The organism is Longimonas haloalkaliphila, assembly GCF_055379825.1.
In genome coordinates this window covers 2,963,072-3,020,742 of sequence record NZ_AP043948.1, presented here as the reverse complement: position 1 = coordinate 3,020,742, position 57,671 = coordinate 2,963,072, and the positions used below count along the sequence as shown (strand labels likewise).

49 protein-coding genes and 1 other RNA gene (2 of these 50 running past the window's edge) are annotated in these 57,671 nt (G+C 58.4%); 18 read left to right on the top strand and 32 right to left on the bottom strand.

The features are described from left to right. The 4 genes from ACZ48V_RS11815 to ACZ48V_RS11800 all read right to left on the bottom strand — a co-directional run. Positions 1-358, bottom strand: partial view of a metal ABC transporter ATP-binding protein gene (locus ACZ48V_RS11815; RefSeq protein ID WP_464539394.1) — the start only. It extends 404 nt beyond the left edge of the window; only the first 358 of its 762 coding nucleotides appear in the window; its start codon is at positions 356-358; its stop codon lies off the left edge, out of view. 59 nt (positions 359-417) lie between these two features. Next, a complete protein-coding gene (gene def / locus ACZ48V_RS11810) occupies positions 418-1,008 on the bottom strand; it encodes a peptide deformylase (RefSeq protein ID WP_464539392.1) in 591 nt (196 codons plus the stop codon). Between the two features lie 130 nt (positions 1,009-1,138). Beyond that, a complete protein-coding gene (locus ACZ48V_RS11805; RefSeq protein ID WP_464539390.1) occupies positions 1,139-1,483 on the bottom strand; it encodes a phosphomannose isomerase type II C-terminal cupin domain in 345 nt (114 codons plus the stop codon). Positions 1,484-2,161: 678 nt separating this feature from the next. Next, positions 2,162-3,694, bottom strand: coding sequence for an alkaline phosphatase (locus ACZ48V_RS11800; RefSeq protein WP_464539388.1), 1,533 nt, complete (start codon positions 3,692-3,694; stop codon positions 2,162-2,164). Positions 3,695-4,017: 323 nt separating this feature from the next. Here ACZ48V_RS11800 and ACZ48V_RS11795 point away from each other — a divergent pair, with 323 nt between their 5' ends. Beyond that, positions 4,018-4,815, top strand: coding sequence for a zinc ribbon domain-containing protein (locus ACZ48V_RS11795; RefSeq protein WP_464539386.1), 798 nt, complete (start codon positions 4,018-4,020; stop codon positions 4,813-4,815). Between the two features lie 85 nt (positions 4,816-4,900). After that, an RNA gene (rnpB, locus tag ACZ48V_RS11790) (RNase P RNA component class A) lies at positions 4,901-5,339 on the top strand. 949 nt (positions 5,340-6,288) lie between these two features. Here rnpB and secG read toward each other — a convergent pair. From secG to ACZ48V_RS11765, 5 genes are all read right to left on the bottom strand, one after another. Further along, complete coding sequence (gene secG, locus ACZ48V_RS11785; RefSeq protein WP_464539384.1) at positions 6,289-6,636, bottom strand: preprotein translocase subunit SecG; 348 nt, start codon at positions 6,634-6,636, stop codon at positions 6,289-6,291. A 170-nt stretch (positions 6,637-6,806) separates the two neighbouring features. Then, positions 6,807-7,364 carry an NUDIX domain-containing protein gene (locus ACZ48V_RS11780; RefSeq protein ID WP_464539382.1) on the bottom strand — a complete coding sequence of 186 codons (558 nt, stop codon included), beginning with the start codon at positions 7,362-7,364 and terminating at the stop codon, positions 6,807-6,809. Between the two features lie 69 nt (positions 7,365-7,433). Next, positions 7,434-8,177: an RsmE family RNA methyltransferase gene (locus ACZ48V_RS11775; RefSeq protein ID WP_464539380.1), complete on the bottom strand. Its 744-nt coding sequence runs from the start codon at positions 8,175-8,177 to the stop codon at positions 7,434-7,436. A 283-nt stretch (positions 8,178-8,460) separates the two neighbouring features. Further along, entirely contained in the window at positions 8,461-9,162 is a 702-nt protein-coding gene (locus tag ACZ48V_RS11770) for a ferredoxin--NADP reductase (RefSeq protein WP_464539378.1), read from the bottom strand. Positions 9,163-9,511: 349 nt separating this feature from the next. Beyond that, positions 9,512-9,718: a cold-shock protein gene (locus ACZ48V_RS11765; protein ID WP_353563595.1), complete on the bottom strand. Its 207-nt coding sequence runs from the start codon at positions 9,716-9,718 to the stop codon at positions 9,512-9,514. A 126-nt stretch (positions 9,719-9,844) separates the two neighbouring features. Between ACZ48V_RS11765 and ACZ48V_RS11760 the strand changes: the two genes are divergently transcribed. After that, positions 9,845-10,759, top strand: coding sequence for an SDR family oxidoreductase (locus tag ACZ48V_RS11760; RefSeq protein WP_464539376.1), 915 nt, complete (start codon positions 9,845-9,847; stop codon positions 10,757-10,759). 94 nt (positions 10,760-10,853) lie between these two features. Here ACZ48V_RS11760 and ACZ48V_RS11755 read toward each other — a convergent pair whose 3' ends face one another. The 6 genes from ACZ48V_RS11755 to ACZ48V_RS11730 form a co-directional block, all read right to left on the bottom strand. Beyond that, a complete protein-coding gene (locus tag ACZ48V_RS11755) occupies positions 10,854-11,288 on the bottom strand; it encodes a hypothetical protein (RefSeq protein WP_464539374.1) in 435 nt (144 codons plus the stop codon). Between the two features lie 175 nt (positions 11,289-11,463). Further along, entirely contained in the window at positions 11,464-15,762 is a 4,299-nt protein-coding gene (locus ACZ48V_RS11750; protein ID WP_464539372.1) for a hybrid sensor histidine kinase/response regulator transcription factor, read from the bottom strand. Between the two features lie 377 nt (positions 15,763-16,139). Then, entirely contained in the window at positions 16,140-17,159 is a 1,020-nt protein-coding gene (locus tag ACZ48V_RS11745; RefSeq protein WP_464539370.1) for a threonine aldolase family protein, read from the bottom strand. 130 nt (positions 17,160-17,289) lie between these two features. Continuing rightward, positions 17,290-17,988 carry a monofunctional biosynthetic peptidoglycan transglycosylase gene (gene mtgA / locus ACZ48V_RS11740; RefSeq protein WP_464539368.1) on the bottom strand — a complete coding sequence of 233 codons (699 nt, stop codon included), beginning with the start codon at positions 17,986-17,988 and terminating at the stop codon, positions 17,290-17,292. A gap of 16 nt (positions 17,989-18,004) precedes the next feature. Continuing rightward, positions 18,005-18,484 carry a transcription elongation factor GreA gene (gene greA, locus ACZ48V_RS11735; protein ID WP_353564358.1) on the bottom strand — a complete coding sequence of 160 codons (480 nt, stop codon included), beginning with the start codon at positions 18,482-18,484 and terminating at the stop codon, positions 18,005-18,007. A gap of 212 nt (positions 18,485-18,696) precedes the next feature. Further along, positions 18,697-19,263 (bottom strand): C40 family peptidase, encoded by a 567-nt coding sequence (locus tag ACZ48V_RS11730; protein WP_464539366.1) that lies wholly within the window; start codon positions 19,261-19,263, stop codon positions 18,697-18,699. Positions 19,264-19,643: 380 nt separating this feature from the next. Here ACZ48V_RS11730 and ACZ48V_RS11725 point away from each other — a divergent pair, with 380 nt between their 5' ends. Further along, the gene (locus tag ACZ48V_RS11725; protein ID WP_464539364.1) at positions 19,644-20,147 is read left to right on the top strand and encodes a BrxA/BrxB family bacilliredoxin; all 504 of its coding nucleotides are present in this window, start codon (positions 19,644-19,646) and stop codon (positions 20,145-20,147) included. Positions 20,148-20,359: 212 nt separating this feature from the next. Here ACZ48V_RS11725 and hslU read toward each other — a convergent pair whose 3' ends face one another. The 10 genes from hslU to ACZ48V_RS11675 all read right to left on the bottom strand — a co-directional run bounded on the left by hslU (position 20,360) and on the right by ACZ48V_RS11675 (position 31,807). Then, positions 20,360-21,844 carry an ATP-dependent protease ATPase subunit HslU gene (gene hslU, locus ACZ48V_RS11720; RefSeq protein ID WP_464539362.1) on the bottom strand — a complete coding sequence of 495 codons (1,485 nt, stop codon included), beginning with the start codon at positions 21,842-21,844 and terminating at the stop codon, positions 20,360-20,362. Between the two features lie 159 nt (positions 21,845-22,003). Continuing rightward, on the bottom strand, positions 22,004-23,104 hold the full coding sequence (locus tag ACZ48V_RS11715) for an NYN domain-containing protein (RefSeq protein WP_464539360.1): 1,101 nt from the start codon (positions 23,102-23,104) through the stop codon (positions 22,004-22,006). Positions 23,105-23,317: 213 nt separating this feature from the next. Further along, positions 23,318-23,884: an ATP-dependent protease subunit HslV gene (gene hslV / locus ACZ48V_RS11710; protein ID WP_464539358.1), complete on the bottom strand. Its 567-nt coding sequence runs from the start codon at positions 23,882-23,884 to the stop codon at positions 23,318-23,320. Positions 23,885-23,969: 85 nt separating this feature from the next. After that, entirely contained in the window at positions 23,970-25,466 is a 1,497-nt protein-coding gene (dacB, locus tag ACZ48V_RS11705; RefSeq protein WP_464539356.1) for a D-alanyl-D-alanine carboxypeptidase/D-alanyl-D-alanine endopeptidase, read from the bottom strand. Between the two features lie 393 nt (positions 25,467-25,859). Beyond that, positions 25,860-26,708, bottom strand: coding sequence for a rod shape-determining protein MreC (mreC, locus tag ACZ48V_RS11700; RefSeq protein ID WP_464539354.1), 849 nt, complete (start codon positions 26,706-26,708; stop codon positions 25,860-25,862). A gap of 60 nt (positions 26,709-26,768) precedes the next feature. Continuing rightward, positions 26,769-27,776 carry a rod shape-determining protein gene (locus tag ACZ48V_RS11695; protein ID WP_464539352.1) on the bottom strand — a complete coding sequence of 336 codons (1,008 nt, stop codon included), beginning with the start codon at positions 27,774-27,776 and terminating at the stop codon, positions 26,769-26,771. A 154-nt stretch (positions 27,777-27,930) separates the two neighbouring features. After that, positions 27,931-29,535, bottom strand: coding sequence for a bifunctional phosphoribosylaminoimidazolecarboxamide formyltransferase/IMP cyclohydrolase (gene purH, locus ACZ48V_RS11690; RefSeq protein ID WP_464539350.1), 1,605 nt, complete (start codon positions 29,533-29,535; stop codon positions 27,931-27,933). 8 nt (positions 29,536-29,543) lie between these two features. After that, the gene (gene purN, locus ACZ48V_RS11685) at positions 29,544-30,191 is read right to left on the bottom strand and encodes a phosphoribosylglycinamide formyltransferase (protein WP_464539348.1); all 648 of its coding nucleotides are present in this window, start codon (positions 30,189-30,191) and stop codon (positions 29,544-29,546) included. 236 nt (positions 30,192-30,427) lie between these two features. Next, on the bottom strand, positions 30,428-31,378 hold the full coding sequence (locus tag ACZ48V_RS11680) for a S66 peptidase family protein (RefSeq protein ID WP_464539346.1): 951 nt from the start codon (positions 31,376-31,378) through the stop codon (positions 30,428-30,430). A gap of 75 nt (positions 31,379-31,453) precedes the next feature. Beyond that, positions 31,454-31,807, bottom strand: a complete 354-nt coding sequence (locus ACZ48V_RS11675) for a LapA family protein (protein WP_464539344.1) — start codon at positions 31,805-31,807, stop codon at positions 31,454-31,456. Positions 31,808-32,040: 233 nt separating this feature from the next. Here ACZ48V_RS11675 and hemL point away from each other — a divergent pair, with 233 nt between their 5' ends. Beyond that, positions 32,041-33,357, top strand: coding sequence for a glutamate-1-semialdehyde 2,1-aminomutase (hemL, locus tag ACZ48V_RS11670; RefSeq protein ID WP_464539342.1), 1,317 nt, complete (start codon positions 32,041-32,043; stop codon positions 33,355-33,357). A gap of 258 nt (positions 33,358-33,615) precedes the next feature. Here hemL and ACZ48V_RS11665 read toward each other — a convergent pair whose 3' ends face one another. The 4 genes from ACZ48V_RS11665 to ACZ48V_RS11650 form a co-directional block, all read right to left on the bottom strand. Continuing rightward, positions 33,616-35,661, bottom strand: a complete 2,046-nt coding sequence (locus tag ACZ48V_RS11665; RefSeq protein ID WP_464539341.1) for a WD40 repeat domain-containing serine/threonine protein kinase — start codon at positions 35,659-35,661, stop codon at positions 33,616-33,618. A 277-nt stretch (positions 35,662-35,938) separates the two neighbouring features. Then, positions 35,939-37,060: an FHA domain-containing protein gene (locus ACZ48V_RS11660; RefSeq protein WP_464539339.1), complete on the bottom strand. Its 1,122-nt coding sequence runs from the start codon at positions 37,058-37,060 to the stop codon at positions 35,939-35,941. Between the two features lie 133 nt (positions 37,061-37,193). Continuing rightward, positions 37,194-38,732 (bottom strand): hypothetical protein, encoded by a 1,539-nt coding sequence (locus ACZ48V_RS11655; RefSeq protein WP_464539337.1) that lies wholly within the window; start codon positions 38,730-38,732, stop codon positions 37,194-37,196. Between the two features lie 42 nt (positions 38,733-38,774). Then, complete coding sequence (locus ACZ48V_RS11650) at positions 38,775-39,602, bottom strand: protein phosphatase 2C domain-containing protein (protein WP_464539335.1); 828 nt, start codon at positions 39,600-39,602, stop codon at positions 38,775-38,777. A 927-nt stretch (positions 39,603-40,529) separates the two neighbouring features. Here ACZ48V_RS11650 and polA point away from each other — a divergent pair. The 4 genes from polA (at position 40,530) to ACZ48V_RS11630 (ending at position 47,224) form a co-directional block, all read left to right on the top strand. Beyond that, complete coding sequence (gene polA / locus ACZ48V_RS11645) at positions 40,530-43,307, top strand: DNA polymerase I (protein WP_464539333.1); 2,778 nt, start codon at positions 40,530-40,532, stop codon at positions 43,305-43,307. A gap of 298 nt (positions 43,308-43,605) precedes the next feature. After that, the gene (locus tag ACZ48V_RS11640) at positions 43,606-44,916 is read left to right on the top strand and encodes a M16 family metallopeptidase (protein WP_464539331.1); all 1,311 of its coding nucleotides are present in this window, start codon (positions 43,606-43,608) and stop codon (positions 44,914-44,916) included. A 124-nt stretch (positions 44,917-45,040) separates the two neighbouring features. Continuing rightward, positions 45,041-46,333: a M16 family metallopeptidase gene (locus ACZ48V_RS11635; protein ID WP_464539329.1), complete on the top strand. Its 1,293-nt coding sequence runs from the start codon at positions 45,041-45,043 to the stop codon at positions 46,331-46,333. A gap of 36 nt (positions 46,334-46,369) precedes the next feature. Next, positions 46,370-47,224, top strand: a complete 855-nt coding sequence (locus ACZ48V_RS11630) for an IS5 family transposase (protein WP_464538143.1) — start codon at positions 46,370-46,372, stop codon at positions 47,222-47,224. 47 nt (positions 47,225-47,271) lie between these two features. On the opposite strand, the gene ggt is transcribed toward ACZ48V_RS11630, so the two are convergent. Genes ggt through ACZ48V_RS11615 form a run of 3 tightly spaced genes read right to left on the bottom strand, consistent with a single transcriptional unit; the run spans position 47,272 to position 50,374 of the window. Next, positions 47,272-49,029 (bottom strand): gamma-glutamyltransferase, encoded by a 1,758-nt coding sequence (gene ggt, locus ACZ48V_RS11625; RefSeq protein ID WP_464539327.1) that lies wholly within the window; start codon positions 49,027-49,029, stop codon positions 47,272-47,274. A gap of 37 nt (positions 49,030-49,066) precedes the next feature. Next, positions 49,067-49,714 carry a PspC domain-containing protein gene (locus ACZ48V_RS11620; protein WP_464539325.1) on the bottom strand — a complete coding sequence of 216 codons (648 nt, stop codon included), beginning with the start codon at positions 49,712-49,714 and terminating at the stop codon, positions 49,067-49,069. Between the two features lie 48 nt (positions 49,715-49,762). Further along, positions 49,763-50,374 (bottom strand): 5-formyltetrahydrofolate cyclo-ligase, encoded by a 612-nt coding sequence (locus tag ACZ48V_RS11615; protein WP_464539323.1) that lies wholly within the window; start codon positions 50,372-50,374, stop codon positions 49,763-49,765. Positions 50,375-50,625: 251 nt separating this feature from the next. Here ACZ48V_RS11615 and ACZ48V_RS11610 point away from each other — a divergent pair, with 251 nt between their 5' ends. The 9 genes from ACZ48V_RS11610 to tyrS all read left to right on the top strand — a co-directional run. Beyond that, entirely contained in the window at positions 50,626-50,946 is a 321-nt protein-coding gene (locus tag ACZ48V_RS11610; RefSeq protein WP_464543124.1) for a carboxymuconolactone decarboxylase family protein, read from the top strand. Between the two features lie 114 nt (positions 50,947-51,060). After that, the gene (ffh, locus tag ACZ48V_RS11605) at positions 51,061-52,443 is read left to right on the top strand and encodes a signal recognition particle protein (RefSeq protein WP_464539321.1); all 1,383 of its coding nucleotides are present in this window, start codon (positions 51,061-51,063) and stop codon (positions 52,441-52,443) included. A 168-nt stretch (positions 52,444-52,611) separates the two neighbouring features. Next, on the top strand, positions 52,612-53,289 hold the full coding sequence (gene rpsP / locus ACZ48V_RS11600) for a 30S ribosomal protein S16 (protein WP_464539319.1): 678 nt from the start codon (positions 52,612-52,614) through the stop codon (positions 53,287-53,289). Next, positions 53,282-53,884: a ribosome maturation factor RimM gene (gene rimM, locus ACZ48V_RS11595; RefSeq protein ID WP_464539317.1), complete on the top strand. Its 603-nt coding sequence runs from the start codon at positions 53,282-53,284 to the stop codon at positions 53,882-53,884. The genes rpsP and rimM overlap by 8 nt, the downstream gene beginning before the upstream one ends. Positions 53,885-53,942: 58 nt before the next feature. Beyond that, a complete protein-coding gene (trmD, locus tag ACZ48V_RS11590; RefSeq protein ID WP_464539315.1) occupies positions 53,943-54,656 on the top strand; it encodes a tRNA (guanosine(37)-N1)-methyltransferase TrmD in 714 nt (237 codons plus the stop codon). A 108-nt stretch (positions 54,657-54,764) separates the two neighbouring features. Further along, the gene (gene rplS / locus ACZ48V_RS11585) at positions 54,765-55,118 is read left to right on the top strand and encodes a 50S ribosomal protein L19 (RefSeq protein WP_464539313.1); all 354 of its coding nucleotides are present in this window, start codon (positions 54,765-54,767) and stop codon (positions 55,116-55,118) included. Positions 55,119-55,209: 91 nt separating this feature from the next. Beyond that, on the top strand, positions 55,210-56,088 hold the full coding sequence (locus ACZ48V_RS11580; RefSeq protein WP_464539311.1) for an MqnA/MqnD/SBP family protein: 879 nt from the start codon (positions 55,210-55,212) through the stop codon (positions 56,086-56,088). A gap of 198 nt (positions 56,089-56,286) precedes the next feature. Next, the gene (gene smpB / locus ACZ48V_RS11575) at positions 56,287-56,751 is read left to right on the top strand and encodes an SsrA-binding protein SmpB (protein WP_464539309.1); all 465 of its coding nucleotides are present in this window, start codon (positions 56,287-56,289) and stop codon (positions 56,749-56,751) included. Between the two features lie 53 nt (positions 56,752-56,804). Continuing rightward, positions 56,805-57,671, top strand: the 5' portion of a protein-coding gene (gene tyrS, locus ACZ48V_RS11570; protein WP_464539307.1) for a tyrosine--tRNA ligase. 357 nt of this gene lie beyond the right edge of the window; 867 of the gene's 1,224 nt are visible here — the first part of the coding sequence; the start codon lies at positions 56,805-56,807; its stop codon lies off the right edge, out of view.

Sequence of the window (57,671 nt, the reverse complement as noted above, 5' to 3'; positions counted from 1 at the left end):
GGGCCCGCTCGGTGGCGCGCTGCGAGCGCCAGAACGGCCACTGGTGCGCGAGTCCGGAGCAGACCAGGTCGAGCGCTTCAGCGGGAAAGGTGCGGTCGAGCGTTTTCACCTGGGGCACGTACCCGATGCGCGGCGCATCGCGCCCGGTTGTGTGGCCGAGCACACGCACGCGCCCCTCCGTCGGCTCAATGAGTCCGAGCAGCACGTGCAGCAGTGTGGTTTTGCCGGCGCCATTGGGACCGACGACCGCGACGAACGACGCAGGGTCGACCGTAAGCGACACGTCGCGCAGGGCCGTCTGCGCACCCCGCTGCACGGTCAGACGATCGATCTGAATGGGCGGAGGCGAGGCGGCCATGGCAGCGGGGGCGGCAGCGGAGACGAGAAGAGACGCAAGCGGGCTACACAGGTAAGAAGCTACGCGGTAGCCGGGACGGTTTCTCCGTCGGCGGTGCGTAGGGGATACGACGCTTCGATGTCGCCATCGGCCATGCGACGCAGGGTGCGACGCAGCAGGCGGCGTCGGAAGGCGCTCAGGTGGTCGGTGAAGAGTACGCCCTCAAGGTGGTCGTACTCGTGTTGCACCACGCGGGCCAGCATATCGCTCATCTCATACGACTGCTCCTCGAAGTCGCGGTCGAGGTACTCGACCTGCACGCGATCGGGACGCCGAACGCTTTCGCGCACATCCGGAATCGAGAGGCAGCCCTCTTCAAACTTCGACGTGGCGCTGCTCTCCCAGGTAATTTCAGGGTTGATGAACACCATCGGCTGGTCGGGTACCTCAATGCCCTCGGCCCGCAGATCGTCGGCAATAGGCAGCAGGTCGACCACAAAAATGCGCTCGGTGCGTCCTACCTGGGGCGCGGCCAGCCCCAGCCCGTTGGCCGCGCGCATCGTGTCGATCATGTTATCGATAAGCGTCTGCACCGCCTCGGTATTTTCGGTAACCGGTTCGGTGTCGCGCCGCAGGGCGTCGTGGCCAAATACGTAAATGGGCAGAATCATCAGGGGGGTGAAAGCTGGTGCTCATAAAAAACGCAGAGACGATACCGCCACGGCCGTGCCTGGGGCCGGTGATATCTGTAGACTAATACCTACAGCACAGGCAGTAGATTCGCGGCCGACGGTAGAGCCCCTATGCACGCCCGTAATCGTCCTCAAGGCGAATGATGTCATCTTCGAGGCAGAGCCCGAGCTGCGTCTCGATAAAGACAAACGGCTCGTCGTTTGGATTGGTGACGCGGTGCACGTCGCCGATGTCGATGACAACGGCATCGCCAACCTCCATCTCTACGATTTCGTCGTTGAGCGTCACTTCAGCAGCGCCCTGCACGGCCACCCAGTGCTCTTTGCGATGCTCGTGCTTCTGTAACGACAAGCGCTGCCCCGGGTGCACCACAATGCGCTTTACGCGATAGCCCGGCTCGTTCAAGTACTCCTCCCAGCGTCCCCACGGACGGTTGTCGGCATCCAGTAGCATAAGTCAAAAACAGGTTAGGTTAAAAAAATACAGTCATAAAAACAGATTCGGGTGGTGCAGTATCGGTGAAGCAAGATCCCCGTGCAAGGGGGCGGCTTCGTTCTTTCGATGAAAATAAAGAGGGATGCGCGGGATTGGTGGGGCAACGGGGCGTTTCTGCCGTGCTTCTGCATCGCTGCGGCCTCACAGAAAAGGCCTCTCGGGTGCATAGGCTGTTGCCGGGGGACAGGTTTTCGCGTGCCCGGAGCAAAATAGACCCGGAGCGCGCCGAGCCCTCTCCTGCTCAGCTGGCGGACACGTGCCGGATGCAAGGCGCTGCCGTGTGTGTAGAGACGTGCGCCTGTGAGTAGCCCTGCCAGACTTGTAGGAGACCTTTCTACGTCTGCCGACGGGCGTCGGCATACGCTCAAGGTGACATCGGGCGTGCATTTTCCGGAGTTTTTACTGTGAGGAAGCAGTACAAGCGACTGACGTGCCGCTGTGTGCCCCTGATTTAGGCTGTCGCGCGATCCTTTCATCAGAACAAGTCACCCCGGCCACCGAGCCTGGGTCCCCTCATTCTCGACCGCCACTGATTCCCCTCCTACCGGGCGCGAGTCTGGAAAGGAGGGAGGCCGAAGGGCGGGGTGGGCCAGGCCGGGGTAGTCGCGTAGCCTGGCAGTCACGTAGGGGGGCTGTTTAGCTTGCAGCGTAGGAGCGCACGCCGGCGGTATCCACCATCAGGTCAAACAGTTCGGTGTTGCGCACAAAACTGCCGAGCGTGTCGCTGCCCGGACCGATTGCCAGCAGGGGCACATAGTCGGAGGTGTGCATGCTCCCGATCCAGTTCACTGCAGTGTAGTTAGCCTGCAGCGCCGACAGCACCGCCGAGGGGCGGCTGCGCGGACGGTAGGCGGCTTCGTACTCGCCACGTAGTGCCTGCTGCAAGATCTCGGCCTCCTCAGTCGAGAGGTCAATGCTGCTTGCCGCAGCGATTCGCTCCTGAATCGCGTTTACCGAGCTGTTGTCGTCAAGCTCGCGAAAGGCCCACTCGTTAGAGCGCTCAAAGTCGGCAATGCGGTCGAACATCGGGTTGGAGTCGTTGTAGCCGTCGCCGATGCCGTTGAGTCCAGGATTGGCGTTGCCGTGGTCGGTCGTGATGATGACGAGCGTGTCATCGCGGTTTTCTACAAAGTCAAGCACCGTACCGACGGCATCATCAAAAGCGACCTGGTCGTAGATGAGTCCGGCTGTATCGTTGGAATGCGCGGCGTGGTCGACGCGCCCGCCCTCAACCTGCAAGATGAACCCTTCCTCGTGGCGTGCCAGGCGCTGCAGGGCGGCGTCGGTCATTTCGGCCAGAGAGGGAACGGCACGCCGCAGCGAGCTGATGTTCTGGCGGTCGATTTCGTACGGCAGGTGGCTGTCGTAGAAGATGCCGAGCGTTTTTTCCGCATCGGCTACGCCTCCGAGGTCATTGCGATCGCGAATAACCCGGTAGCCCGCGTCGGTATACCCTGCGTAGAGATTGCGTCCGTCGTCACGCCGGTCGGGGGCAAAGTGGCGTCCGCCCCCGCCCATGAGAACATCGTACCCGCGCTCCAGGTACTGCGTGGCAATTTCGTCTTCCATCCACCGGCGCGGCACGCTGGCCCCGAATCCAGCGGGTGTTGCATGCGTGATGCGGGTGGTGGTTACGAGCCCGGTAGCCTTGCCCGCATCCCGAAAAATCTCACAGATGGTGCGGTAGGACTCGTCACTGGGCGAGGTGTTAACCTGCGTGTTGTTGATGCGATGGCCCGATCCCCAGGCCGACGCCGACGCAGCCGACCCGGTTACAAGCGAGTTCAGCGAGGCGACATCCATATACGCCTGCCGGTCGTAGGACTGATTGCGGTAGAGGTCGACCCAGTGAGAGGTGCGGTCGTGGTGGCGTTGCAGGAAGTGGTCGGCCATGGTGAGCGTACCCTGGCTCATGCCATCGACCACCAGAAAAATGACATTCTTCGCATCGCCGGTGACGTCGGCTCGTGGACGTACGGCGCCCTCGGCGGCGGTGCCGTTGCTGCCCCACAGCCCCATGCCAAGCGCTGCCGACGACAGCGCAGTGCGTTTCAGGAAGTCCCGGCGTCCGAGCGTGGACTGCTCAGAGGTAGAGTTGTCTGAAGAAGATGGTGTCGAAGAGGCTTCGGTGGGTGAGGCATGGGGGTCGGAGTGGTCAGTGTAGGCCATAGAGAGGAGGCTTTCAGAAAACTACATACAGGGAGGAAGCCCGCACAGCGCCAGAGGGACATAATATATGCCAGCGCGGGACGCGTTATGTATGACGAATGCCACGCGTGGATTTACGTTTCGGGTTGTGGCTATGTTAAATATGAGGAGTTAAATGTGGGGGCGCTGAACGGGGGAAGTGTACCGTGCTCATGCAAAACTCCTGTGCGATACAGATGCGATACATAGAGGCGCCGAACTTTCCCCCTGTGCATCGGGTTATTTATCGTTGGCTACCGCCCACATGTTGACAATACGCGTACTTTGACCTGACACTTTCCATTATGGCCACGGCTGAGAAGAAAACCACAATCACGGATCAGCTGCGCGCGCTCATTCGCCTGCAGCACATTGACAATCGCATTGACCGTATTCAGAAACTACGCGGCGACCTGCCCGAAGAGATTGAGGATCTTGAAGACGAGCGGGCTGGCCTGCAGACGCGGCTCGACAACTATGAGCAAGAGCTCAAAGAGGCCAAAGTAAACAAGCGTCAGTCCGAAACCGATATTAAAGAGGCTGAGGGGCTGGTTGACAAGTACGAGGAACAGCAGATGCAGGTGCGTAACAACCGTGAGTACGACGCGCTCACGAGCGAGATCGAAACGCAGAAAGAGCGCATTGCAGAAGCACGCGAAACCATTGAGCGGGCTGAGAAAACAATTGCCGCAAACGGATCGGCCATCGAAGACACGAAGGAGAGTCTCGAAGACCTCGACAGCATTCTCGAAGAGAAGCGTGAGAAGCTTGACGAGGTAGTAGCCGACACGGAGGCTGAAGAGAGTGCGCTTGAAGAGGTGCGCGCCGAGGCAGAGGAGCAGGTTGACGAGCGCTACCTGACTGCCTACTCGAAGCTGCGCGATCGCCTGCGCGACGGACGGGCAGTGGTGCCGCTGCACCGGGGCGCCGCTGCTGGATTCGCCGTACCTCCGCAGCGCCAGGTTGAGATCCGCAAGCGCAAGCGCGTGATCGTCTGTGAGCACACGGGGCGCATCATCGTCGACAAGGAGCTGTACGAAGAGACTGCGGAAGAAACCAACGAGAACCTGGATCTCGATACGGGAATCGATACAGCTATGTAAGCCGTCGGGTAACCGGATCAGGCAATAGATACAACCAGAAGCAAAACCAGAAGCAAAACAAGGCCGGCACGATAGCACGTTTTGGTGTGCGCTCCAGAGCATCGCTCCGTCGCCCTTCGGGGGGGCGGTGAGGAAAGTCCGAACACCACAGGGCACTGTGCTTCCTAACCGGAAGGCGTGCGGCTGCTGAGGCAGCGGCACGACGGCACGTGCAACAGAAAGCTGACCCGCCGATGGCCGCGGCGTATGCTGCGGCACAGGCAAGGGGTGCAAAGGTGAGGTAAGAGCTCACCGGCACAGGGGGTGACCTCTGTGGCCAGGCAAACCCCACAGGGTGCAAGGCCAAGCAGCGTCGCACCGCAGCTTCGGCTGTGGATACAGCGGCCCGCTGAATCCGCGACGCGGGTAGGCCGCTTGAGCATGCGAGCAATCGCATGTCCAGATAGATGGTGCTTCCAGTGCCCCAGCCGTTGCGGCCGGTAGGGCGCTGCATACAGAATTCGGCTTATCGGGGCGCATACCGCCGCATGTCATTGTGAAAGGAGGGCCGCCTCTTGGCCTAAGGGGGCGGCCCTTCTTCTTATGGTAGCATGCGTATGCTGCCGAGGAGCGTCTGGTAAGACGTGTGATGGACTCATTCTGCTTTCACCAACGGCTCTGGCCTTGATGGATGAAGTCTGTGTACTCTTGAGGTAACCTTTGCGCTTCATAACAGCAGGACCGAAGACCGCGCCCCAATGCCAGGTTACCCCAGCCCCGCACTTCGACTGTGCTGAACTTGATTCAGTAATCAGGGGACTCAGCGTGTCCGTGTCTGTAGAAATAACAGCCTGCAGTATGAGCACGTAGTCGGCGTGAGGCGGCAATTCTGTGCAGGTTTCTACCAATAGGTTAATCTGCCATAGGCCAGTCTGCCTCAAGCAGAGATGCGCGAGATTGTGCTCCTCGATCTTCTACCGGAGACCAGCCCGAAAAGAAGGGAGGTCCGAAGGGCACGGTGGTCCTGCCGGGGAGGGTGGTCTTACGAGCATGGGCTTGTATGTGCGGGCGCTCGGTTCTCAAGTTGTGGACAGTACCCGTATGGGCCGCGCTGCTAACCCTGTGGCCAATCTTCATCCACCGCGTTTACCAGCCTCAGATCTAAGTCCGGTATTTCGCTTCGCGCAAGGCGGCATGGTAGGGTAGGTAAACCAGGGCGTAGGTAAACCAGAAAACCCTTCCTCCCGAATCGGAAGGAAGGGTTCTGTAAAAGTGGGCAGTGGCTGTGTGCTCCTTCGTGCGCAGGCTCATGTGCGCAGGACGCAGCTGCGCGAGAGGCAAGCGCGCGATGAAGGGCAGGTCTGGGAAAGGCAGGCCTGCTGTGTCCGCTGCGTGCGCAGGGAGACGCTGCAGGGGGGCGCGTACGCAGTACATGCCCGGTAGACTGTCAGGTCAGCGCCCGCGCGCTACACGCTCTGTTGGTTGAGATAGCCCCTACTCATTATCCGGGAGAGGTGCCGGACCGTCGCCGCCAGGAGCAGCAGGCATCTGCTGTTGCTGCTGCTGAGGCGCCTGCTGCTGGATGATACTTTCCTCGGGGCCCTGCGTCTGGATCAGGAAGTTGATCAGGATACAGAGGACAATAAAGGCTGTACCCAGCACCCAGGTTACCTTTTCAAGCAAGTCGGGAGCTTGACGCGTACCCAGCACCTGCCGGGTGGCCCCACCAGAAGCAATACCGGCGAGTCCCCCGCCCTGTCCGCTCTGCAAAAGAATAACAATCACCATCACAACCGCAATCAAGGTGATGATGCCGAGGGTGACAAAAAACAGAAACGACATTACAGCCTTACAATTCGTGTGTAAAATCAGCGTTTTACAGTCAAGAGCAGCGATGCCCGCCTGCCCGCACTGGTTTTTTAAATCGGACGTGCTATTATCGCGTATCCGTTACATGCAGCACATTCGTATGACAAAGCGGCCCGCTTGTTCACGGATTTGTTGTCTCTCGCTCAAAAGTTCGCATCCGCCTGCTCCAGAACGTAGTGCACGCGGTTCAGCGCAGTGATGGTTTTCATGTCAGACAAGGTTCCGTTGCGTGCGCGAGCCACAGCCTCTGTGAAAGGCAAACGCACGGGCTCTATAAACTCATCGTCTGTGAGTTCCATGTCTCCCTGCGTCAGGCCCCGCGCGATGCATACGTGAATCATCTCGTTGCTGTATCCGATGCACGGATAGAAGGCGCCAACGTGGGTAAGCGTATCCGCGCGAATTCCTGTTTCTTCCTTGAGCTCGCGCCGGCCCACATCTTCAGGCGATTCGTTGTCGCTGTCGAACTTGCCGGCAGGCACCTCCAGAAAGGAGCGCCCTGTTGGAAAGCGAAACTGCCGCACAAGCACGGTGGAGCCGTCTTCAAAGATCGGAACGATTGCCACAGCACCAGGATGGTCGATCCATTCGCGGGTAGCGCTGCGACCGTCGGGCAGCCGTACCTCGTCGCGATAGACATGAAGTAGCTTGCCGTTCAGTAGCTCTTCGGAGGAAAGGGAAGTCTCGGTAAGATCGGCCATGGGACAAGATTTCGGAGGCAACGAGAAATAAAAGGGGGATGCGGAGCGTGCCGACCGCCTGATTACGCTTTACAGGGAGATACCAGGCGCCGGGTCTACGTGCTGAAGCGCAACAACGGTGCTCGCGGCAGCAAGAGCGGCTGTTTCGGTGCGCAGGCGGCGGGGACCTAAGTGCGCGACCCGAGCGCCTGCGCGCTCGGCAAGCGCGACCTCCCGCCTGGTGAATCCGCCTTCGGGGCCCACGGCAAGTAAAACGCCCTGCCGAGGTCGCGTAGACAGGGCCTCCGGAAGACTCATGCGGTCGGGACCGGCTTCGTGAAGGCAGATAGGAGCCTGCCGCGGATGCCGGGCGATAGCTTGAGACAGTGAGCAAGGCGCAGCAAGCGCAGGTAAGCGCGAACGTCCGCACTGCTTGAGCGCGGCGGTCATAATGTTCTGCAGCCGGTCGCGACGCAGACGCGATCGTTCGGTACGCTCTGTAACCAGAGGAATAAGCGTTGTGATGCCGAGCTCTACCGCCTTCTCAACCAGCGTCTCATACCGGCTGCGCTTCTTAACAAGTCCGACCGCAAGCACAAACGGACGGCGCGGCTCGCCCACCTCACGCCGGGTCTCTACCACGGTCCCCATCGCTTTCTGGGTGTCGGTCTGTTCCAGTCGTACCCGGTGCCACCCGCCTATGCCATCAACGACTATAATGTCATCGCCTACGTCGTAGCGCAGCGCGCGCACCGCATGCCGGGTCTCGTCTGGAGAGAGAACGACGCGAACGCCGTGGAACTGTTCAGGGGAGGCGTAGAAGGCGGTGGTCATGAGATACCGGTACGTTGCAGGGGCAGTGGATAAAGAGTTTGTACTGGCTACCTAAGATGCCGGCATAGCATCTACAAGGGCTGTCCTTTTACATGTATGTGCTTCACATGCATGTGGCGTAGCATGCAGCGACATACAGTGGAATGCAATGAGAGCGCACGCAGGTCGGTTTCCACTGGCACTCTGCATCCAGCGAGAAAGATCGTGTCTGAAGAAAGGGGCCACCGATCGGAGCCCAAATTAAGAAATCAAAACAGGTTCTTAGAAGCACCACCGTCGAATGCTACGAGACGGACCCTGACTCCCATCCTTCTGAGAATACCCGTTCATCGGGCAGACCGTAGTCTGCGAGGGTGTCGAGCGTGTCTACCACCATCTGAGGCACGCCGCATACGTATACGTGGGCGTTCTCCCAATCCGCGCCGTACGTATCCAGGTGCGACTGTACAAACCCTGTGCGACCCGGCCATTCGACATCCGACAGCACGTAGTGCACCGAGAGCCGGTCGTGCTCAGCAGCAAGCAGATCGAGCGTTTCGCGGTAGAGCAGCGTTTCAGGGCGCTTCTCGCCATGCACAAACGTGATGTGCCCGCTCCCTTCAGTCAGGTACTGGCGCGCCATGCTCAGCAGTGGGGTAATCCCTGTACCTGTAGACAGAAAGACGATATCGCGGTTTAGGTCGCGAAGCTGCAGGTTGCCCGAGAGGGGCATAACAGGCACCGTGTCGCCCACGCTTCGCTCATCCATCCACGTCGAGCAGGTGCCGTCGTCATAGCGCTTAATCGCAAGCACAAGCGCATTCGTCCCCGGTTGGTTGACTGGAGAGTAGGGGCGCACCACGGGCGGACTCCGGTCGGGTATCACGATACTGGTATGCTGGCCGGGTTTAAAGCTGAATGTATGGTCATCAGCACGCAGCACGTACTGGGTGGTGCGTGGCGTAAGCGCGTGGCGCGATACGAGAACGGTCTCAACAGTATCCAAGGTAGTATCAAAACGAGTTCAACAGAACGTGAGGGTGCGCGAGCACGGTACGCCAACCAGACGCGACGTAAACTACCCGTGCACGCTGTTCTGCCAATGAACTGGAGCGACACGGGTTGCGCCCCCAAACTGTATGTAGATGTTCCGTTAACATCAAGACGGCTCAATACAGATCGATACAGGGAAATATAGATAGATGCAGAGCGTGCTTGCTTAAGCAGGCAACACGTGAGCACACAACATAAGAAAGCCCGACTCAAGATGAGCCGGGCTCCGAAGCTATATGTACAGATTGCCCTGTACAGATTGTATAGAAAGGGCGTGCCGTGTGGCCGAACCCTGCTACAACCTACACACGCTCCACGTTGACCGCATTGAGGCCTTTGGGCGTTTCCTCAACTTCAAACGCGACCTCGTCGTTGTCCTCAAGCGGACCGACGGTGTCCACGTCAACGATGTTAGAGTGGTGGACAAACACATCTTTGGTTCCGTCGTGCGGGGCAATGAATCCAAAGCCCTTTTCGGTACTGAACCATTTAACTGTTCCTTGTGGCATATCGGTGTTGGTGTTGATGATTGTACGGCGCTGCGGAGGGCAATTAGCAACCTTCCGACATGCCGTAGCGTAAAGTAACTCTTGACTATAGCCTTAACATAAGGCTATAACGTATGTTCGCGTTTCATGCGTATCTTTAATGCCGTGGAGCGCGTCTACACACGTATTCCACGAACATTCTGCCGAAAAGTAGCTCGCACCATTATGCAAGATGCGATGCAAGATGCGATGCAAGATGCGATGCAAGATGCGATGCAAGACGCGCCTACAGTGTGGATCACAGGCGCCTCGTCGGGTATCGGAGCAGCGCTTGCCCGGACCTGGAGTCAGCAGGGGGCGCGGCTGATCCTCTCAGCCCGACGCGAGGAGGCCCTGCAGGCTGTAAAGTCGAACTGTGCCAATTCAGATCAACATACGGTGATCCCGCTCGACCTTGCCGATCCCGATTCGCTATATGCGGCTGTCGACGCAGCAACAGAGGCGCACGACACCATCGATGTGCTCATTAACAACGGCGGCATCAGCCAGCGGTCGCGGGCGCAAGATACCGAAGTTGAGGTGGTACGGCGCATCATGGAGGTGAACTTCTTCGGGGCCGTCACGCTTACGAAAGCGCTCCTGCCGCACTTCATCGAGCAAGGGGCGGGGCACATCGGGGTGGTAAGCAGTGTGGTCGGCACCTTCAGCACGCCCGGACGCACCGCGTACGCAGCGTCGAAGCATGCGCTGCATGGCTACTTTGACGGCCTGCGTGCCGAGGTGTACGATGCCGGACTGCGCGTTACGCTCATCTGTCCGGGATACGTGCGTACCAATGTGTCGCGCAACGCGCTCACCGCCGATGGGTCGCGTTACGGACAGATGTCTGACTCGATCCGCAACGGCATCACTCCTGAAGCGTGTGCCACGGCCATCATTCGTGCGCTAAAAGAGGAGCGTGACGAGGTCTACATCGGGGGCATCGAGACCTACGCGGTCTATCTGAAGCGGCTGTCGCCCGCGCTTTTCAACCGTATCATCCGGCTCGTAGACACGACGTAAGCTGCCAGGTAGGGGCTGAACGTACGCGTGCAGCCCAGGGGAGCCGCTCGGAGCCCAAATTAAGAAATCAAAACAGGCTCTAAAACAGCTAAACTCAAGCGTCGGCTCGGGGCCAGGAGGTGTCTTTGGGAAGTGGGTCTTGCGGCGCCTGCAGCTTCAGTTCGTCGGGAACGTCATTGACCTGTGTGTCAGGGTTCACCACAGCTACAAGCGGAAGCGCAAGCGCGGTAAAGAACTTCCCCATTGCCGCAATCAGAAACTCCTGCTGCAGCTCCACAAAGTCAGGCTCAAACCGTCCCTCCTCATCCAGGTGCCCCTCAATGTCGAGATACAGCACACGCGGCCAGTCCGGAAACTCGTCCTGCGCGCGTTTCAGCAGCCCGAAGATGTCGTACGCGGCAGTCTCAAAGTCGTCGGTCTCCGACACCACATGATACAGCGAGATGGTGTTGTCAAAGTTCATGTGGATGCCCGGGGCATCGGGCTTGTTGTACTCCGGCACGAAGTCCGGCATCTCTTGCTCAGGCATATACTGGGATGGGTTGGGGATGCGTACGTACGGCGATCAGGGGAAAAATCTAATGCATGCGCCGGAGCATGGATTCCCAGAAGACGTTAAGACGCCTTCTGAAGGCGTATGCGTGTCAGGATAGTCCCTCGCGCTGTCAGATAGCATCTGCGCATCTCCCTGTACCTCCCTGCACCTACGTGTCCTGTTTGCGAGAGACCTGACTGGGCGGGTAGCCGAAGTGTGTGCTGAACTGTCCGCTAAACGATGCCAGGCTCTCGTACCCAATGGCATAGGCCACTTCGGTTACCGACCCTTCACCGGTGGCGAGTAGGTCATGAGCGCGCTTCATGCGCACCTCGCGGATGAGTGAGGCCGGCGAGGGGGCCTTGTTGGTGCGGGCACGGCGGTAGAGCGTACTCCGGCTCATCATCATTTCTTTGGCCAGATCATCGACATCGAAATCGATATCGGTGATGTTAGCTTCGATGATTGCTCGGGCGTTCTGCTCGAAATCGGAGCGTTTGCTCTCTGATTCAGGAGCAGGCGCCTCGTTCTGCGTCGACCGTCCCTTCGAACCATTCTCAGGTGGCGGTGAAGAAGCATCCGCATCATCTCCAGAGACCGAGCCTGGCGTGGAGGGGCGAGAGTGAGACGAGGAGGGTTCTTCGAGTGAGGCTGTAGCCACGGACCTGCGCTGCAGGCGGCGACGCAAGCGGTGCATCCAGTCCAGCACGCCGCGTATGCGCATCTCCAGCACGTTGGGGTCAAACGGCTTCGTGATATAGTCACGAGCGCCCGCCGAAAGGCCGCGCAGCTCGGCCCTGGTGTCGGAGCGTGCCGTGACCATGATAATCGGAATGGCTTCAGTGTCTGGATGGTCGCGGAGCGCTTCGGCCATATCGATGCCGTCCGTTCCCGGCATCATAACGTCGGCCAGAATGATATCGGGCAGATGGCGCTTGGCCTTCTGCACCCCCTCTTCGCCGTTGGCAGCCTCAATGATGCGGAAGTCTTCCTCCAGAATTGAGCGCACGTACGCTCGCATATCGGGGTTATCGTCAGCAACGAGAATGAGGGGGGCTGTAGAGGGCGTCGGGGGATGAGTGGCGCGCATGCTGTCTCCCGAGCTAACCGACCGACGCACTACAGGCGGTGCGAGGGGATAAGGAGCAGCATGTGCCGTTTCGGAGGTGTCAGGTGCGCCATCGCCAGATGCGCCGTCGCCAGACATCCCGACTTCCGTAGAGAGCGGGGCTGCATCATCAGCAGAACCACTGGCAGAAGGAGGTTCAGGAAGAGCGTCTTTGCCCCGAGGAAGGGTTACAGTAAATGTAGTACCCTCCCCCAGGGCACTCTCGACATCGATTGTGCCCCCATGAGCCTCCACGAGGTCGCGCGTCAGGGCGAGTCCGATACCGGCGCCCTCGCGGGCTCGCGTCGATGAAGCATCGACCTGGCGGAAGCGTTCAAAGATAGCACGCTGGTCTTCTTCAGCGATCCCGATTCCGGTATCTTGAACAGAAAGGCGCGTTTCGGTTGCTGTTTCTTGAATCTCAATATCGATTGTTCCACCGTCGGGCGTAAACTTGATGGCATTGGTGAGCAGGTTCGAGACGACCTGTTCGATATGCTCGGCATCGGCATACGCTGTTTTAGCTTCGACAGGGGGAGGCGTGTGCTGCACGCTCAATGCGAGTCCGTTGGACTGAGCCAGACGCTCAAATCCCTCGGCTACCTGCTTCATCTTCGCGCCCAGTTCGCAAGGGCGAGCCTGGATGGTGAACGTACCGGCTTCAAGCTCAGACAGGTGGAGCAGTTGCTGCACAAGGTTGAGAAGGCGCTGGGCGTTGCGCTCAACCATGCTGAGCGTCTGCTGCGCCGGATCGTCGGGCGTGGACCGCCTGAGCAACTGCTCTATAGGTCCCAGGATAAGCGTAAGCGGCGTTCGCAGTTCGTGACTGATGTTGGCAAAGAAGCGCGACTTGGCTGCATCGAGAGAGCGAAGCGCCTCGGCTTGCTTGGCCAGCTGCTTGTTCTTCTGGCGAACCTCGACCGTGCGGTCGTTGATAATGGTTTCCAACTGGCGCTGGCGCCGACGCAGGGTTGCCGTGCGCCAGTGAACACTTCCTATAACAAGTGCCACCGCCCCGAATCCATACAGTACATAGGCCCACCACGTAAGGTACCAGGGCGAAGCTACATGGAATGCCATGGAAGCGATCTCGGTAACCTGCCCTCGTGCAGTGCGGGCCTGCATTTCGAACGTGTAGCTGCCCGGAGATAGGTTGGTAAAGTCGCGCTGGGCGCTCGTTGTCCATGCCGACCAGGCGTCGCTGAGTCCGCGCAGGCGGACCCGGTACTCGGTGGAAGCGGGCAGCGTATAGCTCGGGGCTGCATACCGGATGCGAATGCTGTTGTCGTCATGAGCCACCTTGTGCGGGCTGGGGCCACCGGTCTGGGCCGTTCCCCAGAGGGGGGCGTCAGCTGGTAGGCTCGACACGCTCCGGATAAGCCCGGAGACAGACGGTGGATCATCCTGTTCTGGCACGTACCGGAGCAGGCTGCGGTTAGTCGCCAGCCAGACGACATCACCTTCTGCATGCACCGCACGGATGATATGACGGCTGATGCGTTGCAGCGATCGTGACTGCCAGTTCCAGTCCTGATTGGCACCTCTCGTCCACCATCCGAATCCTGCATTTGTGTTGCCCCACCAGCGCCCGGTGCCATCCTCAGCGAGCAAGACGCTTGTTGAGGCAAGGTCACTCGCAACAAAGGGTACATCGTCAAGTGGCGTAAACCGTTCGTCTTCCTCGCTGAACTGAGACGTCTGCTCAGGCGAATAGAAGAGGACCGTGTTATCAAAGCGGAAGGGCATGATGTGGCCTTCCGGAAGCCCGTCTTCAGGGGGGAAGAGCCGTTCATTCTGGACACGACCGTCGGCATCTACTGTAAAGCGCATGACGCCTGAATACCGGGTGCCAACCCATAACGTCGAGTCGTTGGCCCAGGCCTGCCGGCTGAAGTTCCCGGTGTCCTCGCGCAGCGTGGAGCGACTGCGCCAGGAAGCAGCTGCAGAATCATAAAAGAAGCGTTCTATGCCTCTTGTTGTAGATACGTACAGTTCATCCGGGTTTTGTGGAGGGGAAGAGATGCGGAAGGCGTGGATTCCCTGAAATTCGAAGTCTGCGCCCATGCCCGTTTCGCGCTGCCACTCACCCACAGATCGCGCGGTTCCGATTATCAAGCTGTTGTTGTGTTGGTGAAGGGCCCACACTTGGGTTGAAGGGGCATGCTTCTGAACCCGTGCAGGTTCACCCACAGCAGCAGCGGGTTCTACCGTTCCGATGCCGCTATTTGTGCTTATGGTGATCATGCCATCGTGGCGTACAACGTCAGTGACAGTCTCTTCAGTATTGTCTTCGAAGAATGTGCTGAGGGGGACGCCCCAGTCAACACGTCGCAAGCCGCCGTCAAGCGTGACCCATATGCCGCCTTCGTGGTCCTCATATGTGCCCAGCACAGGCTGATTCGGGAAAGGCCAATGGCGAATCAGGTCTCCATTGGGATCAATGATGAACAGACCATTTCTGATAGTTGAAATGGCGAAGTTGCTGTCCGAGAGACGTTTCATGTCATAGATGAGGGCGTTCTCGATGCGGTTCTCGAACGAGATATTGAGGCGTTCAACAGAAGTCCCATCCCACACATAGAAGCGATTGGAGGTGGTTCCTATCAGCATCGAGTTATCACCGTAAGAAACGATATCTCGAATGGTGTTACGCCGTCCATCAGGAAGTGAAGGCACCTCAAATCCGACAACGCGGTGCAAGGAGTCGGGTGCAACGTGGTAGAGTCTCCGTCCGAACGCAACGTACGCGGTGTCACGGATAGCGACCAGTGGAAAAGCGTCTCGGTCTTCCTCGCGGGCTAAGAAGTCCATGGTTTTCGTTTCCACTGACCATCGGTACACACCCTGGAAAGTGTGAAAGAAGATATGCGACCCGGCCGTAACGACTTCCCAGATGTCCCCCACATCTTCGGGACCAGCGTCTACCTTGTTGCGCAGTGATACGTAGCGCAACAGGCCGTCCTCGGTCCGTTCCATGTACCCCATTTCATCTTGCGCCCCCACGTAGACACGTCCGTCAGGGCTCGTCGCCAGACCGCGTACGATAGACCGGTTGGAGACGGGGAAGAGCTCCCAGCGTGTACCATCGAAGGTGAGCACCCCATCGGTATTTGCGAAGTAGAGAATACCCGTGCTATCCTGTAGGGCGCTCCAGTTTTGAGCGTTCGCTCCGTAATCGTCGGCGACATACTGCTCAACCAGCGGCATACCAGCTTCAGGGTGTGCCCAGTGTGAGATGGGTGGAGAAACGGCCTGCGCGGTGCTGTATCGGGGCATAACGACCGTAACACAGAGCATCAGGATACCCCAGAGTGTGGCGTAGGCGGTCGTTTCTTGAAAAGAGGGGGTATTATGACGCATACAGAACGGTAAGAGGACGCTGTAGGTCAGAAATTAGGTCATGTGCACTGTGCCGATGCCGGTCATAGAAGATTGCTAAAACAGCGGCTCCGGCCGAGAGGTGCGTGTTACAGCAAGCAGGTGCGTGGGGACTATGTGGTGGGTGTCTGGTGCAACACACAAGTGCTTAAGAGTATCTACACGAAGCAGGTTGCATGGTTCAAAGCGGAAGCCCGCCATTGTACAGGCACAGAGCCGTGTTCTGACCTGTGAGCCTACTCTTGCCGCATTTGCACACATCTTTCGTGCACATGCAAACGCTAAGGTGGTCAACCTAAGGCTTCGGTGCTGTAACCAACTGGCGACATATTGGGAGAGAAGAGCCAAGAGGAGAGGTCTCAGGCGTAGAGTTGGCGCATTGTGTCGATAACAGTGTCGACGTCGTTTGATGAAACGTCGCGATGGGTTGTGAGGCGTACGGTTTGAGGGCCGAATGGAGTGACCCCAATATCGGCCTGGTGGAGCGTTTCGGCTACGGCTTCTGCGGTTGTCCCCTCCACCTCAACCATAACAATGTTCGTCTCTACGGTCTCCAGGTCGACCGAAAAAACAGACAGGTTGTTAAAAGCTGTTGCAAGAGTGCGTGCATGCTTGTGGTCGGTCAACAGCTGGCTGCGATGGTGGGCAATCGCATAGCGTCCGGCCGCTGCCAGGATGCCTGCCTGACGCATCCCGCCGCCTAACCGTTTGCGAACGCGACGGGCCTGATCAATAAGCGATTGCGTGCCTGCGAGCACCGAGCCAACCGGGGCGCCAAGCCCTTTAGAGAGAGCTACCCAGACCAGATCGAACGGTGCAGCATATTCCGCTTCGGCATGGCCTGAGGCCACAGATGCATTCCACAGGCGGGCCCCATCCAGGAGGAGGCGCAGGCCGTGTTTTTCTGCAACGTCGGCGATAGCATGCACACGCTCTAATGGATATACGCGGCCGCCCGCTTTATTAGCCGTGTTCTCGATCGCAACGAGAGTTGACCGTGCAAAGACAGCTCCCTCTGGACGAATAGCAGCCTCGGTAGCGCTGGGGGTGAGAAGTCCGTCGGGACTGTGGACCGGGTGCAGTTGAATCCCGGAGAGGGCGCTGGCCGCGCCCGTCTCGTAGTTGTAAATGTGGCTCGTTGCATCCAGAATGACCTCGTCGCCGGGCGTGGTGAGCACATGCAAGGCAATCTGGTTGGCCATGGTGCCAGACGGCACGAATAGCGCCTCCTCTTTTCCAAGTAGAGCAGCCACTTCGTGCTGCAGCTGATTGACCGTTGGGTCTTCCCCATACACATCATCGCCCACTTCGGCCCGGGCCATTGCCTGGCGCATGTCGGGAGAGGGGCGGGTAACGGTGTCACTGCGAAGGTCAATCATGTCGTGCAAAGGGGGCGCAAGAAGAGAAAAACGGTGGCAGCTTACTATCTAACCGGCTTACTGTGTTAAGTGGTAGGGGAAACCCGTAAGCAGCTGGGACGCGGCGTGCACCTGCACCGGCATGCACTGCCTACCATCCGTGCTGTGCCATACGCTGCTCAATGATTGTAGTGTAGCGGTGCATAACCTGTGGCGTTCGCGATCGGGGGGCTGGAAGGCAGGCCGCCAATCCTGCAGCCTGGCGCCGCGTAAGCGCATCGGCCGACACGGCGAAGTGGTAGTCCGCTGCTGCGGAAACACCGTATATGCCAGGGCCCCACTCTACCACGTTCACATACAGATGCAAAATGCGCTCTTTTGCGAGAATCAGCTCTGCCAGATAGGTAAGAGGCACCTCTATAGCCTTACGGAGATAAGACCGATGGGTCGTCATAAACAGGTTCTTGACCAGCTGCTGCGTGATCGTTGACCCGCCACGCAGGCGCTGTCCTTGATCATGCTCAGCACGTGCTTCCTGGATCGCCGCCCAGTCAATGCCCCCATGGGTGAAGAACCGGCCGTCTTCAGCGGCAACGACCGCACGTGGTACATGCGGACTTACAGTATTTGGCGACACAGGACGGTAGACCCGCGTGTATGGCTCTGTGCTAAACTGGGCCTCCACCGCGCGCTGAAGCTGGACCCCGGTAATCGGGGGCATCACAGTCGTGTAGGCAATAAGCGCCAGGGTACAGCCCACTACATACAGTCCTGCAGCGCCCAAAAGAACATAGGCCACGCGCTTGGCAAGGTGCAAGGCGTAGCCTATGAGAGTTCGAGAGCGTGTCATGTTTGACGCTGCCGGGTTAGCGGGAGATGTCAAGAATCTTCAGCGTCACTTTGCCAGCAGGTACCTTAATGTCAACCTCGTCGCCCTCTTCCTGGCCTAAGAGCCCCTTACCGACGGGGCTCTCAACAGAGATCTTGCCTTCAGACACATCGGCCTCTTGCTCGTTGACAAGAGTGTAGGTCTGTTTGGCACCGGTGTTAAGGTTCTCAACGGTTACCTTAGAAAGGATGTACGCTTTACTGTCATCGACCTCGCTTTCATCGACGACACGGGCCCGTGAGATCGTGTCTTCAAGCTTAGAGATGCGCGCCTCAAGTTTGCCCTGTTCTTCCTTCGCCGCGTCGTATTCGGCGTTTTCCGAAAGGTCTCCTTTGGCACGTGCTTCAGCAATGGCATCGGCAATGCGAGCACGTTCTTTCGTCTTCAAGAAGTGTAGTTCATCCTTGAGTTCTTGAAAGCCCTCTTCAGTTAAATATACGGTCTTTTTAGCACTCATAAATACAGCAGTCACATCATTTAAGGGTACGTCTACAAAGACAGACCGCCACAGCCGTGGAGAGCCACGGGAGCGGCGGTCTGCAGTATGTTTATCGTATCGCGCAGTTATTCGGCTATATGTGCGTAAAGTTCCTTAATAATAAGGTGATCTGGCGTAAGAGATGCGACCGGGTAGGGGACAAGGAGCAAGCAGAACGCCTTGCGCTGGTATCACCAGCCTCCGTGGCTCTGTCCGGATGAGGAAGGAGAAGAGGTAGAGGGTTCTGAAGCGGTCGCGGAGGGAATCCGCCGCGCTGTCCAGTATCGCTCGGCCCAGTACGGTTCGTCAATGTGGGAGATCATGACGCCGTTGCTCGAAGATGCATGTACAAACCGGCCCCCCTCAATGTGTACGCCCACATGGTTTGTCTTGTCCAGGTAAAAGAAGACAAGGTCGCCGGGCTGCAGGTTGCGCTTTCGTACCCGTGTGCCTGTGCGGGCCTGCGCCTGTGTAGTACGTGGCAGACGCACCCCGCTTACGTCGCGGTAGAGCGTCTGCACCAGTGCAGAACAGTCGATACCGCGCCGCGACGTGCCCCCCCATCGATGGGGAACGCCTTCCCACTGAGTGGCAGCGGTCTCCCATCGGTCCACGACAGAAGGGGAGGCCGAAGCCGGGTTGGTGCTCACGGTAGACGAAGAGCCGCATCCAACAGCAAACATGGTGAGCGTCAGCGTGAGTAACACACCTGAAAAGAGCGCAGCCGGTCCGATCTGGTAGCGGTGACATGTGCGCATAGAACCTGATACATTAGGAGGGGAAACTTGTATACCCACACGGATGACTCATCCAGTAGGGGGATCCCAATAAGAGTAGTTTTTCTATGCTAAAGTATCTGACCAAAGGTGTTCAGAAGGTAAACGTGCCTGAGTTGGAAGAACGTATGCCTCTCCAGCAAGCGGCTACTTTCCCCCGTGTGTTAGACTGTACGTTGAGTGGCTTGTACAGACGCAAGCAAACGTAAATAGACGTAATACGACCAGTATTCTACGTGCTGCTGTACGCATAGTGCAACGAAACGTTGCTCGAGCATCAGCGGGTGGATCACGCGAAAATGCAGGAGGTACGTTAACATACGTTCTTGTTCTACATTGTATAGACAACCGACCCACCGGTTATGCCTTACCCTGAAGCCATGGTCAAGCCCATGCGTGCCGAGCTTACACGTCTGGGTGTTGAAGAACTTACCGATGCCGATGCCGTCGATGCAGCATTTGACGAAGATGGCACCACGCTGCTGATTATCAACTCAGTATGCGGATGTGCAGCAGGCAATGCGCGCCCTGCGGTGTCAATGGCGACCCAGCTCGATGCCCAGCCCGACCGCTATGTCACGGTGTTTGCCGGTCAAGATCTGGAGGCCACCGAGCAAGCCCGCGCACACCTTCCTGGCATCCCTCCATCATCGCCATTTATCGCGCTCTTCAAAGATGGGCAGCCCGTATATGTGATCGAGCGCAAGCACATCGAAGGGCGAAGCGCAAATGCCATTGCCAACGACCTGAAGACGGCCTTTGAGGCGTACTGCAATGGAGACGTCTCCAACGACGCCCCAACCAGTCCGACCCCGAGTGCCTCGGGACGTCCGAATGTGCCTTCCAGCTTTCGTTCCATCTCGTAAGTAGGGCGCCGGTATTGCTTGCGGTGTCTGCGGTGCATTTGTTGGATGCGTGGCGCTACAAAACAACGCGACCCGCTTGCCTCTTTTGGGGCAGCGGGTCGCTCTATGCAGCGGGCTACAGAGCAGAACGAGGCGTTGAGCAGAAGGCGTTGAGAGCCCCCGGACCTCTTCTGGTACTGCTTGTTCTGGTATTGATTGCTATAGATTGATTGCTACAGGATGTACTGACTCAAGTCGCGGTCGGTAGCAATTGAGCTCAATCGTTTCTTAACGAGGTCGGCGTCGATTACGATATCCGTATCCTGAAGCTTATCCGGTACGTCATACAGGATGTCTTCAAGCAGTGTAGTGAGTACGGTATGCAGGCGACGGGCGCCAATGTTTTCAACCTCGGCATTGACCTGAGCCGCCACGCGGGCGATCTCGCGGATCCCTTCGTCCTCAAACGTGATGTTGACATTCTCAGAAGCCAAGAGCGCACGGTACTGCTTAAGAAGCGCGTTCTTAGGCTCTTGAAGGATGCGGTAGAAGTCGCCTTCGTCGAGGTTGTTCAGTTCGACGCGGATGGGAAAGCGCCCCTGCAGCTCGGGAATCAGGTCGCTGGGCTTGGAGACATGGAACGCGCCGCTGGCCACAAACAGGATGTGGTCGGTCTTCACCATGCCATGCTTGGTCTGAACGTTCGACCCTTCCACAATAGGCAGCAGGTCGCGCTGCACACCCTGGCGAGACACGCCTTGCCCGGCACCGCCCTGGTCGCGACGGCCGCTGTCAGAAGCCACCTTATCGATCTCATCAATAAAGACCATGCCGGTCTCCTGAACACGGGTGAGCGCGTCTTCCTTGACCTGATCCATGTCGATCAGCTTCTGCGCCTCCTCCTGCGTCAGGATTTCGCGGGCCTCATCAACCGTAACGCGTTTCTTTTTGCGGTTCTTGCCGCCAAGGTTACCGAACAGCTCCTGCAGGTTAACGCCCATCTCCTCCATTCCCATGGGACCGAAGACCTGCATCATGGGCGACGACTGATCACTTGATACCTCAATCTCGATTTCGCGCTCATCAAGATCGCCATTGGCGAGCTTATCGCGAAACTTCTGGCGGGTACGCTGGCGCAGGTTGTCTTCTGCGGCTTCGGTATCGGGGGATGAAGAGTCGCCGTTGGCGTTACCGTTGGAATCACCGTCATCGTCGCTCAACTGGAGCACAAACCCGGGACCGTTTACATCAGTGGTACTTGAAGAGCGGCTCTTGCTGGATTCGGGGGGCGGGATCAGAATGTCAAGAATGCGCTGTTCGGCGCGTTCTTGTGCTTTTTCTTGGACCGCCTCTTTGTGCTCTTCTTGCACGAGGTTAACAGCGATGTCGGCCAGGTCGCGAATCATGCTCTCCACGTCGCGTCCTACATAGCCAACCTCAGTAAACTTCGAGGCCTCTACTTTGATGAATGGCGCGCGGGCCAGGCGGGCCAGGCGGCGTGCGATCTCCGTCTTTCCAACGCCAGTCGGCCCAATCATGATAATGTTGTTGGGCATGATTTCGTCGCGCATCTCCTCGGGCGCGTTGCGGCGCCGCCAGCGATTGCGTAGGGCAATAGCCACGTTCTTCTTGGCCTTGTCTTGCCCGATGATATATTGATCTAACTCCTCGACAATCTGGCGAGGTGTTAGTTCGTCCAGAGAAGGTTGGGTTGCCATAAAAAGCCTAAAGTAATCGGAATAGAAGCAGTGCGAGACAGGAAAAGACGCTGCGGCATGCCGTTCGTGCACAGGTGCAAATACGTGCCTGCCGCAGCGTCTCTTAGACAGTTGTGCCAGCGCGCATGCGTGGCATGCACGGTGCGCTATGCATTCGAATTATGCATTCGCATCGACGCCATCTGGCGTCTCCGTGGCATCCTCGGCATAGTCTTCGTTAGCGTAGTTCTCATCAGTGTAGTCGTCATCGTCATACTCGCCGGTCGCATACTCGTCGAGGCTTGATCGCTCAACCGGGTCGTACGTTTCTTGAGGCGACGGTTCGGATTCATTCACGCCGTTGCTGTAACTCCCGAACGTGCGGTCGCGATAATAGTCGTCGAGAATCTCCTGTACATCCTCGTGCTCTTCGTTGACGATGAGCACCGTGTAGTCATACGGGTAACCGTCCCGCTTTTCCAGCCAGACAGCACCAGCGGCTTCGAGGTCGCTCACAAGTGCTTTCGGGTCGTATCCTTCGCCAAGCTCTTCCGAAATCTTCCGGAGGAGCGGCGTAAGGTAGACCTCGTCGTACTGCCCAAAAAACTCTTCGGTGACCTCAATCGTGGCCCGCAGCATCGGGTCGTCGATGGGCTTCCGCTCTTCAGGAGGAGAGCTGGCACGGGTGCGCCGACGGCTGGGGCGGTTGGCGCGCTCGCGCGAATTGAGCGTATCGCGCGCATCAGAGCCCAGCATATTTCGGGCGTCGAGGTAGGCCTCCTCTTCAAGGTACGGGGCAAGCACATCGCTCTGTGGGGGATGCACCGCTGCGACCAATGGACGAATGCCGCGCTCACGCACAGCCCGGATCAGGGGGAGGTAAGGGCGGTCGCCCGTTACGATAACAATTGAGCTAATATCAGACCGCTCGTGCAGCAGGTGGATCGCGTCTATCGTCAGGTGCTGCTCCGAGGCGTTTAGTTGGGCACCGGTTGGCGTAGACTGCGGGGCAAACCCATGCTCGTACAAGTCGGTTTCAGCTTCGCCAGCTACGTGGTCGGGAAGCGTTGCAAAGTCGGCATAGGCCCGGGCGTATACGGTGGGCGTATCATCGCCTTCTTCGAGATAGCGGCGCACTTTATCGATGATGCGCATGGCCAGTTCGTGAGGGGCCCGTTTGGTATCTTGTGCATGAAGGACCGTGTACACATTGTCGTAGTCAACAAACAGCGCCGCACGTGGGGATGAGGCGCCCGTCTGGCTTCTTGCTATAGTTGACATACTTATTCGTTTCTGGTTTGTGATTTATCTATCTTTATATGATGCCGGTGCAAGGGGCACCGGTTTGTTGCGTATGCAGCTGGGCTCGTTCATTACTGCAAGGCGTTCGGGAGCTCGTTTCTGAGCTGTAGGTGGGGAACGCACAGGCCGAGGCATGCTGCTCGGAAAGAGAAGCCCAATCGGCATGAGAAGCTCAAAACGCAGCGTGTTGGGCTACGCGCCTGAGTCGTCAGATGCCAGGTCGAGAATCGTGCGGTGGTGGTTTGTGTAGATGCAGATGTCAGCGGCCTGGCTCAGGCCTTCTTCGACGAGGGTATGAGCATCGAGGTCGGGTGCATGCTTCTTCATCGCTCGTACAGCGGCCAGAGCGAACGACCCTCCTGACCCGATGGCGATAACGTCATCGTCGGGTTCTATGACGTCGCCGCTCCCGCTCAACACGAGAAGGCGGTCGTTAGACGCTACGGCAAGCAGGGCCTCCAGGCGACGCAGGTAGCGGTCAGTGCGCCAGTCTTTGGCCAGTTCGACCGCTGCTCGAGTCACGTTGCCGCCATACTCTTCCAGTTTTTCTTCGAAGCGCTCAAATAGCGTGAACGCATCTGCTGTAGAGCCGGCAAAGCCCGCTAAAATCTCATCATTATACAGTGTGCGTACCTTCTCGGCCTTGTGTTTCATCACCGTTTCCCCCATGGTGGCCTGGCCGTCGGAGCCCATAGCAATCTGGTTGTTATGGCGAACGCCGACAACGGTAGTACCATGTAGGGAAGATGGATCAGACATATAATGGAGGGTAAGGCGTTATGGAAAAAACGTGTGTGCGGAATAGTACATGTAATACATTGCCCACCTGCTGCAGTTCGGTAACTTAGCGCGGATATTGCGCCAGTATGTTAACGATCTGGTCTTGCATCGTGCGTAGCGGACGCGTGCTCCCTACATGGTTGTTTGCAAGAACAGCAAACGCAAAAGGAGTGCCTTCAAAGGAGGTGACATAGCCCGCCAGGGCGCTGTTGTTCGAGAACGTTCCAGTCTTAGCGCGCACATTCCCGCGTGCAGCTGCGGCCCGCTGAAAGCGAAACTGTAGCGTGCCGTCGCGCCCGCCCACGGGAAGGGAGCGAAGGAATGCGCGACGTATATCCGAATCGGGGTGGTCATGCATGTAGACAAGCACCCGCACCAGAGCCTCGGCAGATACGAGGTTGTAGCGTGAGAGGCCGGATCCGTCAACCAGGCGTGTGCGCTCGGGTGCCCCACCAGCACGGTGGATGAGACCACGGACCAGATGCAGGCCGCGCTCTCGGGAGCTTGTTACGGACAGGGAGTCGCCGTGGGCCATGGCTCCCAGCGTATGCAAGAGCTGCTCGGCATAAAGGTTGTCGCTGTCCTGGTTTACCGTCTGTACCAGCTCCGACAACGGGGGCGAGTGGACCGAGGCCAGTGTGTCGTACGGAGCGGGTGGAGCATCAAGAAGCCGTACGGTTGTGGCACCGTCACGAACCGATATGCCTGCTTGGTCCAGCGTTTCAGTGAATACATAGGCAGAGAACAGGGTCGGGTTGTCAATGCTCACCCGAAACTGGGTGGACCGCCCCGTGGGGATAGTGCCCTGCACATGAATGGTGTTTTGGCCGAGATCGCGCTCAAACCGTCGCCAGAGCTGTTGCCCGCGTTGCCCGCGCTCCAGTTGATGGCCAACTGTGACGTACGAGGTGTTGTGAGGGAGCCAGCGGACCCGAACGTTGTCGCTTCCCTGAAGGGCGTCGAGCGTGATGCGGACAACGTTGCCGTAGTACGAAAGCGCGCTGCTCTGGGCGGCATAGCCATACGGAATGTCGTCCCAGCTCCACCCGGGTGCCATGCTGGGCATGTCAAAGAGCGAGTCGTCGCCGATAACCTGGCCGCTTACCTCCTCAATGCCCATGCGCGAGAGGCCCTGTGCCCAGTTGGTAAAGATGGATGAGGTAGCGCGGTGCTGGCCGAGCGAGGGGTCGCCGGCGCCATGCAATACAAGATCGCCGCGGACCTGCCCGCCTTCAACCGGCCCTGTTGTAGTGAGCACAGTTTCATATCGAAACGCCGGCCCGAGTAGCTCAAGGGCCGCTGCTGAGGTAAGGACCTTAACCGTTGAGGCCGGTATCATGCTGGCCTGTCCGCGATAGTCTACAACAGGCTCTCCGGTATCCAGATTGACTACCATTACGCTCCAGGTACCGCCTGAATCATGACCCTCGACGGTGGCACGAATCGTGTCGCGCATCTGGGACTGCCACGAGTACTGGCTAACCGCAGGGGCTACATCCACCAAGACAAACAGGGCGGCGATGAGTAGCGTGGAGATGCAGTGTTGAGAAACTATCCTCATAAGAAAAAAGCGATATATCTGAGTCAGAGAGTAATGACGTAGAAAAGGGATGCAGTAATAGATAGAAAGATAACTCGTCTGGCACACGCCATGACATTTCAGAACCTGTTTTGATTTTTTTTTGCTTTGGGCTCCGAGGCGCTTCATTCGCGTACCACGACAGATCGGTTTCGCATCCATAAACCCGTATCAATGCTATTAGATGCGTTGCAGATAGATGCATCGTGCATAGATAAATGCGCTGCAAATAGATCGGGTGCAGAGCGCGCAGCAATGCGGATAGTACCGCAGGGAGATCAGAGGCAAACGACAGAAGAGACCAAGGCAGAAGCGTCTGAAGAAGAGACCTATGTTGGGCTTACCAGCCGAGGTGGCCGGAAAGCTTTGGCGCGTTTACCGTAGTGGTGGGATGGTATCGGCGGTGGCAAGGTCGTACGAGGCCGGCCGGGCACGCAGCACAAACGCATGGTCGAGATTGTATAGGGCAACAGCAGGACGTATAACAATAGTGAGGTCGTTGCGACCCTGCCGCGGGGCGACGTGTTCAATCGTTCCGATAGGCCATCCACTGGGAAAGACGCCGCTATGTCCGCTCGTTACGACACGCTGCCCGTCTTCCACCGGCTCGGTCTTGACGACATGCTGCATCGAAAGCTCGTTGAGATGATCGCCCTCCCAGCGGATAATTCCCTCTGCGCCAATCGATTCAACTTTTCCGGGGACGCGAAAGTCGGTATTTAGGAACGGCATGACGCGTGAAAAACGGCTTCCTACGAAGAGGACCGTTCCTACAATACCTTCTGGCGTTACGACGGGCATGTCTGGTTCGACGCCGTGCTGGCGTCCCACATCAATAGTGAGAAGGTTCTGTTGGCGCGTTAGGTCTTTTTGGAGCACGCGTGCTGCTACGAGCAGGGTGTCAGACAGCGTGGTGTCGGCACGGGTCTGCAGGGTGAGCATTGCCTCGAGTTCACGGTTGCGGTGGCGCACGTCGCGCGAGCGAGCGACCTCGCCCGCCAGTTCGATGTTGCGGGCGCGTAGCGCCTCGTTCTCCTGAAGCGCGTTCACGTAGCGCCCCATCCATGCAAACTGGTTGTCGAGGCGAGCAGTTACCTCCATCCCATAGGTGCGCAGCGCCTGGTTCATCGGACGGTTGGCCGTGAACAGAATCGTGAAGGCCAGAAGCAAGAGTCCGAGAAAGACGCCCCAGTCACGCAGCTTGTCCCATTGAGAGGAATCCATTTATCTGGGGTATTGGCCGAGAAACCCTACGCTATGGCTACAGGATGCCACGATAAGATGCTACACGAGCACACGTTTGTACTGCTCCAGATTTTCGAGGACTTTACCGGTGCCGCGCACAACGGCCGTCAGCGGATTTTCGGCTACATACACAGGAAGCTCTACGCGGTCGCGCAGCATCTCGTCGAGGCCATGCAGCATAGCTCCGCCTCCCGTAAGCATAATGCCCCGCTCAAGCACGTCGGCGCCGAGCTCAGGAGGGGTGCGCTCCAGGCAGCGCAGCACGCCCGCCGCGATCTGGTCGAGGTTGTCGCGCAAGGCTTCGCGTACGTTGACGGATGAGATGGACCGATCTTTGGGGATGCCGCTCACAAGGTCGCGACCGCGCACTGAAAGCTCCAGTTCCGTTTCGAGCTCGATGGCGCTCCCAATCTCGCATTTGATGCGCTCTGCGGTGCGGGAGCCGATCAGCAGGTTGTGATTGCGCTTGAAGTACTGCACGACGGACTTGTCGATCTCGTTGCCCCCTACGCGAATGGACTCATCGATCACGATGCCCGAGAGCGCGATCACTGCAATCTCGGTGGTGCCGCCCCCGATGTCGACCACCATGTTTCCGACGGCTTCGCTTACGTCAAGTCCGATCCCAATAGCTGCTGCCATAGGTTCGGAGATGAGGTGCACCTTTTTGGCCCCGGCATGCTCGGCCGAATCCCGCACGGCCCGCTTTTCCACTTCGGTAATGCCGCTGGGCACGCAGACCACCATAGAACGAATAGACGTAAACCAGTTACGCCGTACCTTCTGCATGAGACCGCGGATCATCTGTTCGGCGACCTTGAAGTCGGCGATTACGCCGTCTTTAAGCGGCCAGATGGTTTCGATATCCTTGTGGGTGCGCTCATGCATCTGCAGCGCTTCGTGGCCAATTTCGCGCACCTCACGCGTGCTGTGGTCAACGGCGACAATACTGGGCTCATTGAGCACGATGTCCTGGCCGCGAATATAAATCAGCGTATTGGCCGTGCCCAGGTCAATAGCTACGTCTTGCGTGAAGTTGAAAAACATAAAGGAAGAGAGCGTTCAGTATGATAGGGGAACCAGGTGGGGAGCGTGGAACACAGACCGACATGCTCAACGCCCGTGGTTTAATGCAGTCACTGTATTCGTTCTTCCCATGCGCTGCAGGGAGAAAAGATTCCAGCAGGGCGTGCAGCAAGGGTCAGTGGCAGAAGTTTCGCTCGCCCGTGCATACCATAGCGATGTCGTGCGCATCGGCGGCGGCGATAACCTCATCGTCGCGAATGGACCCACCAGGTTGAATAGCACCGGAAATGCCGTGAGCGGCGGCAGCTTCAAGGCCATCAGCAAAGGGAAAGAAGGCGTCTGAGGCGATTACCGCGTCGTCGAGCGAGAGGGATTCGTTGCGCGCCTTCTGCACAGCGATCTCGGACGCGTCGACCCGGCTCATCTGCCCCGCGCCAATCCCCAGGGTGCGTCCGTTGCGGGCGTATACGATGGCGTTGCTTTTTACGTGTTTAACCACACGCCAGGCAAAGTGGAGGTCGGCCCACATCGCATCGTTCGGAGCCTTCTCGGTAACGACCTGCCACGCAGAGCGGCTTTCAGCCAGCGGGGCCGATACCGGATTCCGATCTTGCACCAGGAGTCCGCCAATCACTGAGCGTACTTGCAGGCGCGGATCGTTACGTAGCGCACCGGTCTGCTTGAGGATGCGGCGTTTCTTCTTCTCTTGGAGCAAGGCAAGCACGCCGTCTTCAAATTCGGGGGCAATGACAACCTCTGTGTAGATCGAGTTGATCGCTTCGGCAGTGGCGCGGTCAAGTGCCTGGTTCACCACTACGATACCTCCAAACGGAGATTTGGTGTCGGTCTCGAAGGCACGCGTATACGCGTCGAGCAGCGTGTCGGCGGTGGCCACTCCACAGGGATTGGTGTGCTTCAGGATGGCACAGGTTGGCCCGTCAGACTGAAACTCGTCGATCAGGGCCAGGGCGCCGTGCACGTCGATCATGTTGTTGTACGACAGGGGCTTGCCGTGCAGCGGTTTTACGAACGAGAAGGGCGTTCCGTAGAGCGCTGCGCGCTGGTGTGGATTCTCACCGTAACGGAGCGACTGGGTTTTGCCTTCGACCGCAATGTACGGCTCGGGCAGTGCATCGTCGCTGTGGGGACTGCCCAGGTAGTCGGCGATAGCCGTATCGTACGAGGCGGTAGCTGCAAAAGCGCGTCCGGCCAGGCTTCGACGAAGCGGTGCAGGCAGAGCGCCGTCGTGCTCGTTCAGCACTTGGATGACGTCATCGTACTGGTCGGTATGCGACACGACGCCGACGTGCCGGTAGTTCTTTGCGGCTGCACGGAGCATTGTGGGGCCGCCAATGTCGATAAACTCAAGCAGCTCTTCCTCACTGAGGTCGCCCCGGTGGCGCGCCTGCTGAAACGGATAGAGCGAGCACACGACCAGGTCGATCGGTGCAATATCGTGCGCGTCGAGCTCGTCAAGGTCATCCTCACGGTCGCGCCGTGCCAGCAGTCCAGCATGAATAGCAGGATGCAACGTCTTTACGCGCCCGTCGAACATCTCCGGCGCGCCGGCTACGTCCGATACGTCGGTAACGGGCAGGCCTGCATCGCGCAGCGTACGGGCCGTTCCGCCCGTTGAGATCAGCTCTACGTTGTAATCGTGCAAGGTCTCGGCCAGCGGGATCAGTCCGCTCTTATCGTATACCGAAAGCAGTGCGCGGCGGATGCGGGGCGGAGCGTCTTCGTTAGCCATTTCGGTAGATGCAGGTCGGGTAGAAGCCATTCGGAGACTCAGGAGGATGAAAGAGAAAAATCGTTTTGCAGCGTGACCGTGCGTTTCTCGACATTGACTGTGCCAAGCGCAAACGCGCGCAGCACGGCCGGGTAGAGCTGGTGTTCTACCTGCAGCACGCGTTTCTGGAGCGTGTTGGCCGTGTCGTCGGGGCGTACCGGGACGGGGCGTTGCGCTACAATCGGTCCACTGTCATAGGCAGCGTCGACCAGATGCACGGTTACGCCGGTCCAGTGCACGCCATAGTCGAGCACAGCCTCGTGCACATGGGAGCCGTACATCCCTTTGCCGCCAAACGCAGGAAGGAGCGAAGGGTGGATATTTGTAATACGCTCTGGATAGGCCTTTAGTACAGCGGCGGGAATTTTCTTCAGGTACCCGGCGAGTGCAACAAGCGAGGGGGCCCACGTCGAGAGCGTGGCCCGCATGGCTTCGCCAAACGCTTCAGTCGTGTCGTAGGCCTTCGGGTCCAAGACCGCGGTGGGGATGTCGTGCCGGGCCGCACGGTCGAGCGCGCCCGCCGTAGCCCGATCGCTCAGGCACCCTACTATCGTAGCAGGAAGCATGCCGGATTCGGCGGCGTCGATGATGGCTTGCATGTTCGTTCCGCCTCCAGAAGCACAGACGGCGATGCGAAATTCGTTCATGGGGCGCGTGCAGACGAGACGAAAAGGGAGGGTTGCATCCCAAAGAAGAATGCAGACGTTGAAAGACAACGGTTTTCTGACAGTAGCCTTCTACAACAGTCTTCTGTAGATCCGTGTCTTGTTTAAAGGGAAGTACTGCAGCGCAGAAGTGCCACTGCTGAGGTCCAGGTTACGTATCAATTTGCCTAATATTGCGATACGAACGTAGATGACGTGCAAAAAATAGCCTGGAAGCGCTACCTATGTGCATCGGGGTAGCATGTGAGCGTCTGCGTGGTGTTGGTCAGGTGGAGGCGCACGGGCACGCCCATCGGGAAACTGTGGCGGGGAAGCAGGTGGCCGTATGGCACATGCGAAAGCACTGGATAGGGACGGCCGCCGAAGTAGTCGATGAAGACATCGCGCATCGAGAGGGGCGGCGGCGTTACCGTCTCAGGCGTGGAGAAGCGCCCGAGCACGACGCCAGCAAGGGCATCAAGCACGCCAGCGAGCTCCAGGTGCATAAGCATGCGATCTACTGCATAGGGAGGTTCCTGCACGTCTTCCAAGAGCAACACAGCACCGCGCAGGTCGGGCATGAAGGGAGTGCCCAGCAGACGGGTCAAAATAGATAGCGTGCCGCCAAGCAAAAGGCCCGTAGCGGTGCCGGGCGAGAGCGTTTCAGGAGGTGGATCCCTGTCGGAGCGCATGTCGCTCCAAGTCATCGTGTAGGGACGGGGGGCGCTTACCTGGAATATTTCGCGGCACATAGCAGGGGAAAGCTGGTGCCACTCGGTGAGCACTGGACCTGAGATGCTGGGCCATCCGAGGCGATGCCAGCAGGCCAGTTGCAGCGCCGTGATGTCGCTGTACCCGACAATCCAGCGCGGCGTAGCGTTACGTAGGGCATCCCAGTCAAGATGAGGAAGAAGCCGCAACGAGCCATAGCCGCCGCGTGCACAGAGCACCGCGTCAATGTCGGGGGTGCAAAGGGCGTCTGTAAGGGCGGCAGCGCGCGGGGCGTCGGGCATAGACAGGTAGCCATGCGGATGGCTCGGCACATAAGCTCGGTCAACGTTCCAGTCGCGCTGTAGGGCGTGCATGCCAGCGATGTACGTGCCGGGTGTGCGCGGCGCGCTGGCCGGAGCGACGACGTGGACCCGCGCCCCGGCACGCAGCAGAGGCATCGATACAGGCAGGGCAGGCATGCAGTGGGGAAATGGGTAGTGAGGTAGGTGTGTAGCAGAGAAGCGTATGGTCACGACGGCCGTGGCGCAGCGCGCTCAGTTGTCGGAACTGCCAGCGTTTTTCCGTGAGCCCTTCGCGCTCTGGCCACGCGAAGGCGGGCCTGGTGCATCCGGCTGAGGAGACAGGTCGTCTTCACCGGTTTCTTGCTCCATCTTTTTGATGCGCTTACGGTCGCGCAGTCGCGATGGCACCATGGCGAGCGATCCCACGATCACGCCGAGCACAAACGTGAAGGCAAGCACCAGGGCAGCGGATCCTTCGGTGCTAAAGAACAGCAGGTATACACGAATGGGCTGGGTGTTCTGGAGCGTAAATAGAACGGCTACCAGGAAAACCACAATAGCTCCCACAACGGCAAATCGTGTGCGAATCGAAGAGAAGTCGGGCATATCAGGCGGTAAGATAACCAGTGAGAGCAACGCGGGTTAGCAGGGACTGTACCCTACGTATCCCCAAAGATAGGGGATAAGACAAAGCGGATGCAAACAGCGGGCCCTGAGTCTTATAATTCTCGTCACAATTAGGTAAGATGCGATCTCTGTCGCATCGCGCGCGTAGTGAATATTCCTTTGCTACCAGAAGGTAGTGTCGTAGGTTGTTTTGAGATCTATCTGCTATATTTATGGACACCCAGACCAAGCCCCGGCTGGACATCTCTACGAGCAAGCGCCGCTACGACGAGGCGCAGCATCGCATTCCCGGAGGGGTGAACTCCCCGGCGCGGGCATTCAAAAGCGTGGGCGGTACGCCGCTCTTCATTGACCACGCTGAGGGCGCGTACATGACCGACGTTGATGGCAATCGCTATATCGACTACATCGGGTCGTGGGGGCCGATGCTCTTCGGCCACGCACACCCGGATGTAGTGCGCGCTGTTCAGGAGGCGGCCACGTCTTCTACGTCGTTTGGCGCTCCAACTGAGATCGAGATTGAAGTCGCCGAGCTGGTCTGTGAACTGGTGCCTTCCGTCGAGAAGGTCCGAATGGTGAACTCGGGTACCGAAGCCACCATGAGCGCAGCGCGCGTGGCACGTGGGTACACGGGCCGCGACAAGATCATCAAGTTTGCGGGTAACTACCATGGCCACGGCGATTTCTTCTTGATCGCCGCAGGGAGCGGACCGCTCTCACTCGGCGAACCAAACTCGCCGGGCGTCACCGACGGCAATGCCAAAGACACACTCTTGGCACGCTACAACGATGCCGAGCATGTGCGCGAGCTTGCGGAGTCGTACGAGGGCGAGGTGGCCTGCATTATTGTGGAGCCGATTGCAGGCAACATGGGGTGCATTCCGCCCGAACCCGGCTTCCTCGAAGAGCTCCGCACCATCTGTGACGAGCACGGTATCGTCCTCATCTTCGACGAGGTCATGACCGGATTTCGTGTGGCGCCGGGCGGTGCGCAGGAGCGTTACGGCGTTACGCCCGACATGACGACGCTGGGCAAGATCATCGGCGGGGGGCTGCCAGTGGGCGCATATGGGGGGAAGAAAGAGATCATGGACCACGTTTCGCCCGAGGGGCCGGTCTACCAGGCTGGTACGCTCAGTGGCAATCCGCTTGCGATGCGAGCTGGGCACACGGTGCTCTCAAAGATTGCCAACGAAAAGGAGACGATCTATCCGCAACTGGAGCGCTACAGTGAGGCGCTGGAAGAAGGCACCCGCGAGAACCTGGAGGCGCTCGGTCTCTCATATTACACCACACGTGTAGGTGCGATGGGCACCCTTTTCTTCTCTAAAGAGCGCGTGACCGACCTCGATGGAGCCAAGGCCTGTGATACGGAGGCCTACGCGGACTACTTCCACGCGATGCTGGAAGAAGGTGTCTACATGGCGCCTTCGCAGTTTGAGGCGTACTTCTTTGGGACAAAGCATGGAGAGGACGAACTGGAAGCTACGCTTGCAGCACAACGTGCGGCACTGAAGCGTATACACTAAATAACGCCAAATACCCTGTCAGGGAGAGGAGGCTCCCCACAGTAAACCAAAACCCAAACAGGTTCCAAAAAAGGGCCGATCCGGAGAAGTCCAGGTCGGCCCTTTTGTTTGTATGGAGTGTGTTTGTTTAGGGCTGTTTGAGGCGCGCGCGCGAGGCTGAGCGTGTGTGAAAGCAGTCCGCGGGGCACGCTTTTGACAAGTAAGTGTCTTCTGGGCGGGGGCATTATGGGGTACTGTGCAGATTACCTGAGCGCTGTGTCAGGGCGTCCACATACGGATGCCGCGTTCCTTGGTACCTGAGAGCACATAGCGTCCATCGGGAGAGAAATCGATTGCGCTAACCCCTTCGCCGCTTTCGCCCTCAAAGAGATAGCCGAGGCTGCCGTCTTCCACCTTCCAGAGGCACACGTTCAGGTTACTTGTTCCAGAGATCGCAAACTGACCGTCTGGAGAAAAGGAAACGGCGATCACCAGTCCTTCGTGACGGTCGAACGTGCGCAGCAGTTTTCCTGACGATGCGTCCCAGAGGCGAGCGGTCATATCGTCGCTTCCTGAGAGCACGTACTGGCCATCGGGCGAGAACGCGACCGAGAACACATAGGCAGCATTCCAGTCGCTGGTGTCGAGCTCCATGACCTGTCCGCCAGACTTGACGTCCCAGATGCGCAGAGCGCCCTGGCCTGTACCGGTAACGATACGTGAGCCATCGGGCGAGAATGCAGCGGAGAAAACGGGCTCTTCGTGCTCATCGAACGTATACTCGGGCTCTCCGGATTTGACATCCCAGATGCGGAGCGTCCCCCCCTGGCCTGCTCCGCCCAGAACGCGGTTTCCGTCGGGAGAGAAACAGGCTGTCAGGACTGAGTTAGGGGAGGTTTCGAGGTTATGGTGCAGGGCGCCTGTTTCGAGGTCCCACAGCTGCAGGGTGCTTTCAGAAGTGAGGGTAAGGAGCATCGATCCATCTGATGAAAGGTCAACGGCTATCGGGTGTCCATCAAGGCCATTGATGGTCTGGACGTCGTCGCCCGATACCACTTCCCACACTTTGGCTTCGCCATCGCTTCCGCCGCCGAGTGCATACTGGCCGTCGGGCGAAAACGAGACGGCATTGACCCAGTCGGCTGTGCCTTCGAGGCTACGCACAATGCTGAGGTTCTGTCGCTGTGTTCCAGAGGCAGGGGCTGCTGCTCCTGTATCTGGGGAGGCGGTTGACCCATCATCGGGCACGTCTTTGGACTGGAAGATCTGCGTCTGGGCGGGTTGGTCGCCCGAGCCGCCTTCGTCGCCAAGCCGGATGGGGCCGGCTTCGGGGGCGCTTTCGCTTCCATCAGAGGGGGTGGGGATGTCCACATACTCCCCTGGGTCCTGATTACGCAGCGCCTCGGCGAGATCATCGCAAGAGGAAAACCGGTCGTCGACGTCCTTCATGAGACACTTAGCAACGACCTGCTCCAGCCATTCTGGGATTTCTGGGCGAATCTGTCGTGGGGGTTTGTATGGCTCGTGGAGCACCTTGTACACAACACTCATAGGGTGCCCTCCGGAGTGCGGTAGTTCTCCTGTGATGGCCTCATAGAGTACAACACCGAGGCTGTAGAGGTCGCTTCGCGGCTCCACCTCGGTACCACGCGCCTGTTCTGGACTCATGTATTCGGGCGTGCCGAGGACCGTACCCGTCTGCGTGAGGCGGGCCTCCGACGAAGCGTATGCAATACCGAAATCCATCAAAACCGGCCGGCCGATATCGGTGATCATGACGTTTGAGCCTTTTACGTCACGATGAATCATGTCTTTCTTGTGCGCATAGGCAAGCGCATCAGCGATGGGCGTGATGATCGAAACAGCCTCATCGCAGGGAAGACGCCCGTCTTCCTGAATCATCTCGTGGAGGTCGCGCCCGCTCAGGTACTCCATCGCCATGAAGTGGACCCCGTTGGTCTCGCCCTCATCGATAATCGTGACGATGTGTGGATGGTTAAGTCGGGCAGCGGAGCGCGCCTCGCGATGGAAGCGCTCCAGCATTTTCTTGTCGTGCGAAACGCCTTGAGGAAGCACCTTCAGCGCAATATCGCGCCCAAGGCTGCGCTGCTTGGCTTTATAGACAATAGCCATGCCGCCGCGGCCAAGCTCTTTCTCAATCTCATAGTTCTCGTTGAGCGCCTCACGAACCAGCGTTTCCGGGTTTCGGATGCTGGTTGTTGTGGTTGGGGGATCCTCCAGCCATTCTTTGCAATGCTTACATTTCCGCGCTGCAGCCAGGATTTCCTCGTTGCAGTACGGGCAGCGCTTGGTAGCTTCAGACATAGGGTAATGAGTCGTTGGAGAAAGACCATCCCCCCACCAATCAACAGGGGGCCATGCGTATGGCAGAGCGAATGTTTATCGTCGTCGTAATACGCCAGATCGTTCCCCGAGTGGCATCGGCATACAGATTGCTGAGAACGACCTGGGCGTGCACACTGGGCGTAAGTGCGCTGGTGTAAGTGGTACGTGTATTGGTGCGGGTGTGACGTAGACTGTCCGAAACAGCTCTGCGCTGAGGTCGCAAGCCGAAGAGCCTCAGCGCGTGCACGAGAGGGACTTATACTTCGTACTGGAGGACGAGCTCACCCATCTGGATGGTGTCTTCGTTCTGAAGCTCAACGGTCTCCTCAGGCGGCACTTCTTCCTCGTTAACCCGCGTCGGGTTTGTCGTGCTCTTGTTGCGAAGGAGGATTTCGTTATCGCTTGTCTTCTGAATAATTTCAGCCTGGATACGGGAGACGGTACGGTAGGTGTCGCCCAGCTGAATGTGAGCAAAGGCGCGTTCTCCTTTCACGTCTGCACGACCGATCGTGACCACATTGCCATCGTCCTCTTCACGCGGGAAGCCAGCAATACGGAATTCGCGCCCCTTATCGGGTCCTGATATAATGACCAGTTTGCCAGGGATGAACTTCATCGTTTTCGGGGGAGCCTTAAATTTAAGCGTTTCGGGACTCTCGGGCTTGTTTGCAACCGAGCTACTCGACTCCGATTTGATGCGTGGTACCGGGCGGTCGGGTGACGGCTCGTCTTTTTCGTCTGGGAAGAGAGTGCCGTCGCTACCCTGGGCTCCTTCATCTCTGTCCTGCAGTTCCGTATCCTGAACACCGAGGTCTTCATTAGCGGGCTTGACGGACTCAGCTGCTTTCTTGGCCGCCTCTTCAGCTTCTTTTGCTTCTTTCTCGCGTTGCTTTCTGATCTCCTCGGAAGCTTTTTCATCACGCTTCCAGAGGTAGAAGCCAGCACCACCAACAACAAGAGCAATGATGAGCCCGATGATTCCGAGAACAGTGAAGGGATCAAAGTCGCTCTCAACGGCGCGAGATCCGCCCTGGGCGACATCGTCAACAGCCGACCGCGAGCTTTCAATGATAAAGGGCTCGCGATTGAATGCGCTAATCGAAACCAGACCTGCTACCTCCAGCTGCTGGCCCTCTTCAGGAGCACCGCCTGACGAAAACCGAATGCGGATCTCGTCGCCTGCTTCAGACGCCATGATATAGTTTTGAATGCTGTCGCCTTCACCGTCTACGAGTCGCTCAACGGTGCCTTGGACGGTCACCTCGGCGTCGTTGTACTGACCGGGGTTATCCAAAATATCACTAATTGACGTCTGGGCGTGAACGGGGGATGTCCCGATAAAGGCCAAGAACGCTACGGCCAACCAAGCAAATCTCATTGTGCAAAGGGGGCGAGAATGAAGGAATATACGTTAGGGGTAAACATGGTCGCAGAGTCACAAAAAGTGCCGGGCGCTGACTCATACGTGCAAGCGTGGTACGGCTACACGATAGGTAATAGAAGGGACGGGGTCAATTGCCTCGTATGCCGACGCGTACAACACCGATCCATTCATTGTCGTTGTACATCGGCCAGACGACCTCATAGGTGCTCCGTCCGTTGTATTCAATTTCGTGATGATAGAGCGCCGGGGTTTGGGAGGTACGCCGCCATATATCGTCACCGTACTCCAGTCCACTTCGCGCGAACTGTTCGCTATGTACAAGAGACTCCCGAGCATCCTGAATCGCAAAGTAAGATAGAATATCGCTTTCTTTAAAAAATGTCGAAAACCTTTCCATTAGGGCATCAGCCAGGTAGGCGCCGCTCAGCAGGCTGGCCACAGCGCTGCCGGTTGCAGTGTAGGACCGTGACAGCTGTTGGTCAACAAGTCTGTTCCAGCGCCGCTCGCTCTGAATGTCGCTCAGCAGGTTTTCAAGGAAGACATTCTCTTCTGATGACGTCTGGGAGACAAACTGAACGACGAAGTAGCCAGCATCGATTGGGGAGATCAGCCAGGCTCTGTCCGGGTCTTGGGTTGATTGCAGCATGGTAACGTTTCCAGAGAGCCGCTCCAGGTCGGTCATCGAGGGCGGAGCAATCGTCCCGGAGTCATAAAAGATGACGTCAGAGCGTGCATCGCGGGTCATCATGTAGACGCCAATCACAAAGTCGGGAAAGCGGATGCGCTCAGTCTCGCTTCGGACGTGGCGCACAATCCGATCGGAGGTGACTCCCTCAAAAAGGATGTTACCGTGGTGGGCGATCGGGCTCAGCATCTGACCCCGCACAGTGATCAGGCTTGAGAGTACCGTTTCAGGGGTTGGGTTTCGGATAGCAAGCCGTTTGGCAATGTCGAAAGCTCGGTTAAACCGGGTGGTGATCATGTAGAGCTCTTTAAGGTCTTCCGCCGCCTCGTCCCACTGCACGTATGACTGGTTGTCATCCCAATTGTTTACGATGGACTCGTAAGCACGAATCGCAGGTTCGTGATTTTCGGTTGCATAGGCAGCCGTCCCGCAAAGATAGTTAAGCCGAAAGGTCTGACTGCTGTACTGGCTGTACTGCCGGCAGTACCGGTGAGCACTTGCCATGGATGAGCGATCAACCAGCCGACCGACCCAGCTGGAGAGGGCTGTCGCAATGCGACCACTAAACCCGCTCAGGCTGCTGGCAGACATGTGCTCGTTCTGCGTGATCGATGTAAGAAAGTCAGGGACCTGTGTTACATCGCCTCCGTTCTGCGTGTGCTGAAACCAGGCCCCGTACACATCATTCAGTGCAGATTTTGCGCGGGGTACTGGGCAGCGCTGAATCGTTACGTTGACGATGTCAAGAGCACGCTCAAAGCTGTTAGCAGCAAGAAGGTCGTCTACGCTTTCGAGCTGTACCTCGACAAAGTTTTCGCAGACGGCTTCGACAGAAGGCCCCTCCGAGAAAGAAGAGGCAGAAGCATGCGCCGCAGCGATAGGGAGGCTGCCTGCTATGAGAGCAGCAAGACACAATACGTAGGTTGGTAAGCGTGAGTGCATGGTGGTCAGGTTAGGCAGTGCGCCAAAGAGGTAAAGCATGGTTCGTGTGACGAGCGGGAGGTACCGAGTTGTGTACTAAGGTCATGCCATTTCTTCGGCAGGAGGGAAAGCATAGGTGCGTACGCGGCCCAAATTCCGAGAAATCGTACCGGCCTCGGCCATCACAACGGAGATGTTATCGGTAGATCCAGCGTGGTAGGCAAGCGAAACCAGCGACTCGGCGGCAGTTTGCAGGTTCTCCGTACCTATCATGTAAGACGCAAACATCTGCTCCTGGTTATCCATTTTGTCGACAATAAGCCCGTCGGAACACAACAAAAACCCGTCGCCCTCTGAAAGTTCAAAGTAAGAAGACTCAGTTGGGAAAAAGTCGGGGCTGTCGTTGCCGCCGTCCAGTGTCTTGTTAATAATGTGCCCGTACTGCCGCACAAACTTGGGGTCAAGCTCGTCGGTGTTGGCCTGCTTGCGAAACTCCTCAAGGTAGGAATGGTCCGTCGTTACCTGGCGCATTTGGCCACTATGAAGATAATAGACCCGGCTGTCGCCCATATTTCCAACAACGAAACGGTCCTGGAAGCCCAGTACACACGTTAAGGTGGTCCCCATGCCTTGGAGGCTGGGTTCCTCATCAATAACGGAGCGAATGGCCTCCTGCGCCTCTTCGTACACGTCGGAAAGAATTTCTTTCAGATCCTCAGGAGCTGTCTGATACTGAAACCGCTCCTCCAGATACGTCTGGATGCGTTCCAGAACGGACTGGCTTGCAATTTGGCCACCTGCCGTTCCTCCCATCCCATCAGCCACCGCGAGAAAGAAGGCGTCTGGATGCGGATAGAGTTGTAGAATGTCGTCCTGGTTGACTTCGCGACGTCCAGGATACGTGGTGCCGTGAGCAGAGATCGGGAGCATTATGTGCAGAGAGAGTCTTCAGCAACTATCAAGTAAGGTGTGGGCTACGTCGTACGGAGACCGGTGCATGCACACGGGCATCATCGTAAAGTGCCTAAGCGTGCAGATCCCGAAAGGGCATCGTACATAATGGCGGCGTTTGTAAGGTATACAAAAACCGTGCATGAGAACTATCTTCAAAAGGGCTGCCTTCAAAAGGGCTGCCTGTAAAACACCACGCACACAAGTTGGCAGGTGTCAGTTGTGCGTCAGTCAGTACACAAAAGCCAGATACACAAAGAGGGTGTCGTACAAGGCCCAGCCTCAGGTGAGGGCGGATGCAGAAGATGCAGAACAGGACCGGCATTGCTCATCATCGGCGATTTGCATGATACCCTGCTCTGGGATAATAAACAATCTGAGCAGCACACAAAAACAAAAAGAACAGCCAATGGATACTGGAGCACGTGCTACAGTGCTATCTCTGCACTATTTGCATGCTCTGCTGCGGTAAAACAACGTCGCAGAAGCTGCGAAGTCTGTACTTGCTTGAGCGCACTAAAAAGTGTACGCAATAGAGGGCCAATGGGCAAGCGCAGTTGGGTTAGATCTTCTTATGAATGTACGGGTGGTATGCAGAGGATGTAATAATGTGCCATCCTGTGGCGTATTCGCACGGAAGTAGAACAAAGCAGGCGTACAGAAATGCGCAACATATCGAAATGAGAGTGGGAAGAAATAGAAATCACTGCCGGATAGCATCTGAAAAGGCTGTGCCGGTGAACGTCCGCTTGGGCACCCTGCGAAAGAAAGACAGGCATGCGTCTCTTCGCAATGGCGTTACGGCGCGGTACAATATCGTCCGAACCGCACGGATGGCCAAGCATACACGCTGTGCAACTATCATAGCTTCGCGGAATCCCACTCAAGCTCTGCACCGTCTGCTCCATGAACGACAACACGACCCTGTATCTGATTGATGCGATGGCTCTTGCCTACCGGGCCCATTACATCTTCATCAAACGCCCCCTCATCAACTCGAAGGGTGAAAACACTTCAGCTGCATACGGCTTCACCAATTCGCTGCTCAAGCTCATCAGCGAACATGAAATGGAGCATATCGCTGTCGTGTTTGACGTGCCCAGCCAAGACGGTACGTTCCGCGAAGATATCTACGAAGACTACAAAGCGCACCGCGACCCGCCGCCCGACGAGCTGCTCGAAAACCTGCCGCGCATCAAGTCGATCGTTCGTGCGATGGATATTCCCGTTGCCGAGGTGGAAGGCGTAGAGGCTGATGACGTAATCGGTACGCTTGCCCGCGACGCCGAGCAAGACGGGGCAAACGTCGTCATCGTGTCGCCCGACAAGGATTTCAAGCAGCTCCTGTCGCCCGCTATCTCAATGTATAAGCCGGCACGGGGCGATCAAGACTTCGAGCACATTACGGCGGAGAGCTTCCGCGAAGATATGGGGCTCGACCCCGCGCAGTTCGTCGACATGCTGGCGCTCTGGGGCGACTCCTCCGACAACGTACCGGGCGTACCACTTATCGGGGAAAAAACGTCGCAGAAGCTCCTTCGTGAGTATCCCGACGTGGAAGCAGTCATTGCACACGCCGACGAGGTGGGCGGAAAGCGCGGCCAGAACCTCAAAGAGTTCGCGGATCAGGCCCGCATGAGTCGTAAGCTCGTGCAGATCAAAACCGACGTCGACTTCGGTCTCGACTGGCACCAGCTGCGCCAGGCCAATCCAGACATGAATGAGCTGCGGCGTCTTTTTGAAGTGTTCGAGTTTGAGTCGCTTCTCGACCGCGTAGATCTGAACGGAGACGGCAAAGACACATCCGTCTCCAGTAGCGACACTCCCGACGATGGGGGCGATGCTCTTTCGTTCGATTTTGGCCCCTACGAAGCGGTGAAGGAGCTCGATCCCGATACGGTTACCTACGGCTTCGTTCAGCACCGCCAGGAGCTTGAGGCGTTCGCGGAGACGCTGGCTGAGCACGACCGCTATGCGTTTGATACCGAAACCACCTCGACCGATTCGATGATTGCGTCGCTGGTGGGAATGTCCTTCGCCTGGACGCCGCACGAGGCTACCTACGTACCCACACCGCTGCCCGACGGCACGTCCACGCAAGAGGTGCTCGATGTGCTGCGTCCGGTTCTTGAGCAGCATAGCACGATCATCGGGCACAACCTCAAGTACGACCTGGTCGTGATGCGCCGCCACGGGGTCGATGTGCAGGGCGATCTCTTCGACACGATGATTGCACACTACCTCCTGCATCCCGAACAGGGGCAGAGCCTGAACGATGTGGCACGTTCGCTCCTGAACTACAAGATGGAGCCGATCGAGAACCTGATCGGTTCGGGGCGCTCGCAGGTTACAATGCGCGATGTCGATATTGCGGATGCGGCACGCTACGCCTGCGAAGACGCCGACATCAGCTTACAGCTTACCGGTCCGCTCGAGGAGTCGCTTCGCGAGATTGACCTGTGGCCGATCGCCACTGAGATGGAGTTTCCGCTTGTTCGAGTGCTCGCCGAGATGGAGCACACGGGCATCCGCGTCGACACCGACGTACTCGATGCTATCTCAGAGCGCCTCGCCGACGAGCTCGATGAGATCAGCAGCCAGATCTACGAGCTGGCAGGCACCGAATTCAACATCAACTCGACCCAGCAACTTGGCGAGGTGCTGTTTGAAAAGCTCGACCTGCCGGTTATCACCAAAACCTCGACCGGGCGCCCCTCCACCAAAGAGAGCGTGCTCGAAGAGCTCTCCACGCAGCACGACCTGCCCGGACTCGTGCTTGACTGGCGCAAGACCTACAAGCTGAAGAGCACCTACCTCGATAGCCTCGGCGAACTGGTGCATCCGGAAACGCAGCGCATCCACACGAGCTTCAACCAGGCGCGGACGGCCACGGGGCGCCTCTCGTCGTCGGACCCGAACCTGCAGAACATTCCGATTCGCACGCCCGTCGGACGCGAGATTCGCAAAGCGTTTGTGCCACGCGAAGGCTGGCAGCTCATGGCAGCGGACTATGCGCAGATTGAGCTGCGCATCCTGGCATCAATGAGTGGCGACGAGGCCATGCAAGAGACCTTCCGCGACGGGGGCGACATTCACACCGACGCCGCGGCTCGCGTTTACGGCATCGACCCCGGCGACGTGACACGCGATCAGCGGCGTAAAGCCAAAGAGGTCAACTACGGCATCCCGTACGGCGTGTCCCCATGGGGGCTCGCGCAGCGCCTTCGCACCTCGGTCGAGGAGGCTCAGGAGCTGATCGACCAGTATCGCAAGTCCTACCCAGGGGTTGCCTCCCTCCTGAACCAGCTCGTCGAAAAGGCGCGCGACAAGGGCTACGCTGAAACGCTACGCGGACGCCGACGCCCGATTCCGGATCTTACGGCCAGCAACTCCAATCGCCGTGGCGCCGCTGAGCGTATTGCCGTAAATATGCCGATCCAGGGCACCCAGGCGGATATGATCAAGATTGCCATGAACCGTGTTGATGAGCGGATCCGGCAGGGCGAGCTCGAAAGCAATATGCTGCTTCAGGTGCACGATGAGCTTGTGTTCGACATTGCACCCGGCGAAGAGGAGGTCATGACCACCCTCGTTGAGACCGAGATGAAGGCTGCGCTTCCGCTCGATGGCGTGCCAGTCGCTGTCGACATTGCACTCGGTAAAAACTGGCTGGAGGCGCATTAATATTTCTAAGAGCCTGTTTGGGTTTTGGTTTGGAGGCGAGAGCGAGCGCCGCTGCGGCGAAAATTGGACTACGATGGCGGTTCGTAGCCGGGGCTACGGGCCGACATTGGGGGCAATTTGCACCAGGGGCATGACCTTCGGCCCCAGTCCAGCGCCGCCGCTCGGAGCCCAAATTAAGAAATCAAAACAGGCTCTAAACAGGAACAGAGCACCTATCACAGAGCACTTGTCCCGGAACGCGGGCATGTGCCCGTTCGTGCAGCACAACCGTTCTTCTCTACTCACGACCCGCTTTCGTATGAGCACCGCTGTTTCGCCATCGCCCGTCTCGGTAGACGGCTTCTCGTTCGTGCAGGAATCCGGCGGCATCCAGCAGTATGAGCTGGAGGCTAACGGACTGCAAGTTCTGCTGTATCCGATTGATGCTGCGCCGGTTACGAGCGTTATGATTACCTACCACGTAGGGAGTCGCAACGAGCAGACCGGGCACACCGGCGCCACGCATATGCTGGAGCACCTGATGTTTAAAGGCACCGACCGCTTCCACAAGGAGCACGGCACCTCGATCTTTGACGTGCTGCAGCGCGTGGGCGCGGAGGTCAACGCCTCTACCTGGACCGACCGCACCAACTATTACGAGATGTTGCCGCGTGAGCATGTGGGCATGGCGCTCGACATTGAGGCGGACCGGATGCGCAACGCGCGCCTGGCCCCCGACGATGTGGAGTCGGAGCGGACGGTCATTCTGAATGAGTTCGATCGCGGGCAAAACGAGCCCACGCGCCGGCTCTTCGATGCGGTGTGGAGCGCAGCATACGTGGCGCATCCGTACCACCACCCGACCATTGGCTGGCGCAGCGACATCGAGACGATGCAGCCGGAGGACCTGCGTCACTTTTACGACACGTTCTACTGGCCCAATAACGCCACGCTGAGTCTCATCGGGTCGGTCGATGTGGAGGCCGATCTGCAGGCTGTGGCCGATCACTTTGGCACCATCGATGCAGCTCCACATGACATTCCGGAGGTAACCACCCGCGAGCCCGAGCAGCGCGGGCAGCGCCGCGTGAATGTGCACCAGGATGGTGAGCTCGGGGCGATCTTGTCGAGCTACAAGGTGCCGCACGGACGCTCGGAAGAGGCCGATGCGCTCGACGTGCTGGCGCGCATCCTGGCATCGGGCAAAAGCAGTCGCCTCTACCGCCGGTGCACCGACAAGGAGCTGACTACCGACGTGTTCGCGTTCAACTTTCGGATGCGCGATCCCAGCCTCTTCTCGCTGTTTGCGTTTCTCACCCCGTCGTCAACGCACGACGATGTGGAGGCTGCACTTGAAGAAGAGATCGAGCGCATCCAACAAGAAGGCGTGACTGAGGATGAGGTGGCACGTGCGCAGCGCCAGCTGGTCGCTAAAGAAGCCTACGGGCGCGACGGGCCGTATCGCATTGCCTCGCAGCTCAATGAGGCTATCGCCGTGGGCGACTGGACGCTCTACACCGGGTACCTCGACCGCATCCGCGCGGTGACGCCCGATGCCGTGCAGCAGGTGGCCCAGGCGCATCTGCACACAACCCAGAACACCATTGGCTGGTACGTGCCGGATGCGTAGCCCCACGGCAACAGCCCCACGGTAACAGCCCCACGGTAACAGCCCCACGGTAACAGCCCCACGGCAACGCGCTGGGTGCCTGCCGATTTTTTTCGTTTTGACTTGCTCTATCTGCTCTACCTGTATGGATCGCTCAACGCTTTCGTATGCCGACCGTGTGCATGACCGCCCGGTTGGGCCGTGTCGTTTGCTCACCTTGAAAATGCCGGTTAGTGGTTTTGTGTCGTGGCGCGGCTCGTTCCGCACTCATCCCGAATTGGGGGCCCACGACGATCTGGTGCAACGCCTGATGGTGGGCATGCTCGATAAGGGGACTGCCACGCACGACCGATTCGAGCTCGCCGCGCTGCTGGAAGAGTGCGGCGCCCAGCTCTCGCTATCGAGCGACGGACTGTACGTGGACGTGTCGGGACAGGCCCTCACGGACGATCTGCCTACGGTGCTCAACGCGGGAGCTGACATGCTGCAGCGTTCGTCGTTTCCCAAAAACGAGTATCCGAAGGTGCAGGCTCAGGCACTGGCCGACGTGCAGCGCTCAATGCAGAACACCTCATCGCACGCGTCGCGGGCACTCATGCAGCGGCTTTTCTCGGTTGACCATCCAAACTACAGTCGCCCGTTTGAGGATGAGCTGCAGGGCCTGCAGCAGGTTACCCGTGAGCAGGCGCAGGCGTACCACCAGGACCACGTTACGCCGCACGCCTTCACGCTGGTCGTAGCTGGCGACCTGTCTCACGACGCCGTTGAGTCGGCCGTCCGCGATGCGTTTGGCGCTTGGAGCGGCACGGCGCCGGCTCCGACGCATGCCACTGAGGCCACAGCCTGTGCGCCGGGCACAGCCACCGTTCCGATGGCCGACCGCGACAACATCGACGTGCGCATGGGGCACGCGCTCCCCATGCGCCGCGACGACGATGACTACCTGCCGCTCTACCTGGGAAACTACATCTTGGGCGGTAACTTCTCCGCGCGCCTGATGGCGACCGTCCGCGATGAGCTCGGCCTCACCTACGGCATCCGGTCAGGGCTCTCGGGTATTAGCACCGAGTACGACGGCAGCTGGACGATCGGCGTGACGCTAAGCAGCGAGGCGCTCCAGCACGGGCTCGACGCTACGCGCCAGGTCGTCCGCGACTTTGTGGAGGGCGGGGTCACCGAAGAAGAGCTCGACGCCAAGAAAACGACTATCACCGGCTCCTATAAAGTAGGTCTGGCCACGACAAAGCGCGTTGCGCAGTCGCTCTTGACCAACGCCGAACGCGGCTTTCCGGTGAGCTACCTCGACGAGTTCCCCGAGCGCATCCGCGCTGTTACGCTCAATGAGGTCAACGACGCCATCCAGACGCACCTCGACCCCAATGCGCTGCATACGGTGATGGCCGGGAGCGTGCCGGAGACGGTCGATGAGGCGGCGTAAGTCTGTGAGCGAAGGTGAGGGGCCTTAGAACCTGTTTTGATTTCACACGTCGCGAGTGAAAACGAACGGGAGTCCGCCTCGTTTTCGGTGGTGAACAGACGTTTCACCGAAAGCGACACCGAAGCTATGCGCAAAGACTATAGCTCCGATTTGACGGACTCCCAATGGCACAACATTAAAGCGGTTCTCAATACCTCGCGCCACCGCCAACATGACCTGCGCCGCGACATTCTGGATGCGATTTTCTACGTGGTCAAAACGGGATGTCAGTGGCGAATGTTGCCTGGTGGATTTGCGCCGTGGCAGACGGTGTACTACTACTTCCGAACGTGGAAACAGCGCGGCGTAATCGCACGTCTGCTCAGCATAGCCCGGCGAGGCGCACGGCGAGAAGCCGGGCGCGAACCCGAGCCCAGCGTGGTAATTATTGACTGCCAATCGGTTTCGATCACCCGCTCAGGCGGTCTGTGCGGCTTTGACGGCAATAAAAAAGTCAAAGGGCGCAAACGGCACATACTCACGGACACGCAGGGCTGGACGTGGGCCGTCGGCATTCACGCCGCCAATGAGCACGAAAGCCAGCACGCCTTCAAGCTCATTGAACGGGCTGAACAGCGAAGCGAACGTCTTGAAGCGGTCTTCGCTGACAAGGCCTACCGCGGCGATCTCGAAGACGACCTTGAGGAAGCGCTTGGGCTTCGGCTTGAGATCACCGAATCCGACTCCGAAGAGCCGGGCTTCTCCGTCGAGCCGAAGCGCTGGATTGTCGAACGAACACTCGGCTGGTTGGGGGGCTGGCGGCGACTTGCGAAGGAGTACGAGCGCCTGGCCGAGACGAGTGCCGCCATGGTCCGGCTCGCGTCGCTACGATTGGCCCTCAGCCGCCTCTAACGGCATATCAAAACAGATTCTTATACTCAGATCAGATCAAGCACCTCCTACAACCCCACCGCAACCCCCTCACGCCGCGGGTCGGCGCTGCCGTGGTAGGTGGCGGTGCCGTCGCTGTCGTAGTGGACATGCACGCCGTGGGCGCGGCCCCAGCGGCTGCGCACGTTCAGCGGCCAGCCGCGAGCCTCCAGGTTTTCCCGCACATCTTGCGGAAAGCCGTGGCGCTCCAGCCACATCGTGTTCGGCTTCCACTGATGGTGAAAACGCGGGGCCGTGATGGCCTGCTCGATATCCATCTCATGATCAATCACATTCATGATCACCTGAAACACCGTCGTGATGATCGTGGACCCGCCCGGCGAGCCAATCACAAGCTGCAAGCGCCCGTCGGGGTTTTCCACGATCGTAGGCGTCATCGAGGAGAGCATCCGCTTGTTTGGGGCCACCGCATTGCGTTCGGATCCGAGCAGGCCAAACTGATTGGGCACGCCTGGCTTCAGGCTGAAGTCATCCATCTCGTTGTTCAGGAAAAACCCGGCGCCATCCACCACTACCTTCGAGCCGTACGCGCTGTTAATTGTCGTCGTTACGCTCACGGCTTGTCCGTCAGCATCCACGACCGAGTAGTGCGTCGTCTCCATCGGTTCAGCGCCTGCGGGCATGCCGTGCGACACCGAATCGCTCGGAGTGATGCGGCTGGGATCGACATCTGACATCCGGGTGTGCATAAACGCCGGATCCAGGAGTCCGTCAATGGGCATCTCCACAAAGTCGGGATCGCCCATCCACTCGGCGCGGTCGGCATACACGCGGCGCATGGCCTCGCCCAGTATATGAATGGTTGTACTGGCATTGAGCCCGTATTCGGCCACGTCGTGGTCTTCGGCTGCGTTTAGCAGTTGCGCCAGGGCGACGCCGCCGGAAGACGGCGGTCCCATCGACAGGACCCGGTGGTTGCGGTAGGTGGATACGACCGGTTCGCGCTCAACCGAGGTGTACGAGGCCAGATCGTCATGCGTGATGAGCCCATCGCCGCGCTGCATCTCGGCGACGATAAGATCGGCAGTCGGCCCCTCGTAAAAGCCACTACGTCCGTTCTCGCGGATGCGGATGAGCACGTTCGCCAGATCGGGCTGGCGCAGGAACTGTCCCGGTTCGTAGCGTCCGCCATGATCAGACTCGTTTCCAAAATAGCGATGCGTGCTGGCAAACTGGTTAAAGTCATCTTGGGCGCTGTTGAGCGCCTCGGCCTGGGTGGGCAGCACCTCGAATCCGTTGATAGCCAGCTCGATAGCGGGGGCCATGACCTCGGCGCGGGAGAGCGTGCCGTACTCCTCCAGGGCGTACAGGAGACCGTCTACAGTGCCGGGCACGCCCGAGGCGAGGTGGCCGCGGCGGCTCCGTTCTGGAACCGCGTTGCCTTGCGCATTCAGGTAGACATCGGGTGTAGCGGCGGCGGGAGCGGTTTCTCGGTGGTCGATGGTAAGCGCGGTGCCGTCAGGCTGGCGCAGCACCAGGAATCCGCCGCCACCCAGATTGCCGGCGCGGGGATAGACCACGGCCAGCGCAAATCCGACAGCTACCGATGCATCAACAGCATTACCGCCCTGCTCGAGGACTTCTCGCCCGGCCTCGGCCGCTGCCGGATGGGCGGCTACAACCATTCCGTTCTCTCCATATTCCGGAGTCGCAGCCAGTGCAGTCGGGGCGTTAACCGGTGCAGCAGAGACGGTGCCGACAAGCAGTGCCCAGCTTGCGCAGATGAGTAGGAGCGTACGGGCGGAGCGGTGTACGGTAGCAGCCATGCGGTTGGGGAAGACTAAGCACAGGAAGCAGAGCGGATTACGTGTCGTCTGGACCGGGCATAATGTAGGCAAGACCGAAGTACACAAACAACAGGCTGCCGCTTGAAACGAAGAGCCCGACCAGAAAGGCCGCGCGTACCAGAGTGACATCAAGCCCGAAGTACTCCCCAAGTCCAGAGCACACGCCAAGCAGCTTCTTGTCGCTGGATCGACGTAGGCCACGCTCCTCGCCTTCCGACGCCTCTTGCTCGGCGTCGAGCGCTGCTCGCGCCTCGCGAATCTTTTCTTGCAGCTTGCGATCAAGCTCCTCGTCTGAGGGCGCTTTGCCGGAAGAGCGCGATGTGTCGGGTTCGGCGTTTTTCTTGCGTTGGTCGCTAAAGACGCCGAATCCAATAATAGCTGCCATAAACGCGACGAGTCCGGCCCCAATCTGTGGGCTGAGGAACGAGAGCGTGGTAAACTCGGCGACGAGAAAGAGCGTGAGCACCAGCATCATACCGATGCCCGTGGCCATGGCAATCCGGCCAAACCGGTTGGATGCCGATTTGGGAGAAGCGGAGAACAGCGTATCGAGTTCATCTTCACTGATCTCGTTGAGTTCGGCGTCGCTGAGTCGGTCGAAGGGAGCTTCGGGCGAGCGCTCGCGAGAAGAAGACCCGGAGCGGGGGCGTTCGCGGGTAGCCATAGTGGTTTTTGTCGGTAGACAGTTCGGGGAGTGAGCGGTGCAGTGACGTCAGCGGGTGGGCGAGGAGGCGCGGGACCTGGAGAGCGGGGTAACGGTGGTGGTTTCGGTGATAACGTATGTTACGGGCACGTCGTGAGGGGCGTTGGGTATATCATTGACCATGCAGGCATCGAAGGAAAGCGCGATGGTAGTAACGTCGAGATCGCTGAGAAAGCAGTCGTAGAACCCCGATCCATGTCCAATACGATGCCCGTGCTGGTCTACACCAAACGCGGGTACAATCACAACGTCAAGGTCAGCCGGGACGATGCGCTCGCCATGCACCGGCTCATGGAGTCCCCACCGGTTGGGTTTGAGCGCGTCGGTGCCAGAGAACAGGCGGGCTTCCATTGCAGGATTGCCTGCTTCAAAGCTGGTTACAACGGGCAGGGCCACTGTCATGCCCGCAGCCACGCAGGTGCCGATGAGCGGGCGCGTGTCTACTTCGCCGCGCTCTACGTGGGGCCAGTACGCCATTAGGGCACGGGCGTTTTGCACAGCAGGGTGTTGCTCCGTGCGGGCACAGATGCGACGGCTCCGGGTATTGTGCTCGGTGGTAGAGAGCGCTTGCCGGTAGGCGTCAAACTGCTGGCGGAGTATGTCTTTCGGGGATGAAGCCATTGTATTCAGATCGCAATTTCACGGGCTCCATTAAACGTCGCAGCTAAATATTTTGTTACGAGTATACTTCAACACATACGAATCCGCAAAGCTTTATGTCTGATTCTACTGCTTCGCCCGCCGATGATGCTCACACAGCGCCTCATGATGCATCTGAAAAGAATGCCTCTGAGGACGTCTCTTCGGATCGCAGCGATTCGGATCGCAGCGATTCGGATCGCATTGATGCGTTCAACGCCCACCGGGAGCGCATGAACGAGCGTATTCTTGAAGAGGGGGACCATCTGGGCATCAAACGGTTCTTTCGCCTCGACGGAGCGGCCTATGACGACGGTGCGCTCCCGGGCGATACGAAAGAGCTTATGGGGTTAGTGGCGTCGGCTGTGCTGCGCTGTAACGACTGCATCGACTACCACCTGCAGCAGTGCGTAGAAGCCGGCTGGTCGGACGACGAGCTCATGGATGCGCTCAACGTAGCGCTTGTCGTGGGTGGGTCGATTGTAATTCCTCATCTGCGTCATGCGGTGGAAACGATTGATTTACTGCGTAGTCGTGAACAAGCAGGCGAATAGTGCATTCTTATCCGATGCTTGCAATACTGGAGCAGCTGACTGCTGTGCCGTGCTACGGTGCACACAAGGCGGCTCTACCGGCCTGCAACCTGTGTCTCAGTCTGCGACCTGCTTATGTTTGAGAGTCTTTCCGACAAATTAGATAGCGCCTTGAAGTCCGTTACTGGACAGGGGCGTATCAACGAGCTAAACATCGCCGAGACGATGCGCGAGATTCGTCGTGCATTGCTCAACGCGGATGTCAACTACAAGGTAGCGCGCGACATCACGAACCGCGTCAAAGAAAAGGCGACCGGTGAGGAGGTGTTGCAGTCCGTTACCCCGGGCGAGCAGCTCACGAAGATTGTGTACGACGAGCTCACGCGCGTCCTGGGTGGTGAGCATGAAAGCATTGAGATGGCCGACCATCCGCCCACGGTTATCCTCGTGGCCGGACTTCAAGGGTCGGGCAAAACCACATTCGTGGCCAAGCTCGCCCGCCACCTGCGTTCGAAAGGACATGCGCCGCTTCTGGCTGCAGCCGACGTATACCGTCCGGCGGCTGTCGACCAGCTGCGTACGTTGGCCGATCAGGTCGGCGTGCCGGTCTACTCCGTCGAAGAAGATGGCGAGATCGTGCAGGATGCTGTGCGCGTAGCCGACGAAGCCGTTGCGCACGCCAAGCAGAAGGCGCGCGACGTCGTTATCATTGATACGGCGGGCCGTATGCACGTCGATGAGAAGATGATGCGCGAGGTCGCCGACATCAAGTCGACGGTTGAACCGAACGAGATCCTGTTTGTGGTCGACAGCATGACCGGGCAGGATGCGGTGAACACCGCCAAAGAGTTCAATGAGCAGCTCGACTTTGACGGCGTGGTGCTTACAAAGCTCGACGGCGACACCCGGGGCGGCGCCGCGCTCTCGATCCGCACTGTGGTCGAGAAGCCCATCAAGTTTGCCTCTACCGGCGAGAAGCTTGACGCGCTTTCTGAGTTTTACCCCGATCGCATGGCCCAGCGCATTCTGGGCATGGGCGACGTGGTCTCGTTTGTGGAGCGCGCGCAAGAGCAATACGATGAAGAGCAGGCCGAGAAGCTGAAGCAGAAGATCAAGTCGGAAGACTTTGACCTGCAAGACTTCTACGACCAGCTGCAACGGATTCAGAACATGGGGTCGATTAAAGACCTCATTGGTATGATTCCGGGTGTGGGTTCGCAGATGAAAGACCTGGACCTCGACGAGGATGCGTTCAAGCATATCGAGGCTATGATTCTTTCGATGACCCCTGAGGAACGAGCCAACCCACAGATCCTTAATGGTACGCGGCGCCGGCGCATTGCGCGCGGCAGTGGCATGCAGGTGCGCGACGTGAACCAGCTGATCAAGCAGTTCCGTGACATGAAGAAGATGATGAAGACCATGTCGAAGTTCACGGGCCAGGGCCGGTCGGCGAGTATGAAAAAACTCATGGGACGACTCGGAGGCGGAGGAGGAAAAAACCCCTTCCACGGCTGACCGCCCCGATTCATCCGCCTGAAATACTGGACCCTGAAATACCGCGCCCTGAAACATCGCGCTACCTGGCTCAATGCCAATGCGTTTGCCGATGCGCCTGTGCAATGCACCTGTGCATCCCCTTACTCCACTATACGTTACTCTTACGACCAAAAACCAACCTAACCTGTGTCAGTCAAACTCCGCATGCGCCGAATGGGGCGCAAAAAGATTCCTGTGTTCTCTATCGTAGCGACCGACTCGCGCAACGCCCGCGACGGACGGTATATCGAAGATCTGGGCCGCTACTATCCGCTTGAACAGCCTGCGACCGTACAGGTCGACGAAGAGCGCGTGCTCTACTGGCTTGAGAATGGTGCCCAGCCCAGCGATACGGTGCGCAGCCTCATCAGTAAGCGAGGCCTCATGCTGCACCATCACCTGAAGAAGAAAGGCAAGTCGCCGGAAGAGATCGCTGAAGCCGTCGATGCGCATATCCAGCGCCTCGAAGAAAAAGGCGAAGACGTTAAGATGACGGCCGAGATGCGCCGCGCTCAGGCACTTGAAGAAGAGCGCCAGCGCGCTGCGGAGCTCGAAGAAGAGCGCCGCAAAGCCGAAGAGGAACGCCGCAAAGCTGAAGAAGAAGCGAAAGCGAAGGCAGAAGCTGAAGCCAAGGCCAAAGCCGAGGCAGAGGCCGCTGAAGAAGCTGCCGCTGAAGAAGAAGCGGCTGATGAAAGCGCCGATGTCGAAGCTGCAGACGCAGAAGCGGAAGACGCCGATGCCGACGACGAAGCGCCTGATGCCGACGACGACGCATCTGACGAAGACGCCGCCGACGAGAGCGACGACGAGAAAAAAGATGCGTAATGCAACCGGCGCCAGTGACCATACCGCCAGCGAAGGTGCTGACCCTGCACTCGTGCAGGTAGGGCGCATCGGTAAGCCGCATAGCCTCGATGGCACCGTAAAAGTCATCCCTACAAGGGATGCCCCCGAGCGCTTCGCCGCGTTCCGTACGGTGTACATAGGACGCTCTCCGGAGCAAGCTGCGGCCCATGCAGTCGGTGATGTGCGATTCCAGCCACACAAGAAAGGCACTACGGTGCTACTCACGCTGGAATCCATTGCCGACCGCACGGCCGCCGAAGCGCTGCGTCGCCTTGCGGTCTATGTGCCCGAAGAGGCCTTTGTGCTTGACGACGAAGAGCACTTCGTGCACGATCTGGTTGGGTGGGCAGTCTGCCTCAACGAAGGCACGCCTGTCGGCACGCTTAAAGCGATCATGCCCCTGCCCGGCCCCGACGTGCTCGTCATTGAGATGGAGAACGGGACGGAGGCCATGGTGCCCTTTGTAGAAGACTTTGTGCCTCGCATCGATGCAGATGCACAACGCATCTACATTGCACCGATTGAAGGGCTGCTGGATGCGGAAGCTGCAGACGAAGTGCCGCCTGCTCCGTAGCATATGATCTGTGCCACGCGTCTGCTGTGCCCCTGCACGGGTTACCTGACTATCTGCTATGCCTGCTATGCACATTGACATCATTGCCGCGATTCCGGACCTTGTCCGCGAGCCGCTACAGCACAGCATTGTGGGCCGAGCGCAAGACGCCGGGCATGTGACGATCGAGGTGCACGACCTGCGCGACTACGCAACCGACAAGCACCGCCAGATCGACGATTACCCGTTTGGAGGTGGCGCCGGCATGGTCCTCAAACCTGAACCGCTCGTGCGATGCATCGAAGCGTGCCAGTCCGAGGCCTCGGCCGATGCAGTGGTCTATCTGACCCCCGACGGCGAACCCTTAAAGCAGCCGCGCGTCAACCGGATGTCGATGCATGACCATGTTATTATGGTCGCCGGGCACTACAAGGGCATCGACCAACGTGTGCGCGACCACTACGTAACCCACGAAATATCGATCGGCGATTACGTGCTCAGTGGGGGCGAACTGCCTGCCCTGGTTCTGGTAGATGCGATCGTGCGGCTCTTGCCCGGTGTGCTGGGTGATGCGTCGTCGGCACTCACCGACTCATTCCAGGATGGGCTGCTGGATGCGCCCGCCTACACCCGCCCGGCGGTCTTTCGCGGACACAAAGTCCCCGACGTGTTACGCTCGGGAAACCATGCGCGTATCGACGAGTGGCGCGATACCCAGCGTATCGAAAAGACCCGTACACGGCGCCCAGATTTGCTGAATGACGAGTTGGGTGATGAGTTAGATAATGAGTAGCGCCGCTTCATATTTGCAGCACATATTTGCAACACGACCTTCCGTAGCACGGGATGCGTGCGCATCCCGCTGTTTTGTATTGTTTAACCTTTTAAAGCAAAGCATACCATGGCAACAAATTTGATTGATATAGTCGAAGCAACGCAGCTCAAAGACGACGTTCCGTCGTTCGATCCGGGTGCCACGGTGGTTGTGCACCTGCGTGTGGTTGAAGGCGACAAGGAGCGCATCCAGAAATATGAGGGTGTAGTGCTGCAGAAGCGAGGCAGCGGCTCAAACCGGACCTTTACCGTACGCAAAAACTCTGGTGGCGTGGGCGTAGAGCGTATCTTCCCGATGCACTCGCCCCGCATTGCACAGATCGATGTGAAGCGCCAGGGTCACGTGCGTCGTGCCCGCCTCAATTACCTGCGCGACCGCACCGGTAAGTCGGCCCGCCTCCGCGAACGCCGCACCAGCTAGGCTGCATCGGTTAAGCTGTACTGGCTAAGCCGGATGTGGTCCGGTGGAGCGTCCTCTTGCGTGTGCTCTTTCTTTGCAACAGCTATAGCGTATGCCTACCCGCATCGCCATCTGGGATCGTCCACCTGCACAGGTGCTCGCCACCAGCCTGCAGGAGCAAGACGTCTCGTTTGTTATTGAGCGCCACGCACCCGAGGTGTGTACTGCGCTTGCCATGAAAGGAAAGGTAGATGTGGCCCTGGTGCCAACCTACCTTGCTTTGCAAGGACACGACGGGTTCGATGCCATTCCAGGCATCGGACTCTCGTCGTGGCAGTATCCGTTTGCGCGGCTGGTATGGAAAGACGGACTGTCGTCGTTTCCTGAGACCGTGGCGTATCCGCGTACACATGTGACCGAGCGCTTCGTTGCGCGTGTCATCTTGCATGAGCATTACGGTGTTGATCCGTCGTTTACGCCGGTAGACACCGACGACCCAGCTTCGCTCCACCGGTCCAGTGCTGATGCCGGACTCCTCGTGGGGCCGCAGGGTGCAGCTTACGATGCAGGCGAGGCGTTTGCGATGGATCTGGGGCGCGAGTGGTACGAGCTCACCAACTACCCGATGGTGTGGGGGCTCTTCGTGACCAAGCGCGGCGAAGCCACTACGCCGCTCGTTGAGGCGCTTATGGCTGCCGGAAAGCATGCAACTGAGCATCGCGACGATTGGAGCGCCAGCGCAGACCCGCCTCAGCGCCTGCGCGAGTTCTACACCGAAGACCTGCGTACCGGTATCGGACGCCTGGAACGAGCCAGTCTCACAGACTTTCGGACCTACCTGTTCTACTATAACGTGTCCGACGAAATCCCGGATATGCCTTTTGTGTCGGAAGATCCTGACGCCGCAGCTTCTGAAGACACCGACGATGCTGATACGCACGATGCCAACGACGCCCCCGATGGACCGCTGCCCCTTACAGGCGTGTCGTAGCCTGGCACGGTGGCGACGCGGGGCAGTACAAGACGACACCGAGAGGCCGAATCGTATCGGGTCTATTTCGACCCCGCAGCTTTTAGAGCCTGTTTGGGTTTTGGTTTGCAGTCCAGCGCCGCCGCTCGGAGCCCAAATTAAGAAATCAAAACAGGTTCTTAGGCGCTCACTTGTCTTTCAACAACTCTCTCTGGTTTTATGAGCAGTGGTGTAAAAACGGTGGAGCGCAATAAGAAGGCGCGCCACGAGTACTTTATCGAAGACACGCTGGAGGCAGGTGTTGTACTTGCCGGCTCTGAGGTGAAGTCTGTCAAAGATGGCAAGATGAGCCTTGATGGTACGTACTGTTCACTCGACCGCAAGGGCGAGATGCTCATGCACGGGGCGTACATCAAGCCGTACAAGCAAGCAAGCCACTTTAACCATGAGCCGCGCCGCTCCCGAAAGCTCCTTTTGAAGCAGCGCGAGCTGGAAAAGTGGGCCGATGCCTCATCGAAGAAAGGCTACACGATTGTCCCGCTCGAAGTGTACATCCGCGACGGCTGGGTCAAGGTCAAGATCGGTCTTGCCAAAGGCAAAGACGTGCGCGACAAGCGGCAAACCGTGAAGGAACGCGAGTCGGAGCGTAAGCTGCGCGACGTAAAACACGCCTTTAATCGATAGCGGCTGCCACGATATTTCCTGAATCCTTTTCATCCATATAGCAACGGCTCCGTATGAGCTTCCCCCCTGTAGATGACCAACTGGCTGTGCTGATGCGCGGCGTAGCCGACCTCGTGCCCGAAGATGAGCTGCGCAAGAAACTGAAACACTCGCGCAAAACAGATACGCCGCTGCGCGTAAAGCTTGGCTGCGATCCGAGCCGCCCCGACCTGCACCTGGGGCACACGGTAGTGCTGCGTAAGCTGCGCCAGTTTCAAGATCTGGGGCACCAGGCGGTGCTCATCGTCGGCGACTTTACGGGCATGATTGGCGATCCAACAGGCCGTTCCAAAACACGCCCGGCACTCACGCTCAAAGAGACGCGCGAGCACGGCAAATCGTACTTCGAGCAAGCTTCGAAAGTCCTCGATCCCGAGCAGACCGAGATCCGCTACAACTCGGAGTGGCTCGACGAGATGTCATTCAGCGAAGTGATTGAGCTCTCGGCTCAGTTCACGGTGGCACGCATGCTGGAGCGCGAAGACTTCAAGACGCGCTATGAGGCGGGCAAGCCTATCAGCGTGCACGAGTTTCTGTACCCGCTGGCGCAGGCCCAGGACTCGGTTGAGATCCGGTCGGATGTAGAGCTTGGAGGCACGGACCAGCGCTTCAACCTGCTTGTCGGGCGGCACATCCAGCAGGCTGAGGGCCAGGATCCGCAGGTATGCCTGATGGTGCCGCTGCTCGAAGGCACCGACGGCCACGAGAAAATGTCGAAGTCGCTCGACAATGCCATCGGGATCACCGAAGCCCCGGAAGAGATGTACGGAAAGGTGATGTCGGTTCCCGATGAACTCATTTACCGCTACACCGAACTCGTTACAGACACACCGCTCGATGAGCTGCCTGCCGTGAAGGAGCGCGCCGCCGAAAACCCGCGT

Coding starts and splice junctions, on each gene's coding strand:
- ACZ48V_RS11725 (WP_464539364.1), top strand. CDS start 19,644: ATGCCTTACCCTGAAGCCATGGTCAAGCCCATGCGTGCCGAGCTTACA.
- rimM (WP_464539317.1), top strand. CDS start 53,282: ATGCGTAATGCAACCGGCGCCAGTGACCATACCGCCAGCGAAGGTGCT.
- ACZ48V_RS11665 (WP_464539341.1), bottom strand. CDS start 35,661: ATGTCTGAAGCTACCAAGCGCTGCCCGTACTGCAACGAGGAAATCCTG.
- greA (WP_353564358.1), bottom strand. CDS start 18,484: ATGAGTGCTAAAAAGACCGTATATTTAACTGAAGAGGGCTTTCAAGAA.
- purH (WP_464539350.1), bottom strand. CDS start 29,535: ATGGCTTCTACCCGACCTGCATCTACCGAAATGGCTAACGAAGACGCT.
- ACZ48V_RS11635 (WP_464539329.1), top strand. CDS start 45,041: ATGGATCGCTCAACGCTTTCGTATGCCGACCGTGTGCATGACCGCCCG.
- hemL (WP_464539342.1), top strand. CDS start 32,041: ATGGACACCCAGACCAAGCCCCGGCTGGACATCTCTACGAGCAAGCGC.
- ACZ48V_RS11765 (WP_353563595.1), bottom strand. CDS start 9,718: ATGCCACAAGGAACAGTTAAATGGTTCAGTACCGAAAAGGGCTTTGGA.
- ACZ48V_RS11580 (WP_464539311.1), top strand. CDS start 55,210: ATGCCTACCCGCATCGCCATCTGGGATCGTCCACCTGCACAGGTGCTC.
- ACZ48V_RS11805 (WP_464539390.1), bottom strand. CDS start 1,483: ATGCTACTGGATGCCGACAACCGTCCGTGGGGACGCTGGGAGGAGTAC.
- ACZ48V_RS11750 (WP_464539372.1), bottom strand. CDS start 15,762: ATGCGTCATAATACCCCCTCTTTTCAAGAAACGACCGCCTACGCCACA.
- mreC (WP_464539354.1), bottom strand. CDS start 26,708: ATGGATTCCTCTCAATGGGACAAGCTGCGTGACTGGGGCGTCTTTCTC.
- dacB (WP_464539356.1), bottom strand. CDS start 25,466: ATGAGGATAGTTTCTCAACACTGCATCTCCACGCTACTCATCGCCGCC.
- ACZ48V_RS11795 (WP_464539386.1), top strand. CDS start 4,018: ATGGCCACGGCTGAGAAGAAAACCACAATCACGGATCAGCTGCGCGCG.
- polA (WP_464539333.1), top strand. CDS start 40,530: ATGAACGACAACACGACCCTGTATCTGATTGATGCGATGGCTCTTGCC.
- ACZ48V_RS11615 (WP_464539323.1), bottom strand. CDS start 50,374: ATGGCTTCATCCCCGAAAGACATACTCCGCCAGCAGTTTGACGCCTAC.
- def (WP_464539392.1), bottom strand. CDS start 1,008: ATGATTCTGCCCATTTACGTATTTGGCCACGACGCCCTGCGGCGCGAC.
- ACZ48V_RS11680 (WP_464539346.1), bottom strand. CDS start 31,378: ATGCCTGCCCTGCCTGTATCGATGCCTCTGCTGCGTGCCGGGGCGCGG.
- secG (WP_464539384.1), bottom strand. CDS start 6,636: ATGTCGTTTCTGTTTTTTGTCACCCTCGGCATCATCACCTTGATTGCG.
- ggt (WP_464539327.1), bottom strand. CDS start 49,029: ATGGCTGCTACCGTACACCGCTCCGCCCGTACGCTCCTACTCATCTGC.
- ACZ48V_RS11755 (WP_464539374.1), bottom strand. CDS start 11,288: ATGCCTGAGCAAGAGATGCCGGACTTCGTGCCGGAGTACAACAAGCCC.
- hslU (WP_464539362.1), bottom strand. CDS start 21,844: ATGGCAACCCAACCTTCTCTGGACGAACTAACACCTCGCCAGATTGTC.
- hslV (WP_464539358.1), bottom strand. CDS start 23,884: ATGTCTGATCCATCTTCCCTACATGGTACTACCGTTGTCGGCGTTCGC.
- ACZ48V_RS11655 (WP_464539337.1), bottom strand. CDS start 38,732: ATGCTTTACCTCTTTGGCGCACTGCCTAACCTGACCACCATGCACTCA.
- smpB (WP_464539309.1), top strand. CDS start 56,287: ATGAGCAGTGGTGTAAAAACGGTGGAGCGCAATAAGAAGGCGCGCCAC.
- ACZ48V_RS11775 (WP_464539380.1), bottom strand. CDS start 8,177: ATGACCACCGCCTTCTACGCCTCCCCTGAACAGTTCCACGGCGTTCGC.
- ACZ48V_RS11660 (WP_464539339.1), bottom strand. CDS start 37,060: ATGAGATTTGCTTGGTTGGCCGTAGCGTTCTTGGCCTTTATCGGGACA.
- ACZ48V_RS11760 (WP_464539376.1), top strand. CDS start 9,845: ATGCGTATCTTTAATGCCGTGGAGCGCGTCTACACACGTATTCCACGA.
- ACZ48V_RS11620 (WP_464539325.1), bottom strand. CDS start 49,714: ATGGCTACCCGCGAACGCCCCCGCTCCGGGTCTTCTTCTCGCGAGCGC.
- ACZ48V_RS11780 (WP_464539382.1), bottom strand. CDS start 7,364: ATGGCCGATCTTACCGAGACTTCCCTTTCCTCCGAAGAGCTACTGAAC.
- ACZ48V_RS11800 (WP_464539388.1), bottom strand. CDS start 3,694: ATGGCCTACACTGACCACTCCGACCCCCATGCCTCACCCACCGAAGCC.
- mtgA (WP_464539368.1), bottom strand. CDS start 17,988: ATGACACGCTCTCGAACTCTCATAGGCTACGCCTTGCACCTTGCCAAG.
- ffh (WP_464539321.1), top strand. CDS start 51,061: ATGTTTGAGAGTCTTTCCGACAAATTAGATAGCGCCTTGAAGTCCGTT.
- ACZ48V_RS11610 (WP_464543124.1), top strand. CDS start 50,626: ATGAACGAGCGTATTCTTGAAGAGGGGGACCATCTGGGCATCAAACGG.
- purN (WP_464539348.1), bottom strand. CDS start 30,191: ATGAACGAATTTCGCATCGCCGTCTGTGCTTCTGGAGGCGGAACGAAC.
- ACZ48V_RS11745 (WP_464539370.1), bottom strand. CDS start 17,159: ATGATTGACCTTCGCAGTGACACCGTTACCCGCCCCTCTCCCGACATG.
- ACZ48V_RS11695 (WP_464539352.1), bottom strand. CDS start 27,776: ATGTTTTTCAACTTCACGCAAGACGTAGCTATTGACCTGGGCACGGCC.
- ACZ48V_RS11730 (WP_464539366.1), bottom strand. CDS start 19,263: ATGCGCACATGTCACCGCTACCAGATCGGACCGGCTGCGCTCTTTTCA.
- ACZ48V_RS11640 (WP_464539331.1), top strand. CDS start 43,606: ATGAGCACCGCTGTTTCGCCATCGCCCGTCTCGGTAGACGGCTTCTCG.
- trmD (WP_464539315.1), top strand. CDS start 53,943: ATGCCTGCTATGCACATTGACATCATTGCCGCGATTCCGGACCTTGTC.
- ACZ48V_RS11675 (WP_464539344.1), bottom strand. CDS start 31,807: ATGCCCGACTTCTCTTCGATTCGCACACGATTTGCCGTTGTGGGAGCT.
- rplS (WP_464539313.1), top strand. CDS start 54,765: ATGGCAACAAATTTGATTGATATAGTCGAAGCAACGCAGCTCAAAGAC.
- ACZ48V_RS11715 (WP_464539360.1), bottom strand. CDS start 23,104: ATGTCAACTATAGCAAGAAGCCAGACGGGCGCCTCATCCCCACGTGCG.
- ACZ48V_RS11650 (WP_464539335.1), bottom strand. CDS start 39,602: ATGCTCCCGATCTCTGCTCACGGCACCACGTATCCTGGACGTCGCGAA.